The organism is Streptomyces formicae, from assembly GCF_002556545.1.
Taxonomy (GTDB): domain Bacteria; phylum Actinomycetota; class Actinomycetes; order Streptomycetales; family Streptomycetaceae; genus Streptomyces; species Streptomyces formicae_A.
The window spans coordinates 3,988,366-4,046,036 of the sequence record NZ_CP022685.1 but is presented as its reverse complement, the minus strand read 5'-3'; the positions used below and the strand labels follow the sequence as shown (position 1 = coordinate 4,046,036).

The window sequence follows — 57,671 nt, the reverse complement described above, 5'->3', positions numbered from 1 at the left end:
ACGAGCCGCTTGTCGCCGGGTACGTCCTCGCGTACGACGACGGCGGCGTCCGCCACCGCGGGGTGCGACGCCAACACGGCCTCGATCTCGCCCAGTTCGATGCGGAAGCCGCGGATCTTCACCTGCTGGTCGGCCCGCCCGAAGTACTCCAGGGCGCCGTCGCTGCGGCGTCGGGCGAGGTCGCCCGAGCGGTACATGCGGGTGCCGCTCTCGCCGAACAGTGCGGCGTACGGGTCGGCGACGAAGCGCGTCGCGGTCAGGTCGGGTCGGCCGAGATAGCCGTCGGCGAGGCCCTCGCCCGCGACGTACATCTCGCCGGTGACGTTCGGCGGGACCGGTTGCAGACGCTCGTCCAGGACGTAGACGCGCAGGTCGGGGATGTTCACGCCGATGGTGCTCGACGTGGCGGACGCGGCCGTCGCGCGGTCGAGCGCGAAGTAGGAGACGTGCACGGTGGTCTCGGTGATGCCGTACATGTTGACGAGCGTCGGGCCGCCGTCGCCGTGCCGTTCGTACCACTCGTCGAGGCGGCCGAGTTCGAGCGCCTCGCCGCCGAACACGACGTAGCGCAGGGCGAGTTCGGGCCCCGTACGGTCCTCGCGGTCGGCGGCCGCGAGCTGGTAGAAGGCCGAGGGGGTCTGGTTGAGGACGGTGACCCGTTCCGCCGCGAGCAGCTCGCGGAAGGCGCCCGGGTCGCGGCTCGTCAGGTGCGGTACGACGACGACCTTGCCGCCGTACAGGAGCGCGCCCCACAACTCCCATACGGAGAAGTCGAACGCGTAGGAGTGGAAGAGCGTCCAGACGTCGTTCTCGTCGAAGCCGAACCAGTGGTCCGTGGCGGTGAGCAGCCGCGTCACGTTGTGGTGGGTGACGACGACACCCTTGGGGCGGCCCGTGGAACCCGAGGTGTAGATGACGTAGGCGGGGTCGCGCGGGGTGAGCGGGCGGGTGCGCTCGTCCTGGGTGAGGGGGCGCGTGTCGTACGCGTCCGGGGCGTCGCCGTCGACCGTGACGAGCGGCAGCGCGTGCGCCTGCGCGGGCAGCCGGGGCGCGGTCGCGGTGTCGGTGACCAGCGCGGCGGGGCGCGCGTCGTCGAGCATGTAGGCGAGGCGGTCCGCCGGGTAGTCAGGGTCGAGCGGGAGGTAGGCGGCGCCGGAGAGCGCGACCGCGAGCAGGCCGGTGACCAGGTCGGTGGAGCGGGGCAGCGCGAGCGCCACGATCGATCCCGGTCCGATGCCTCGGGAGGCGAGTAGACGGGCCAATTGGTGCGCGCGGGCGGACAGTTCGGCGTAGGTGAGGGCGCGGCCCTCGTGGGTGACGGCGGTGCGGTGGGGGTGTCGGGCGGCCGCCCGCTCGTAGACCTCGGCGAGCGTGCTGGGGGTCGAACTCGGCCGGTGGTGCTGGTTGTTGGCGGCCACGAGGGCCTGGTGGTGCTCGGCGCCACTGAGGAGCGGGAGCAGGCCGATGGGCGTGTCGGGGGTCTCGGCGGCCGCGGTGAGCAGGCGGGCCAGACGGTCGGCGAGGCCCTGCGCGGTGGCGCGGTCGAACAGGTCCGTGCGGAACTCCAGGAACCCGGATATCCCGCCGTCGTCGGGGAGTTCGCCCGCGTTCAGGGTCAGGTCGAACTTGGCGGTGCCCGAAGGCACGGCGCCCAGCCGGGCCGTGGTGTCGGGGCCGAGCGCGAAGTCGCCGTCGGGCAGCGACTGCCAGGCCAGCATCACCTGGAACAGCGGGTGCCTGGCGAGCGAGCGCGGCGGGTTGAGCTCCTCGACGAGCTGGTCGAAGGGGAGCGCGTCGTGTTCGTACGCGGCGAGCGTGGTGCCGCGCACGCGGTCGAGCAGCGCACGGAAACCGGGGTCGCCCGAGGTGTCCGTGCGCAGCACGACGGTGTTGGTGAAGAACCCGACGAGGTCGGCGGTCGTGTCGTCGTCGCGGCCCGCGACCGGGGTGCCGAGGGGGATGTCGGTGCCGCAGCCGTGCCGGGTGAGGAGCGCGGCGAGGCCCGCCTGGACGGTCATGAAGACCGTGCTGCCGGTCGATGCGGCCAGGCGCTTGAGTGCCCGGTGGGTGGCCGGGGCCAGGGCGAAGGGGACGGTGTCGCCCGCGGAGGTGGCCACCGGCGGGCGGGGCCGGTCGGTGGGCAGCTCCAGCTGGTCGGGCAGGCCGGCGAGGGCCTCCTTCCAGTGCGCGAGGTGCGTCCGCGCGAGGCCGTCGGCGAGGAGCTTCTGCTGGTGGGCGGCGTGGTCCGCGTACTGGAGGGGCAGCGGCGCGAACCCGGGCGCGCGGCCGCCGACGCGCGCGGTGTAGGCCGTCGCGAGGTCACGGGCGAGGGGCGTGGTGGAGGCGCCGTCGCCCGCGATGTGGTGGAGCAACAGGAGGAGGGTGTGGCGGGTGGGGTCGGCGAGGTCGGTGAACAGGGTGGCGCGCAGCGGGGGTTCGTCGGCGAGCTCGAAGCAGTGCCGCACGGCTTCGGTCAGGGCGCCCTCGGTGAGCGGGCCGCGGTGCAGGCAGGGGCGGGCCAGGGGGTGCCCGGCGTCGAGGATCCGCTGGTGAGGGCGGTCGTCGGCGTCGGCGGACAGGGCGTTGTCAGTGGCCGGATATACGGTTCTGAGTGTCTCGTGGCGTGCGGTCAGATCGTGCAGGGCGAGCTGGAGCGCGGCGTGGTCGACGGGCCCGTTCAGGGTGAGGACGAGCGGGATGTTGTAGGTGGGGCTGGGGCCTTCGAGGCGGTGCAGGAACCACAGGCGCTGCTGTGCGGGGGAGAGGGGGAGGGTGTCGGTGCGGGGGATGGGGACAGGGATGGGTACGGGGGTCGGTGTGGGCTCAGGGGCGCCCGAGGCGCGCAGGACCGCCGCCAGGGCGGCGGGGGTCGAGGCGCGGAAGACGTCGGCGATACCGAGCGTGGTGGCGAACCGCTCGCGAATACGGGCGGCGAGGCGGCCCGCGAGCAGCGAGTGACCACCGAGGTCGAAGAACCCGGCGTCGGGTGAGGGCCAGCCGGACTCCAGGCCGAGCACGTCGGCGAAGAGCGCGCAGAGGGCGTCGGTGTGGGGGTCGCCGGAGGCCGCGGTATCGGTGGATCCCGTGGATCCCGTGACGGCGTTCGGTTCCGGGTCGGGCAGCGCCCGGTGGTCCAGCTTGTCGTTGGCGGTGCGCGGCAGCGCGGCCAGGAGCATCACCGTGGCGGGGACCATGTGCGCGGGGAGGGTCTCGGCGAGGTGGACGCGCAGGGCCTCCGGCGTGACGGTGGCGCCCTCGCGCGGCACGGCGTAGGCGAGGAGGCGCTTGCCGTGCGCGGAGTCGCGGGCGATCACGGCGGCCTGGGCGAGCGCGGGGTGGGTGGCCAACCGTGCCTGGATCTCGCCGAGTTCGACGCGGAAGCCGCGGATCTTCACCTGGTCGTCGCCGCGCCCCAGGAACTCCAGGGTGCCGTCGGCGCGCCGCCGCACCAGGTCGCCGGTGCGGTACATGCGGCCGCCGGAGTCGCCGTGCAGCGCGCCGAAGGGGTCGGCGACGAAGCGTTCGGCGGTCAGCTCGGGACGGCGCAGGTAGCCGTGGGCCAGGCAGGCCCCGGCGACGTACAGCTCACCGGTGACGCCGGGGGGCGTGGGACGGAGGGAGGAGTCCAGGACGTAGACGCGCGAGGCGCGCACGGGGTGGCCTGTGGTGGTGCCGTCGGGGGCGGGCAGCCAGTAGTAGGCGTCGACGGTGGTCTCGGTCGGGCCGTACAGGTTGGTCGGCCGTGAGCCCTCGACCGCGGCGAGGCGTTCCCACAGGGGCGCGGGCACGGCCTCGCCGCCCACCACGACGACGGCGGGGTGGTGCCTGTCGTCGTCGAGCAGGCCCTCGGCGATGAGGGCCTCGGCGTAGGAGGGGGTGACGTCGAGGTAGTCGACGCGCTGCTCGTCGATGTACGCGGCGAGCGCGGCCGGGTCGCGGTAGGTGGCGTCGTCGAGCAGGTGCAGCTCGTGGCCGTGGACCATCCACAGGACCGGGTCCCAGGACGCGTCGAAGGCGAACGACGCGCTGTGCGCGACCCGCAGCCGGTCGCGTCCGGTGCGGGCGACGGCAGGCGCGATGTGGTCGTCGGTGTGCCCGGCGAGGAGGTTGGCGAGGGAGGCGTGGGTGACGAGGACGCCCTTGGGGCGGCCCGTGGAACCGGAGGTGTGGATGATGTAGGCGGGGTCGGTGAGCCGGGGCGCGGAAGCGGGCGCCCCCGCCGGGAGCGCGGCGATCGCGGCGGCCGTCTCCGGGTCGTCCAGGGCGAGTTCGGGCAGGCCGTGCGCGGGGAGCGCGGCGAGGGTCTCGCGGGTGCCGATGACGTACGCGGGACGGGCGTCGGCGAGGACGTCCAGGGTCCGTGCCGCAGGGTGCCCGAGGTCGAGCGGCTGGCAGACGCCGCGCGCCTTGAGCACGGCGAGCAGCGCGACGAGCGTGTCGGTGCCGCGCGGCAGCGCGAGGGCGACGGGCGTGCCGGGGGCCAGGTCGGCGGCGAGGCGGTGGGCGAGGCGGTCGGCCGCCGCGTCCAGTTCGGCGAAGGTCAGGGCGGCGCCACCGCTGCGCACGGCGACGGCGTCGGGGGTCCGGGCGGCCTGCGCGGCGAACGCGTCGGGCAGCGTCTGCTCGGCGGGCGGTTCGGTGCGTCCCACCGTGGCCGCGCGTATCTCGTCGGGGGTCAGCAGGTCGAGGGTGGCGATGGTGCGGTGCGGGTCGGTGAGGAGGAGTTCGGCGAGGCCGTCGAGGTAGGTCGCCAAGGTGTGCTCGTGCAGGGCGAGTTCGGCGTCCGCGTAGCGTCCGGCGTTGGCGTCCAGGGAGAGTCTGAGGCGGCCGTCGGCGCGCGGTGACGCTCCGACGGCGAGGTCCTCGACGGGGCCCGCGGCGAGGTTGTGCACGGTGCCCGGCAGGCCGCCGAAGTCCAGGTCGGACTCGAAGGGCTTGATGTTGACCATGGGCCCGGTCAGCGGTTCGCCCGCGGTGCCGAGCGCGAGGTCGCGGCGGAGGTCGGCCTGCGGGTAGCGCTGGTGGCGGCGGACGGCGCGGACTTCGAGGACGACGCGGCGCAGGAGTTCGGCGCCGGTGTCCCGGGGGCGTACGGCGATGCGCAGCGGCAGGACGTTGACGGTCATCGCCGGGGTGCGCAGGGCGGCCGGGCCGCGCCGGTTGGTGAGCGGGAGGCCGAGCACGATGTCCTCGGCGCCGGTGACGCGGTGCAGATGGCCCGCGGTGGCGGCGATGACGAGCTCGGCCCAGGTGGCCTTCACGGCCTGCGCGGCGCGGGTCAGCCGGTCGACGGAGCCCTCGGGCAGGTCGGTGACGCGGCGCAGGAGGGCGTCGGTGCTGGTGGCGTCGGGGCGGGCGGCGAGGGTGGCGGGCGTGGTGTGCCCCTCGGTCCGCTCGGTCCAGAAGGCGCGGTCGGTGGCGTACTGCTCGCTGCCGAGGTAGCGGCTCTCCTCGCCGGTCAGCTCGGCCATGGGGGCGAACTGCCGGGCGGGCGGCTCCTGGTGGGCGGCGAGCGCGGTGTAGAGCTCGGCGACGCGGGCGCCGATGAGCTGGAGGGCGTAGGCGTCGACGGCGAAGTGGTGGACGCGCTGGTACCACCAGTGCCGGTCGTCGGCGACGCGGATGAGGGCCTGGGTCACCAGGCCGCGCGTCGCCGTGCCGCCGGTGAGGTCCACGGCGTTGGTGAGGTCCGCCCGCATCCACGCCTCGGCGGCCGCCTCGGGGTCGGCCTCGGCGCGCACGTCGAGCCGGTGCAGGCGTACGGGGGAGGCGTCGGGGTCGACGAGCTGCCAGGGGTCGCCCGCCGCGTCCTCCGTCACGCGCAGCGACAGGGTCTCCGCCTCGGCGACCGTGCGCAGGAGTGCCGCCTCGAACAGGGCGTCGTCCAGGGGGCCTTGGATCTCCACGCGGTCGGCGGTGTTGAGCGCGGTGCTCTCCGGGGCCAGCTGCTGCGCGTAGAGGATGCCGGCCTGCGCGGTGAGCAGGGGAAGGCGATCAGGTCGCTGATGCATGTGTGTGACGACTCCCGTGAACCTGAACCTACCAGTACTAACTTAGGTTAGCCTAAGCTATCTTGCTGGTCATGGAGAAGACGACCGCCCCCACCGAGCTCAAGTCCGCCCTGCGCAAGGCGGTGGAGAGCCACCGCGAGACCCTGCTCGCGCTCAGCTCCCGCATCCACGGCCACCCGGAGACGGCCTTCGAGGAGCACCGCGCCGCGGCCTGGTGCGCCGAACTCCTGGGCGAGCACGGCTTCGAGGTGACCGCGCCCGCCTTCGGCCTGGACACCGCGTTCCGCGCGAGCGTCGGCTCGGGTCCGGTCACCGTCGCCCTGGCCTGCGAGTACGACGCGCTGCCCGGCCTCGGCCACGCCTGCGGCCACAATCTGATCGCCGCCGCGGGCGTCGGCGCGGCGCTCGCCCTCGCTCCGTACGCCGATGAACTCGGGCTCACCGTACGGGTCGTCGGCACCCCGGCCGAGGAACGCGGCGCGGGCAAGGCGCTGCTCATCGACGCGGGCGCCTTCGACGGCGTGGACGCGGCGATGATGGTGCACCCCTGCCCGTTCGAGATGGCCGACTTCCGCTCCTTCGCGCTCGGCACGCTCTCGGTGACGTACGCGGGCAAGTCCGCGCACCCCAGCCTCAACCCGCACGAGGGCCGCAACGCCGCCGACGCCCTGACGATCGCCCAGGTCGCGCTCGGCCTGCTGCGCCAGCAACTCCCGGCCCAGTGGCGGGTGCACGGCGTCACCACGTCGGCCGGTACGGCGCCGAACGCGATACCCGACCGCGCCACCGCCGAGTACGAGATCCGGGCGCTGGCCGCCGAGGACCTGCGCGAGCTGCGCGAACGCGTGGAGAACTGCTTCCGCGCCGGAGCCCTCGCGACCGGCTGCGAGGTCACCCTGGAGCGGCCCGAACCGGACTACCTCGACTTCCGCGGCGACCCCGCGCTGATCGCCCTGTGGACGGCGAACGCGCGGGCGCTCGGGCGTGCCGAGCCGGTCGAGCGTGAGCCCTTCGCCTGCACGGACATGGGCAACGTCTCGCACCTGGTGCCGTCCATCCACCCCGTCCTGGACATCAGCGGCGGCGCCTGCGGCCCGCACGAGCGGGAGTTCGCCGAGGCCGCCGTGTCCCCGGCCGCCGAACAGGCGCTGCTCGACGGCGCGTTGGGGATGGCGTGGACGGCGGCCGACTTCGCGGCCGCCACCGCCCACGCCCGGGGCGCTACTTCTTGAGGGCCTTGACGTAGTCGTTCATGACCTCGTCGGCGGCCAGCGGGCCGCCGCGGGTCGACCAGACCGAGCCGTCCACGGTCACGACGTGGTTCTTCTTCACCGCGCCGAGGTCCTTGTAGGCGGGCTTCTTCTGGACGTCCTTGAGGGCCTTCTCGCCGTCCGAGGTCAGGGTGGAGAGGAACAGCCAGTCGCCGTCGATCTCGTTGATCTTCTCCAGGCTGAGCGAAGGGGTGTGCGCGTTGCCGTCCTTGTTCTGGTTCCCCGGCCGCTTCAGGCCCATCTCCAGGGCGACACCGCTGGCGAACTGCTTGTTCTCCATCCAGCTCGGGCCGTCCGGGTTCCAGCGGACGATGGAGACCTCGGCGCCCTTGTTCTTGCCGAGCTCCGCGCCCGCCTTCTTGGCGGCGGCCTCGTGGTCGGCGATGACCTTGTTGGCCTTCGGGAGGTCGTTCACGGCGTTGCCGATGCCCCGCAGGGTCAGCTTCCAGTCGTCGGTGGGCGCCATCGTGACGACGGTCGCGGGCGTGATCTCGCGCAGCTGCTTGAGCACCTGCTCGTCCTGCATGTCACCGGCGAGGATCAGGTCGGGCTTGGCGGCGACGACCTTGTCCATCACGGGCTGGAGCAGGTTGCCGACGACGTCGATGTCCTTCACCTTGTCGGCGAGGTAGGCCGGGGGCTTGTCCAGGCCCTGGCCGTTGGTGATGCCGACCGGCTTCACGCCGAGAGCGAGGGCGGCGTCGAGGTCCTCCTGCGTCAGCGTCACCACGCGCTTGGGGTGCGCGGGCACCTTCACGGCCTTGCCGGTGGCGTCCTTGATGGTCCGGGTGTCGGCGGAGCCGGAACCGGCCTTGCCCGACGAGTCGTTGTCGGAGCCGTCGTCCGAGCCGCAGCCGGTCAGGAGCAGCGCCGCCGCGCCGAGCGCGGCGACCGACAAGGTCGCGCGTCGGGAGGCGATGGAGAAGGGGCGGCGGGGGACGGTCATCAACAGCTCCGGGGTCAAGGGGACATGATGAGATGGTCGTCAGCGACCATGCTTTTTCGCTAAGGTTAGCCTTACCTTAGGCCAATCCCGCAAGAGTCCCTGGCCAACGTCGCAAGGGCCGAGCCCCTCGAACCCGGAAAGGCACGTCCCGTGGAACTCCGCGTCGAGCAGCTCACCGCCGGATACGGCGGCGGTCACACCGCCGTCGACGGCGTCGACCTCACCGTCGAATCCGGCCAGGTCGTCGCCATCGTCGGCCCCAACGGCTGCGGCAAGTCGACCCTCCTTCGCTGCATGGCGCGGCTCCACCAGCCCACGTCGGGGCGGGTGTTCGCGGGTGACGCGGACATCTGGCGGCTCAAGCAGCGCGAGACGGCGCACCGCGTCGCCCTGCTCCCGCAGTCGCCGCAGGCCCCCGAGGCGGTCACCGTCGCCGGGCTCGTACGGTACGGGCGCCATCCCCACCAGGGGCTCTTCCGCCAGTGGTCCGCCGAGGACGAGGCGGCGGTGACGCGTGCGCTCGCCGCCACCGGGACCGCGGAGCTCGCCGAGCGGCGCATCGACCAGCTGTCCGGTGGGCAGCGGCAGCGGTGCTGGCTCGCCATGGCGCTGGCGCAGGAGACCCCTGTCGTCCTCCTCGACGAGCCGACCAGCGCGTTGGACATCGGGCACGCGGTGGAGGTGCTCGATCTCGTACGAGAGGTCGCCGCGGAGGGACGGACGATCGTGATGGTCGTCCATGACCTGGCCGCGGCGGCGCGGTACGCGGATGTGGTGGTGGCCATGCTGGCGGGGCGGATCGTTGCCACGGGGGCGCCGCGTGAGGTGGTCGATGAAGCCCTTGTGCGCGAGCTCTACGGGATCGACGCGGAGATTCTGCGGTCGGCGTCGGACGGGGCGCCCGTGGTGGTCCCCGCGGTTCGGCCGCGGGCCGTCGTGAGCTGACCCTGTCCCGCCGCTTCGCGGCGGATACCTTTCCCACCCACCCACCCGTACCTCCGCACCGCCCCGTGACGTAGGAGCGTTCGCCCGCAGCCCGCAGCCCGCAGCCCGCAGCCCGCAGCCCGCAGCCCGCAGCCCGCAGCCCGCAGCCCGCAGCCCGCAGCCCGCAGCCCGCAGCCCGCGGTCGAGCGGGCTGCGGTGCCGCGTGGGGCCAGGGTCTTTTGGCCCCTGCCCCGCGTCGGAGGCGTGTGTTACCTTGCAAGCAGTGCGGTTGTACGTCCCGTCGGGACGCCCGTGCTGTGTTTCGCTTCCGGGCCCTTTCCGTGGCCGGGAGCCGCAATTCTTCCTTCCTCCCGGATTCCCGGGGGACTGTCAGGCCCCTCGGGCCTTCTCTCCGCGCTCTCGAAGCGCGCGTTCCGCCCGTCGTACGGGGCGTGGTTCATGCCGCCCCGCCGGGCCCCCTCATTCGCATGTCCGCGAAAGGACCCACATATGACTGCCACAGCAACAGAAACAGCGACACAACCCCTGCCCAAGCGCACCGCGACTCCCGTGTCCTGCAACGGAGTTCTCGACATCGCCCGCGACGGACGCGGGTTCCTGCGGGGGCCGGGCTGTCTGCCCGCCTCCACCGACGTTCAGGTGCCCGCACCGCTCGTCCGTCAACTCGGCCTGCGCACCGGCGACATGATCGACGGTGAGCACGGATCCAGGGCCCGCACCCTCACCGGGGTGCACCGGGTCAACGGGCGCGTGCCCGAAGCGCTGCGCGGGCGGCGGCGGTTCGGTGAGCTCACCCCGCTGCACCCCCGCGAGCGGCTCCGTCTGGAGACCGCGGGCGGGCCCGTCGCCGGGCGGCTCGTCGACCTCGTCGCCCCCGTCGGCAAGGGGCAGCGCGGCCTGATCGTCGCGCCGCCGAAGACCGGCAAGACCGTCCTCCTGCAACAGATCGCCGCCGCCGTCGCCGAGAACCACCCCGAGGCCCACCTCATGGTGGTCCTGCTCGACGAACGCCCCGAGGAGGTCACCGACATGCGGCGCTCGGTCAGCGGCGAGGTGCTCGCCTCGACCTTCGACCGGCCCGCCAAGCAGCACATCGCCCTCGCCGAACTCGCCGTGGAGCGCGCCAAGCGCATGGTCGAGGACGGCCGTGACGTCGTCATGCTCTTCGACTCGCTGACGCGGCTGTGCCGCGCGTACAACAACGCGGCGTCCAGCGGCGGGCGCACGCTCAGCGGCGGCGTCGACGCGGCCGCCATCCAGGGGCCCAAGAAGCTCTTCGGCGCGGCCAGGCTCGCCGAGGAGGGCGGCTCCCTGACCATGCTCGCGACCGTGCTCGTGGAGACCGGATCGCGTGCCGACGACTACTACTTCGAGGAGCTGAAGAGCACCGGCAACATGGAGCTCAGGCTCGACGCGGGCATCGCGGCCCGGCGCGTCTTCCCGGCCGTCGACGTGACGCCTTCGGGCACCCGGCGCGAGGAACTCCTCGTACCCGCCGATGAGTTGGCCGCCATGTGGGGGCTGCGGCGCGCGCTGCGCGGCAGGGACGGGCAGAGCAGCCTGGAGGCGCTGCTCGAACAGGTCAAGAAGACGCCCAGCAACGCCGCCTTCCTGCGGCAGGTGCGCCAGACCGTGCCGGGCGCCGTCGCCGGGTCCGGCGCTACGGCCGGGTGACGTGCACCCGGTAGTTCCCCTCGTCCGTGACGCCCGCGACCGTCACCCGTACCCCCGTCTTGCGGTCGGTGAAGGTCTCGCCGGGCCCGTAGGGGGCGTCGGAGAGCTCCGCGTGGACGTTGGGGCGGCGCGTGCAGCCGCCGCTGTCGCGCGTGGAGTCGACGACCGTGACCGGGCCGCGGCCCGTGTCGACGTCCGCGTCCACGCGGTAGATCAGGACGCCCGGCTTGCAGACCGCCTCGTCGTTGCCGCCGGGGGTGCGGACCTCGATCGCGTACCCCGTCTTCGCGCTCAGCGGGACGAAGGCGAGCTTGGTGCCGCCGGGGGCCGCGAGCGGCGAAAGGACGTGCTCGGTGGTGCCGGGGTTGGCCGCGCAACTGACCTGGTCGTCGTCGAGCCAGCCCAGCTTCCACTTGTGCCAGGCGAGCAGGTCGTTGTTGGCGCCCCAGTCCTCGCTCATGATGTCCCAGTGGCCCGCCGCCCCGCCGCCGTCCTGCGTGTAGAGATCGGGCAGGCCGAAGACGTGGCCGTTCTCGTGCGGCAGCACCCGGTAGCCGGTCTCGCGGTAGCTGCCGGAGCCGTCGTCCTGGCGGCTGTAGACGAAGGACGCGTTGGAGACGGGCACCCCGTCGGCGATCGGCGCCTCGTGGTTGCCCGCGAAGGTCACCGAGAGGACCGTGTCGAGCGCGGAGGGGCCCGCGTTCGGTGTGATCAGGATGTTCACCAGGTCGTACGAGCGGAAGTCCACGTCCGGGTCGGCGGCCGCCACGATGTCCTCGACGAGTTCCCGGTAGCCCGGGTCGAAGGGGGCGCCGCGCTCTATGCCGTACTCGGCGAAGGTCTTGGGCATCCGGAGCCAGTGCGGGACCGGCGATTCGGGCCGGTAGTCGAGGCGCCCGTACGAACTGGTGCGGAACCAGTCCGAGGTCTGCGGGAAGAACTCCGCGAGGCGGTCCATCGCGCTGCCCTGACCGGGCGCGTCCGAGAAGTCGACCATGAGGTTCAGGGCCCGGACGGTGCCGGTGGAGCGCGCGTAGCCGGGTGCGGTCGGGACGCCCTCCGACATCTGCACGCCGAGCGTCCCGCCGATCATGCAGGGGCCGAGTGCGGTACTGCGGGCCAGCGAGACGGGGCCCGCCGCGCTCGGCGATTCCTCCATCAGGCGGCCGGTGCTCGCCGACGTGGTGACCGCGAGGGCGAGCGCCGTGAGCGAGGCGAGGGCGACACCGCGGCGGGCGGGGCGTATCCGCCGCCAGGTCGGCTGCTGCATGCGTGGGCCTTCCCTCCGCGGCAGCCGCCGGTCCTGGCTGCACCCTGTCCGATCACCCTGTGCCGGGGGGTGCGCGGGCGCTCGCTGGGTGCGACCGATCGTGGGTTTCTCGGAGAAACGGATGTGACTCAGGTCACAGGAATTCGAGGCCGGGGCGGGAAATATCCGGGGACTCTCTCCCCGTTTAGATCTGTGTTCGCGCGAAACGGGGACTTGCTCCCCGCATCGCCGCAATCCCTGATCGACAACCGGAGGAGGAGCCGTGGACACCGCCACCGCACCGCAGCGCCGAGTGCCCCGACCGCGGGCCGACGCCCTGCGCAACCGGGAGCGGATCGTCGCCGCCGCACGCGAGATGTTCGTGGAGCACGGACCCGACGTGCCCCTCGACGAGGTCGCGCGCCGGGCGGGCGTCGGCAATGCCACGGTCTACCGCCACTTCGCCGACCGCCCCGAACTGGTGCGCCAGGTCGTCCTCTCGGTGACGGACCGCGTCGCGGACCACGCCGAGGAGAGCATCGCCACCGCGGACGCGGACCCGGGCAAGGCGTTCGACGCGCTGCGCACCTTCGTGCACGCGGCGGCCGACGAGCGGATCGGCGCCCTGTGCCCGCTCCTCTCGGAAGGCTTCGACCCGTACCACCCCGAACTGCTCGACGGCCGCGAGCGCCTCGAAGGCGCCATCGCCGGGCTCATGGAGCGCGCCCGCGCGGCCGGACAGCTGCGCACCGACATCGCCGTCGGTGACCTGATGGTCGCGCTCTCCCAGCTCGCGCGGCCGCTGCCGGGCACGGCCTGCCCCGGCGCCGACAGCTTCATCCACCGTCATCTTCAGCTGTTCCTCGACGGTCTGATGGCTCCCGCCCGTTCGGAACTCCCGGGCGAGGCGACGACCCTGGAGGCCCTGCGGCAGCACTGACCTCGGACTTCGTCCTGACGCGCAACCCGTAGCTCTCTTTTCACCACTCCGTACCGCTAGGTGGGCACATCCATGTCTGAAACAGCTCTCAAGCCGGGCTCAGGGCCCGGTACGGGATCCGACTCCAACCGCTGGAAAGCGCTGATCTTCATCGCGCTCGCCCAGCTGATGGTCGTCCTCGACGCCACCATCGTGAACATCGCGCTGCCCTCGGCGCAGCAGGACCTCGGCATATCCGACGGCAACCGCCAGTGGGTCATCACGGCCTACGCGCTCGCCTTCGGCGGTCTGCTGCTCTTCGGCGGCCGCATCGCCGACCTGTGGGGCCGCAAGCGCACCTTCGTGACCGGCCTCATCGGCTTCGCCGCGGCCTCCGCGCTCGGCGGCGCCGCGACCGGCGAAGCCATGATGCTGGGCGCCCGCGCCCTCCAGGGCGTGTTCGGCGCGCTGCTCGCGCCCGCCGCCCTCTCGCTGCTCGCGGTGATGTTCACCGACGCCAAGGAGCGCGCCAAGGCGTTCGGCATCTACGGCGCGATCGCCGGTGGTGGCGGTGCCGTGGGCCTGATCCTCGGCGGCTTCCTCACCGAGTACCTGAACTGGCGCTGGACCTTCTTCGTGAACATCCCGTTCGCGGTGGTCGCCGCCCTCGGCGCGTACTTCGTCATCCGTGAGCCGGCCGGCGGCCGCAACCGCTCGCCGCTCGACATCCCCGGCGTGGTCCTGTCCACCCTGGGTCTGGTCGCGCTCGTCTACGGCTTCACCCGCGCCGAGTCCGCGGGCTGGTCGGACTCCGTGACGATCACGATGTTCGTCGCGTCCGCCGTGCTGCTCGCCGCGTTCGTCCTCACCGAGGCCAAGGTCAAGTCGCCGCTGCTCCCGCTGCGCGTCCTGACCGAGCGCAACCGCGGTGGCGTCTACATGTCGCTCGGCCTCGCGGTCATCGCGATGTTCGGCCTGTTCCTGTTCCTCACGTACTACCTGCAGATCGTGAAGGGCTACTCGCCGGTCAAGACCGGCTTCGCGTTCCTGCCGATGATCGTCGGCATGATCACGGGCTCCACGCAGATCGGCGCCCGCCTGATGACCCGCGTCCCGCCGCGCCTGCTGATGGCCCCGGGCTTCCTGCTCGCCGCCCTCGGCATGCTGCTCCTGACGCAGCTGGAGATCGGCTCCTCGTACGCCGGTCTGATCATGCCCGCGCAGCTGATGCTGGGCCTCGGCATGGGTACGGCGTTCATGCCCGCCATGTCCCTGGCCACGCACGGCGTCGAGGCCCGTGACGCGGGCGTCGCCTCCGCGATGGTCAACACCTCGCAGCAGGTCGGCGGCGCCATCGGCACCGCCCTCCTGAACACCATCGCCGCCTCCGCGACCACCGCGTACCTCACGGACCACGCGGCGCTGGGCGCCACCAACCCCAAGCTCCTCCAGGCGCAGGCCATGGTCGAGGGCTACACCAGCGCCATCTGGTGGGCGGTCGGCATCCTGGCGGTCTCCGCGCTGATCGCGGCGACGTTCATCAACACCGGCGCCCAAGGCGGCACTTCGGCCTCCGCCGGTTCCGAGGACGGCGTGGAGGACGAGCTGAAGGTGCCGGTGATGGCCCACTGACCGGGCCCGCGCGCGACAGGCGCAAGCCCGTTCGTCATCCCGCTCGCAAGCCCGCCTAACGGAGCCAGGGGAGGTCCGCCCCGGCCTCCTGAGGCTGAAGTCCCTCGGCGACGATCGTCATGATCTCGCCGAGGGACTTCTGCTGTTCCGGGGTGAGCCGGTCGAACAGCGCCTGCCGGACGGCGCTGACGTGTCCCGGCGCGGTCCTGCGCAGGACGTCGAAGCCCTCGTCCGTGAGGATCGCGAGCTGCCCGCGCTTGTCGGAGGGGCAGTCCTCGCGGCGCACCCACCCGCTCTTCTCCAGGCGGGCGATCGCGTGGGAGAGCCGGGACCTGGTGATCTTCATCTTCTTGGCCAATTCGGTCATCCGGAGCCGTCGCCTGGGGGCGTCGGACAACTGGACCAATAGGCCGTAGTACACGTGCGGCATGCCCGCGTCGCGCTGTAGCTGGCGATCGAGGTGGTCGTCGAGGAGAGTGGTCGCCTGTAGGTAGACCCGCCAAACGCGCTGCTCGTCGCCGTCCAGCCAGCGCGGCTCTTCGGCCGGGGGCGGAGTGGGTGCCATATCCATGTACTCCACTGTACGAGGCCCTTCCTTGAATCTTGAACAAACCATGCGTACGCTGGGACCGTAGAGCTTGAGAGTTCAAGTATCCAGTGCTTCGTAGGCGTATTTCCTACGAGATCTTGGTCGCCCCCCCGGAGGTGCGTGATGACGACGACCCGCATGCCCGCCCTGTACCTCAGCCACGGCGCCCCGCCGCTCGCCGACGACCCGCTCTGGCCCGGCGAGCTCGCCGCCTGGTCCGCGGAGCTGCCGCGCCCCCGGGCGATCCTCATGGTCTCCGCGCACTGGGAAGAGGCCCCGCTGGCCCTCGGCGCCACCGAGACGCTGCCGCTGGTGTACGACTTCTGGGGCTTCCCCGAGCACTACTACGAGGTGACGTACGCGGCGCCGGGCGCACCGGAACTGGCCGCCTCCGTACGCGCGTTGCTGCGCGCCCCCGGCACGCCCGTGCAGGACGTGCCGGACCGCGGCCTCGACCACGGCGCGTACGTCCCGCTCGTGGAGATGTACCCGGACGCCGACATCCCCGTCCTCCAGATCTCCCTGCCGACCCTCGACCCGCGCCGCCTCATGGACATCGGCCGCAAGCTGGCGCCGCTGCGCGACGAGGGCGTGCTGATCGTCGGCAGCGGCTTCTTCACGCACAACCTGGCCGCGCTGCGCCAGGGCGGCATCCCCGCGTGGTCGTCGGAGTTCGACGCGTGGGGCCACGAGGCCCTGGAGTCGGGCAACGTGGACGCACTCCTCGACTTCACCCACAAATCCCCGGCAGGCCACCTGGCCCACCCCCGCACGGAACACTTCGCCCCCCTCTTCGTCACCCTGGGCACAGCAGACGCAACGGGCGACCTGACCACCCAACGAAGCGTGATCGACGGCTTCTGGATGGGCTTGGCAAAGAGGTCGGTGCAGCTCGGCTGAGGGGCTCCGCCCCGTAAGGGGCGCGAGGAACTGCGCGCTCAGCCACATGCGGGGCGCGCGAGGGGGCGGGTTTTTAGGGGCGCGGGGAACTCGCGCTCAGCCGTACGCGGGGCGCGCGAGGGGGCGGGTTTTTGGGGGCGCGGGGAACTGCGCGACCAGCCCCCTGCGGCCCGCAGCCAAAGAGCCTCCACCCCTACAGCACGCGCAGCGCAGCCGCACGGCAAGGCGGCCGGGGGCGCCCGAAAGGGGCGCGAGGAACTGCGCGCTCAGCCACATGCGGGGCGCGCGGGGGGCGGGGTTTTGGGGCGCGGGGAACTCGCGCTCGGCCGCACACGGGGCGCGCGAGGGGGCGGGTTTTTAGGGGCGCGGGGAACTGCGCGACCCGCCCCCTGCGGCCCGCAGACACTCACTCAAGCGGCACGCTCAGTGCAACCGCACGCAACGCAGCCGCCAAGCCCCCCTCACCCCCGACGTCCAACGCCGTATCCGCCAACTTGATGACATGCTCGTCCCCATGCGCGAGCGCCCGCTCGAAGACCTCCTCCGCACCGAGGCCACCGGGCGCCACGTACGCGACAGGAGCATCCGGCGCGTACATCGCGGTGACCGCCGCAGACGCGGTCCAAGCCGCCCGCAGGCTGGGCACCCACAGCGCCCGGGGCAACGCGGGCAGCGCACGCAGCACGGCGTTGGGCGCCGTAGCCGCGTGCACCAGCATCGTGGGCTCCCCGTGCCCGTGCGTCGCATACCGATGCGTCGCCGCCCGCACCAGCTCGGTCAGCGCGCGCCGCGCCTCCTCCGGCTCCTCCACCGACGCCGCCCACACCGGCAGCGCCTCGACCCGGCCGAGCCGGGCGGGAAAGCCGCCCTCCGTCCGGTCGGCGATCGGCGGCACCGCGTCCAGCGCGTCCGCCGCCGCGACGGCACCCGGCACGAGGGCGACACCGGAGACGGTGCTGTGCCGCGCCGCCCAGTAGCCGAGGCCGTGCGCGAGCTCGGTGAGCCGCGGCTCGGTCACCCCGCCCGCTTCGAGGGTGCGGACGGCGTGCCCCACCCGGATCACCGGATGCGTCGAGCCGCCGTACATCCCCGGCAGCAGCCGGGGCCACCACTCGGCGAGCACCTCGCGCCAGGGCCGCGCCTCGTCGGAGGCATCGGCGATACGGCGTACGAAGTAGTCGATCCAGTCGGCGGCCCTGCGCGGGTCACCGAGCGCGGCGCGCCAGTCCGCGTCGGTGACCGGCTCGACGCGGGCCGGAAACTCCTCCAGCTTCGGGGCGTAGAGATCGAGCCACCGGTGGACCGCCCCGGACCGCCCGCGCGCGGCGAGCGCCTCGACGGCCATCGGCGCGTGGTTGGTGAGCCGCCCGAGCCGCTCGGGACCGGCGGAGTGCAGCCGCTGGAGGGCTTCGTCGAGGGTGCCTGTGGTGTCACGCATGGGGGGACGCTAAGTCCGCGGGGGCCCGGCGCGTATCGGGCCGGGGGACCAGGCCGCGGGCGCCCGGGACCTAGGCCCGGGGTCCTGGACCGGGGTCGAGGTCGGCCTCGGCGTCGGGGTGGGGGCCGGGGCCGAGGGGCAGTTCGTACCAGGCGACGTCCCAGTACCGGCCGAACTTCCTGCCCACTTCCCCGTACGTCCCCACGTGCCGGAAGCCGAAGCGCTCGTGCAGCCGCACCGACGCCTCGTTCGGCTGCGCCACGCCCGCGTACGCGCGATGCAGGTCCTCGTCGGCGAGGGCCTCGAAGAGGGCCTTGTAGAGCAGCGTCCCAATGCCACGGCCCGCCGCGTCGGGCGCGCAGTAGACACTCACTTCCACCGAGGTGGAGTAGGCGGGCTTGGGCCGGAAAGGGCTACTGGTGGCGTACCCCAGCAGCCGGCCGGGACGGGCGGCCGAATCCCGCTCCCGGGCAACCATCAAGCGGTGGGGGCCGTCTTTGAGGTGGGAGAGCAGCCAAGGGCGGCGCTCTTCCGGCAGGAAGGCGACGGTGTCAAAGGTGACGGCCGTCTCACGTACGTAGTGGTTGTAGATGTCCGTGAGGGCCTTGAGATCGGCCTCGACTCCCGGCCTGACCTGCACCTCTTCCGGTACCGACGGCATCCTGCCTCCCCTTGTGGCGGCACAGGGTACTGCAACGCCAGGAAAAAAGATGGGCGGCTTGGGAATTCTGTCCGGATTCCAGTCGTTGTTTCCATCGGATGCAGGGCACCCGAGGGTGTGCCATCCACCACAGAGGACCCAGAAATGGGCCGACCAGACCGCACTCATCGCAAGGGAGCACGCATGGCAACCCGTGCCGTCGCCCGTCGTAAGTCCGCCTCCGGCGAGACCGACGCGGCACGCAGTGTTCGCGCCGTAGGCGGGGAGATCGCCGACCGCGACCTGGTCGGCATGTACCTCGACGAGATCGCGCGTACGCCGCTTCTCGACGCCGCCAAGGAAGTCGAGCTGTCCCAGATCATCGAGGCGGGTGTGTACGCCCGGAAGATCCTCGACGGCGAGGTCGAGGACAGCAAGGTCACCGCGGACCGCGAGGAGCTCGAAGCCCTCGTCGCCGACGGTGAGCGGGCCAAGGACGTCTTCATCCGCTCGAACCTCCGCCTCGTCGTCGCGGTCGCCCGCCGCTATCCGCGCAGCGGCCTCCCGCTGCTCGACCTCATCCAGGAGGGGAACGCGGGCCTGGTGCGCGCGGTCGAGAAGTTCGACTACGCCAAGGGCTTCAAGTTCTCCACGTACGCCACGTGGTGGATCCGCCAGGCCATCACGCGGTCCATAGCCGACCAGTCGCGCACCATCCGCCTCCCCGTCCACCTGGTCGAGGAGCTGGGCCGGATCCGCCGCGTCCAGCGCGAGTTCAACCGGGAGAACGGGCGGGAGCCGGAGCCCGCGGAGATCGCCAAGGAGCTGTCCTCGACGCCCGAGCGCGTCGTCGACGTCCTGGACTGGGCGCGCGACCCCGTCTCGCTCAACATGGGCGTGGACGACGACGGCGACACGCAGTTCGGTGACCTCCTGGAGGACACCTCGGCCGTCTCGCCCGAGCAGTCCGTCCTCTCGCTGCTGCGCAGCGAGGAGCTCGACGGCCTGATCGGCCGCCTCGACCAGCGCACGGCCTCCATCATCAAGATGCGGTACGGCATCGTGGACGGCCGGGAGCGGACGCTGACGGAGGTCGGCAAGGAGCATGGCCTCACCCGCGAGCGGATTCGGCAGATCGAGAAGCACGCGCTGCTCGAGCTGAAGAAGTTGGCGCGGGATACGGGGTTCGACGCGGCGGCCTAGGCGGCCGGCCTTGAACGGGCCCCTGTGACTGGACCCCGGGGCTGCCCCCCCCCGGCGCCGGGGTCCGTGTACTTCCCGCGGGGTGGTCTGCGAGCCTCGCCCCGGTGGGCATCGCGGTGGCCGTGCCGAGGCCCCCGTGCCCCGTCACCCCGTGGACCGCGCCATCCGCCCCGCCATCTCCGACAGACACGCCACCAGCTCCGCAGGACCCCGCACCGTGAACTCACAGTCCGTGAGCGCGAGGCGGATCGCCAGCCACTCGATGGAGTCGGACGCCGTGCATCGCAGGCGGCAGGTGGTGTCGTCGACCGTATCGAGAGGGCCGAGCACCGCCGGCAACCGCGCCGCGACGAACACCGCGGGCGCCGCGAACGTCACGTCCACGTCGTATGTCTGGCGGCCCCGCCACATCGACTCCCTGATGAACTCCGCCGCATCCCCCGCGGGCAGCTCCCGCGGTACGAACCGCGCCCCCGTCGCGAACGGGTCGGATACCCGGTCGACCCGGAAGGTGCGCCAGTCCTCGCGGTCGATGTCGAACGCCACGAGGTACCAGCGCCGCCCGGTCGAGACCAGGCGGTACGGCTCGGTCAGGCGGCGCGACTCCGTGCCGTCGCCCGCGCGGTAGGCGAACCGGAGGCGCTCGTGGCCCGCCGCGGCCGACGCCATCACCGTCAGCGTCTCCGGCGCGATGCTCGCCCCGTCCCCGCTGGTCAGCGGCGTCGTGGCGATCTGCAACGCCGAGACCCGGTGGCGCAGGCGCGCGGGCAGGACCTGTTCCAGTTTGGCGAGCGCCCGTACCGATGCCTCCTCGACGCCCTCCACCGCGTGCCCGGCCCCGGCCCGCAGCCCCACCGCGATCGCCACCGCCTCCTCGTCGTCGAGGACCAGCGGCGGCATCGCCTTGCCCGCGACGAGCCGGTAGCCGCCCGCCGCCCCCTGGCTGGCCCGCACCGGATAGCCGAGGTCCCGGAGCCGGTCGATGTCGCGCCGTACGGTGCGCCTGCTGACGCCGAGCCGTTCGGAGAGCTCGGCCCCCGGCCACTCGCGGGGCGTCTGGAGGAGGGAGAGGAGCTGGAAGAGCCGGGCGGGGGTGTCGGTACCCGCCGCCGTACCGTCCGCCGTCATGAGCCGACCACCCCCTCGTTGTCGCCGTCCGTCGTCATGCGACCAGAGTGCCGGACAACTAGGTCATGTACTGGCCTATATGCCTTCTAGCCTTGTGGCATGACTTCACCGAGCACCCTCTCCACCCCCGGGGAACCGGCACCCGACGGGACACCGGCACCCGACGGGACACCGGCACCCGCCGGGGAACCCGCACCCGCCGGTGACCGGCGACGCTGGTTCGCGCTGGCCATCGTGATGACCGCCGCCTTCATGGACCTGGTCGACGTCACGATCGTGAACATCGCGATCCCGTCGATCCAGCGCGACGCGGGCGCCACCTTCAGCCAGATCCAGTGGATCACCGCGGGCTACACCCTGGCCTTCGCCGCCGGTCTGATCACGGGCGGGCGGCTCGGCGACATCCACGGCCGCAAGCGCCTGTTCCTGATAGGCATCACGGGCTTCACCGTCGCCTCCGCGCTCTGCGGCTTCGCGGCCAACCCGGAGATGCTGGTCGCCTCGCGCATCCTCCAGGGCGCCATGGCCGCGCTGATGGTGCCGCAGGTGCTCTCGATCGTGCACGCCACGTTCCCCGCGCACGAGCGCGGCAAGGTCTTCGGGCTCTTCGGCATGATCGTCGGCCTCGGCGCGGTCTCCGGACCGCTGCTCGGCGCGCTGCTCACCGAGTGGAACATCCTCGGCCTCGAATGGCGGCCGATCTTCCTCATCAACCTGCCGGTCGGCATCGCGGGCATCATCCTCGGACGCAAGTTCATCACCGAGTCCAAGGCGCCGAAGGCCCTCAAGCTCGACCTGGTCGGCGTCGTCCTGGTCACGCTCGGCCTGCTGATGATGCTCTACCCGCTCACCCGCGGCCGGGAGCTGGGCTGGCCGGTGTGGGGTTACGTGATGATGGCGGGCTCCGTCGTCGTCTTCGGTGCCCTCGTCGCGTACGAGAAGGCGAAGGCCGCGAAGGACGGCTCGCCGCTCGTGGAGCTGTCGCTGTTCAAGGTGAAGAGCTTCGCCGCGGGCATCGCGGTGCAGACCGTGTTCGGCGTCGCGATGGGCATCTTCTTCCTGGTCTGGACGCTCTACATGCAGGTCGGCCTCGGCTGGTCGGCGCTGCGCGCGGGCCTGACCGGTGTGCCGTTCTCGATCGCCGTCTCGGTGGCCGCCGGTCTCTCCGTACAGAAGTTCGTGCCCCGCTTCGGCCGCAAGGTGTTGCAGACGGGCGCCCTCACGATGGCCGCGGGCGTGCTGATCTACCTCTGGGAGGCCGGCCGCTACGGCGCGGACATCACGTCCTGGCAGATGGCGCTGCCGCTGACCGTGATGGGTCTCGGCATGGGCCTGATCGTCGCCCCGCTGACGGACGCCGTCCTCTCGAACGTCCCGAAGGAGCACGCGGGTTCGGCCTCCGGCCTCATCAACACCGTGCAGCAGATGGGCACCGCGCTCGGCCTCGGCCTGGTCTCGGTGGTCTTCTTCGGAGTGATCGACGAGCGGGTCGCGCCGCAGCGGATTCCCCTGGAGTTCGTGGACGGCTTCCAGAACGCGCTGTGGTGGGTGACCGGCGTACTCGCCGTCATCTTCCTCCTGATGTTCGCCCTCCCGGCCAAGCCCCGCCAGCACGTGGAGGCCGAGACCGCCGAGCCGAACGAACTCCAGGACCGCGAACCGGCGTTGACCGCCTGACCGACCGGCTGCAAAACATCTGGCCCGCGCCCGTCACGGGGCCGCGGGCCGGACGAGCCCCGTAAGGGGCGCGGGGAACTGCGCGCCCAGCCCCCACCGGACCCGCAGAAAAGGACCGCCCAACCCAGCGGAGCGCTAAAGCTCCGCCTGCACCGCCGCCGAGTCCAGCCCCTCCAGAACCGCCTTGGGATTACCCCCCTTGGCCACCGCCGCGCCGATCCGCTTGCGGACGGCCCCCCGCACCTCGGGCCACGACCCGAGGTTCGTCGGCTGGAACTGCGCCTGCGGCATCTGGTCGATGAAGTCCCACATCGGCCGCTGCCTCGGGTCCTTGCGCAGCGCGTCGGACGCCGAGCTGGTGACGGGCAGCGCCGACTGCCCGCCGCCGTACGCCATCGCGGTCTTGCGGCCGTACAGGAAGCTCATGAACGTCCCGCACTGCTCGCGCCGCCCGTTCCGCTTGAACGCCATCAGCCAGTCGTTGAGCCCCACGGGCGGCGCCGCGCCCCCGAGCTTCTTGGGGAACGGGGCGTGTGCGTAGGGGAACTTGGCCTTGTCGGCCGCGCCCATCAGGACCGGGTGCGCGATCATCATGCCGATCTTGCCGCGCAGGAACTGGGCGTACGCGTCGGTCCTCGTCAGCGTCGCCGGGTTCGCGCCCGCGAGGCCCTGTGCGACGAGGTTGTCGCGCAGCCAGGTGAAGGTCTCGATGTTGCCGGGGTTGGCGAAGTCGTAGCCGGTGAGGCCGGAGTAGCTGCCGCCGTCCGCGAGCAGCCAGGCGAGCGCCTCGTCCTCCGCGGCCTCGGGGCCGAGCTGGAGGCCGTAGGGGGTCTCCACGCCGATGCCCTTCAACGCCCGCGCCGCGTCGTGCAGTTCGGCCCAGGAGCGGGGCGCCTTGACGCGGGCCTGCTTGAACAGGGCCTTGTTGTAGAAGAGCCGGGGCGTGCTGGCGAGGAACGGCATGCCGTACTGGACGCGGCTGACCATGCCCGCCTCCGCGTAGGAGCGGATGAAGTCGCCCTCGGTGCGTACGTCGAAGAGGTCGGACGCGCCGTAGAGCTTGCCGTCCTCGGCGTAGGGCGCGAAGAAGTTGGACTGCGCGATGTCGGGCGCGTCGCCGTCCTTCACGCGCCGGGCGAGGGTCTGGTCGAGCTTGCCGAACGGGATGCGTTCGAGGGCGACCTTGATGTCCGGGTGGGCCTTCTCGAACGCGTCGATGACGCTGCCCCACTGGTCGCCGATGGAGGAGCCCACGCTCTCGTCGTAACTGGCGACGAGGAGTTTGAGAGGGGTGTCCGTCTCCGCGGAACAGGCACTGAGACCGGCGGCGCCGAGTGCGGTGGCGCCGGTGAGACCGGCCGTGTGGAGAAGGAACTGCCGACGACGCACCGCTGTTTGCCACCTCTTGCTCGCACCGCGTGCGCGGCCGCGCGCTGCTGCCAGCTCGTGTGCTCGCACCGCGTCTCGCACCGCGCCTTACGGTGGCAGATTCTGCCATACAGGCAGTACGTGCCTCCTGGCCCCCGCGCGGAGGCCGGAACGGCCCGCGCGAGGGCCGGCACAACTCGCCGCGAGGGCTGACATAACCTGCCTGGCATGGCTGCACGTTCGCTGACGGAGCGACGCAAGAACGAGACCCGCCTGGACATCGCGCGCACGGCGGCGTCGCTCTTCGTCGCGGACGGGCTGCGCGCCACCCGGGCCGAGGACGTCGCGCGGGCCGCGGGCGTCGCGCCGCGCACCTTCTACCGCTACTTCGCGACCAAGGAAGAAGCCGTCGCGCCGCTCTTCGCCGCGGGCGCGCAGCAGTGGGCCGAGGCGGTGCGCCGCGCCCCCGAGGGGCTCTCGGTCCCCGAGGCGCTGCGCCACGCGGTGACGGACGCGCTCGCCGCGGAGGACGCGGCGGCGGTGGCCTCCCTGGACTGGGTGCGGTCCCTGCTGCGCATGGCGCGGGAGAGCGCGGCGCTGCGCGCGGTGTGGGCGGACGCGTGCCACGCCTCGGAGGAGACGCTGCTCGCGCTCCTGATGGAGCGGGTCTCCGCCGCCGAGCCCACGCCCGAGCTGCGCCTCGCGGCGGGCGTGGCCAGCGCGGCGGTGCGGGTGGCCGTCGAGTCCTGGGCGGCGGGGGACGCCCCGGCCGGGGGAGGCGGCGGGCTTGCCGCGCTCGCCGTGCGCTGCCTCGGCGCGCTGGACGACTTCCCCTGGCCGTAGGTCCGTGAAGGCAGCAGGCAGCAGGCAGCAGGCAGCAGGCCGTAGGTCGTAGGTCCTCGTGCGCTCCGGGGCCAAGGGGCGTTCCCCTCGGGACGGAAGTCCGTTCATGTCCGATCGGCCCCCGAATCTGTTTACTTTCCGGAATTCCAGCCGTAGTCTCCGAGTGAAACCACACGTTCGGGCATGCGGCGGAGGCAAACGGACATGTACGCACCGGAGCGGCAGCAGGAGATCCTGCGGCTCGCGCGCGACGGCGGGCGGGTCGACGTGCTGTCCCTCGCCGAGACGTTCCAGGTCACCGCGGAGACCATCCGGCGCGACCTGAAGGCGCTCGACCGGGCGGGACTGCTGCGCCGGGTGCACGGCGGTGCCATACCGGCGGGGCGGCTCGACTTCGAGCCCGACCTCGCCGAGCGCGAGGGCACGGCCGCCGACGAGAAGGACCGCATCGCGCGCGCCGCGCTCGCCGAACTGCCTGCCGAGGGCAGCGTCATCCTCGACGCCGGGTCGACCGTCGCACGGGTCGCCGCCGCGCTCCCGCTGGAGTCGACGCTCACCGTCGTCACCCATGGACTGCCCACCGCGGCCCGCCTGGCCGACCACCCCGGCATCCAGCTCCACCTCATCGGGGGCCGGGTCAGGCAGCGTACGCGCGCGGCGGTCGACGCCTGGGCCCTGCGCGCGTACGGCGAGATCCGCGCCGACGTCCTCTTCCTCGCCGCCAACGGCTTCTCCGCCGGGGGCGGGCTCACCACCCCCGACCTCGCGGAGGCCGCCGTGAAGCGCGCGGCCGTCGCCGCCGCGCGCCGGGTGGTGCTGCTCGCGGACTCCGCCAAGCACGGCCAGGAGCACTTCGCGCGCTTCGGGGACCTCGCGGACGTGGACCTCCTGATCACCGACACCGGCCTCGACCCCGACGACGCCGCGGCCATCGAGGCCGCAGGCACGGAAGTAGTACGCGCATGATCCTCACCGTCACCCCGAACCCCTCCCTCGACCGCACCTACGAGGTCCCCTCCCTGGACCGGGGCGAGGTCGTCCGCGCCACCGGCGACCGCATGGACCCGGGCGGCAAGGGCGTCAACGTCTCGCGGGCCGTGGCGGCGGCGGGCGTGCGGACGGTCGCCGTACTGCCGCTCGGCGGCGCGCCCGGCGCGCTGGTCGCCCAGCTCCTCGACGAGCAGGGCATCGAGGCCGCCCCGGTCCCGGTCGCCGGGCAGACCCGGTCCAACATCGCGGTCGCCGAGCCGGACGGCACGCTCACGAAGATCAACGCGCCGGGGCCCGAACTCTCCGGCGCGGAGCAGGAGTCGCTCCTCGCCGCGGTGGGCGAGCGCTCGGCCGGTGCCGACTGGATCGCCTGCTGCGGCAGTCTGCCGCGCGGTCTGAAGCCTTCCTGGTACGCCGATCTGGTGGCCCGCGCGCACGCGGCAGGTGCCCGGATCGCCCTGGACACCTCGGGCCCCGCGCTGCTCGCCGCGCTCGCGGAGCGGCCCGACGTCGTCAAGCCGAACGCCGAGGAACTCGCGGAGGCGGTGGGCCGCCCGCTCGCCACCGTGGGCGACGCGGTCAAGGCGGCGGAGGAGCTGCGCGAGCGGGGCGCCCGCGCGGTACTCGCCAGCCTCGGCGCCGACGGCCAGCTCCTGGTCGACGCGTCGGGCACGTACTTCGCGAGCGCTCCGGTCGACGTGGTGCGCAGCAACGTCGGCGCGGGTGACTCCTCGCTCGCCGGTTTCCTGATCGCGGGCGGCACGGGCCCGACCGCCCTCGCCTCAGCCGTGGCCCACGGCGCGGCGGCGGTCCAGCTCCCGGGCAGCGCGATGCCGTCCCCCTCGGACCTGGCACCGAACGAGGTCACGCTCACGTCCGAGGCCCCCCTGAACCGCCCCCTGACGGAACCGGCGACATGACCCCGGCCACCGCCGGTGCCCCGGTCGCCGGTCTGCCTGCCACGGGCGGTCGGGTCGGCTTCCCGACCGGGGGCCTGCGCGCCCCGGGCGGTCTGGTCACCGGTGCCCAGGCCGCCGGCCTGCCGGTCGCGGGTCGTCTCGTCGCCGGTGCTCCTGCTCCGGGTTGTCTTGCTGCCGGTCTTGCTGTTGCGGGGGCCCTGGTCGAGGGCCTGCCTGTCGCGGGCGATCTGGTCGCTGGTGCTCCGGCTGGGGCACCACCCGTCTCGGGTGGTCTGGTCGCCGGTGCCCAGGCCGCCGGCCTGCCGGTCGCGGGTCGTCTCGTCGCCGGTGCTCCTGCCTCGGGTTGTCTTGCTGCCGGTCTTGCTGTTGTTGCGGGGGGCCTGGTCGAGGGTCTGCCTGTCGCGGGTGATCCGGTCGCCGGTGCTCCGGCCGGGGCACCACCTGTCTCGGGTGGTCCGGTCGCCGGTTGTCAGGTCGCCGGTCTCACCGTCGCGGGGGCCCCGGTCACCGGTCCGCCTGTCGCGGGCGACCCGGTGGCTGTTGCCCCCGTCGCGGGTCGCCCCAGCGCCCTCCCCGCCCCGGACCCCCTCGGCACCGGTTGCCCCGCCACCAGCCGACCCGCCACCGATCCCCCTGCCACCGTCCCCCCAGAAGCCCCCGCCCGCCGGGCGATACGCGTGCGAAGGAGCCCGCGATGACCGACATGATCACGGCGGATCTGGTCGACCTCGAACTCGACCTGTCCGCGGAAACCAAGGAAGCCGCGGCCCGTTCGCTCGCCGAGCGCATGGTGGCGCTCGGCCGGGTGACCGATCTTGAGGGGTTTCTCGCCGACGTGGCGGCCCGTGAGGCGCAGATGCCGACCGGGCTCGACGGCGGCATCGGCATTCCGCACTGCCGCAGCGCCCACGTCACCGAGCCGACCCTGGCGTTCGGGAGGTCGGAGCGTGGCATCGACTTCGGTGCTCCGGACGGCCCCGCCGACCTGATCTTCCTGATCGCCGCCCCGGCGGGCGCCGATGACGCGCACCTGACGATTCTCTCGTCGCTGGCCCGGCAGTTGATGGACGGGGAGTTCACGGGGGCGCTGCGGGGCGTCGCTGACGCGGAGTCGGCGGCGGCGCTGATCCGGGGCGACGAGCCCGCTCCTGCCGTGGCCGGTGGTTCCGCCGGGGCGGAGCGGGCGGGCACGGCCCCCGGTGCGGAGCACGAGGACGATGACACGAGCCCCGGCGCGGCCGAGCCGTTCAGGATCGTCGCCGTCACGTCCTGCCCCACGGGCATCGCCCACACCTACATGGCCGCCGAGTCCCTGGAGAACGCGGCCCGCGAGGCAGGCGTGGAACTCACGGTCGAGACGCAGGGCTCGGCCGGGTTCACGCGCCTGGACCCGGCCGTCATCGCCGCCGCGGACGCCGTGGTCTTCGCCCACGACGTCCCCGTCAGGGACAAGCCCCGCTTCGCGGGCAAGCCCACCGTCGACGTAGGAGTGAAGGCGGGCATCAACCGCCCCGCCGAACTCATCGCGGAGGCACGGGAGAAGGCCGCCAGGGGCGAGACCACAGCCCCGACCGGCCCCACCCCGGTGGAAGGCACCGGCGACGAGAGCGACGGCTACGGCACCAAGCTCCGCAAGTGGCTGATGTCGGGCGTCAGCTACATGGTCCCGTTCGTGGCCGCGGGCGGCCTCCTGATCGCCCTGGGCTTCGCCATCGGCGGCTGGAAGATCGACAAGGCCCCGTCCGTCGCCGAGCACTTCATCTGGACGGACCACACCAGCTGGGCCGCGCTCCTGTTCCAGGTCGGCGGCCTCGCCTTCGCCTTCCTGGTCCCGGTCCTCGCCGGTTACATCGCGTACGGAATGGCGGACAGGCCCGGCCTCGTACCCGGTTTCGTCGGCGGCTCCGTCGCGGTCACCATCAACGCCGGTTTCCTCGGCGGTCTCGCCGCCGGTCTGATCGCGGGCGCCGTCGTGATGGGCATCCAGCGGGTCAGGATCCCCGCGGTCCTGCGCGGCATCATGCCGGTCGTGGTGATCCCGCTGATCTCCTCGGCGATCGTCGGCTTCCTGATGTTCCTCGTCGTGGGCAAGCCGATCGCCTCCCTGCAGAGCGCGTTGACGGACTGGCTGGAGGGACTCTCCGGCGCCAACGCGATCATCCTCGGCGTCATCCTCGGCCTGATGATGTGCTTCGACCTCGGCGGCCCGCTGAACAAGGTCGCGTACGCCTTCGCGATCGGCGGCCTCACGCACCCGACGGACGGCAGCCTCAAGGTCATGGCCGCGGCGATGGCGGCGGGCATGGTCCCGCCGCTGGCCATGGCCCTGGCCACGACCGTACGCGGGCGTCTCTTCACCAGGACCGAGCGCGAGAACGGCAAGGCCGCCTGGTTCCTCGGCGCCTCCTTCATCACGGAGGGCGCGATCCCGTTCGCCGCGGCCGACCCGCTGCGCGTGATCCCCGCCTCGATGGCGGGCGGCGCGGTCACCGGCGCCCTGTCGATGGCGTTCGGCTGCACCCTGCGCGCCCCGCACGGCGGTGTCTTCGTGGTCCCGCTCATCGGCCAGCCGCTGCTCTACCTGGTCGCCATCGCCGCGGGCGTCTGCGTCTCGACGGTCGTGGTCGTGCTGCTCAAGGGCGCACGGAAGCAGGTGCCTTCGGAGCCGGAGGCGGCTGATGCCGCCGAGCCGGTGGCCGAGAAGGTTCCTGCCGCGGTCTGAGGCCCTGCTGCGGTCCGAGGCGTGCGACTTGCGTCACTTGGGGACCTAAGTCCCATAACCCCCCTGTCGTAAGTCCTGTCCCGTGTTGTCTACTGGGCCGCATGTTCCAGGATGTCTCGATCGTTCAGCAGATAGGCGTGGCCGTGCTCGCCGTGGCGACCGTCGTCTGGGCCGTCGGCCTGGTGCGGGTGCTGCGCAGGGACCGGTACGACGTGGACGTCTGGCGTCAGGCCCAGGCGCTCCGCTCGCTCCCGGCCCAGGCGGGCCCGCCGCGCGCGGAGACCGTGGAACTCACCACGGACGAACGCGATGCCTTCGCGGGCCTGGTCCGGCAGTTCGGCGACAGGGCCTGACGGGAGGGCTACGGCCGGTCCGGTGTCGCGCCCTCGCGGGCCCTGCGCTCCATCGCGGCGCGGGCCGCCTCCTCCGTGTCGTACACCTCGCACCGGTGGTGGCCGTCGGGGGTGAGCGTGTGCTCGACCTCCCACAGGCTGACCTCGCCGCCGTCGAAGAGCAGGAACGCGTGCTCGTACAGCGAGAAGCACAGGCGCGCCTCACCGGCCAGGCAGGGACGGCCGAAGGCCTGGGTGATCTGGTGGGCGAAGGCCGCGCGCAGCAGGCGCGCGACGTCGTCGCCGGGGCGGTCGCCGGTGTTCTCCGCGCGGCGCAGGAGCCGGCGCGCGTGGTCGGCGGAGTCGTCGAGGGCGTACGCGTGACGGGGGCCCGACTCGGCCGGGAGCTGGAGCACGACGGGCCGGTCGCAGGCGACGGCGTCGGGCGGCAGCGGCAGGCGCGAGGTGGCGACGCCCGCCTCTTCCTCGTCCGTGTAGATCTCGTGCTGCGGGGCGCGCCCCGGCGCGGTGTTGTGGACGAGCTCCCAGAGCGTGAGCACCGTCGCGTCGGCGAGCAGCCAGGTGTGTCTGAACGTCTCGCGGTGCAGGCCCGCGCTGTGGTGCGCGGAGTGCAGCGAGCTGTTGTGGGCGAGGGCGGAGTCGAGGCGGTGTATCACCTCGTCCGGCAGGTCGAAGGAGTTCAGCGCACGGCCGAGAAGTCGCTCGAGATGCTCCTCGGGGGAGTGCGGCTCGGGCGACTCGGGTGGCTCGTACGCGGTTTCGTACGGAACGCTCAAGGCTTCTCCCGGCGTTGCTGCATGTCACCTGGTGAGTGCATACCGTAGCCCCTGGGTCGGACATCATGCCCGGGAACGGGAAAACGTGCGAGCCACGTGGGAAGTTCCCACGTGGCTCGCTCAGTTGGGGTGGGGTCGGGTCAGACCGCGCTGCCCGCCGTCCACTGGTTCCAGTCCATGTTCCAGCCGTTGAGGCCGTTGTCCGGGGCGACGGTCTTGTCGGGGGAGCCCTTGACCGTCACGATGTCGCCGATCAGCGAGTTGTTGTAGAACCAGGCGCCCTGCGTACTCGGGTCGCCCGCGCCCCGCGCGTCCTGGAGGCCGACGCAGCCGTGGCTGGTGTTGGCGCTGCCGAAGATGGACGGCGAGCCCCAGTAGTTGCCGTGGATGAAGGTGCCGGACTGCGACAGGCGCATGGCGTGCGGCACGTCCTTGATGTCGTACTCGCCGCCGAACCCGACCGTGTCACCGTTCATGCGGGTCTGCGTGAACTTCTCGGAGATCACCATCTGCCCGTTGTACGTCGGGTTCGAGGGGCTGCCCGCGGAGATCGGGACGCTCTTGATGACCTTGCCGTCGCGCTCGACCGTCATCTTCTTGGCCTGCACGTCGACGGTGGAGACCTGGGCGCGGCCGATGGTGAAGGTGACCGTCTTGTTCTGCACGCCGGTGGCGCCGTTCGCGCCCTTCACGCCGTCCAGGGCGATCTTCATCGTGACCGTGGAACCGGCCTTCCAGTACTCCTGGGGCCGGAAGTCGAGGCGCTGGTTGCCGAACCAGTGGCCGACGACCTTCTGGCCGCTGCTGGAGCTGACCGTGATGTGCGACTGGACGTCCTTCTTCTCCGTGATCGCCTTGTCGAAGGTGAAGGAGACCGGCATGCCGACGCCGACCTTGGCGCCGCCGTCGGGCGTGTAGGTGCCGATGAAGCTGTTGGCCGAGGAGACCGTGGTGAACGTCGCGTTCTCGGTCGCCGCGTTGCCCTTGTCGTCCTTGGCGTTGGCGGTGACCTTGTACTTGGTGCCGCGCTCCAGCTGGGACTTGGGCTTCCAGCTCGCGCCGTCGCCCGAGATGGTGCCCTCGACCGCGGTGCCGGACGGCACGGCGGTCATCTTCACGCTGGTCAGCTTGCCGCCCTTGACCTTCACGCCGGTGGCGTTGATCGAGGCGTCGGTGGCGCCGTCCTTCGACGAGATGGTGATGTCCGCGCCCTTGGCCGCGGAGCTGCCGCCCTTCTTGTCGTCCTTGGCGTCGGCGTCGCCGCCGCAGGCCGTGAGGGTCAGCGCGCCCACGGCGGCGAGCGCGGTGGCCGCCAGCAGGGCACGGCGCCGGGGGTTGACTATGACCGACCTTGTCACGGGCTGCTCCAAGTACGTTTTCTGATCCAGTACGTTCTGATCCAGTACGAGTAAAGAGCAACCTGCGGTGCGGAAGGGTTCCCTCCGCTTGGTGTGAGTACGGGCACATTGGGGCGCGCGGAGACACCCAATGCGCCGTGTGGCGAGGGGATTTGACCGTATTGGCGGTTTGGCGGCGTTATCGGGCGTAGGGCTCGTGCTGTGAGCCGTGGGTCGCCGCGCTAGCGGCCGTAGAGGTCCCGGTAGGAGGGGAAGGCGCCGCCCGGCGTCCGCACGGACTCCGCGGCCAGGAGCGCCCGCACGATCGCGCTCGTCACCACGTCCGCGCCCGCGGCGAGCACCTCGTTGAGCGCCAGGGGGTTCTCGGCGGGCAGCGCGTGCTCGCCGGTGGCCAGGGCGAAGACGGTGTCCCCGTCGTTGAGGAGGTGGACGGGCCGCACGGCGCGTGCCATGCCGTCGTGCGAGGTGCCCGCCAGCTTCTGCGCCTGGGCCTTGGTGAGTTCCGCGTCGGTGGCGACGACGGCGAGCGTGGTGTTCAGCGGCGGCGCCCCGGACGTGGGTCCGGCCCCGGCGAGCCGCCGCACGGCCTCCTCGTGCGCCTCGGGGGCGGGGTAGCCCACCCGCCGCCCCGCGAAGTACTCCCCGTACGGAACCCCCGTCTCCGGATCGATCCCCGATCCCGCCGCGTTCGCCACGGCGAGCGCCGCGACCGTGATCCCCGACGCGAGACGGAGGCTCGCGCTGCCGACCCCGCCCTTGACCTTGCCGACCACGGCGCCGGTGCCCGCGCCGACGTTGCCCTCCCTGACGGGGGCGAACAGTTCGGTGCGCGCGGCGTCCTCGACCGCGGCGCGGCCCGTCGTCGCGTCGGGGCGCGCCGTGAAGTCACCGCCCCGGCCCAGGTCGAAGACGGCCGCGGCGGGGACGACGGGTACGACGTGCGTGGGCTCGGGCCCGACCCGCACGCCCCTGCCCCGCTCCGCGAGCCATGCCATCACCCCGGCCGCTGAGTCGAGCCCGTACGCGCTGCCGCCGGTCAGGACGACCGCCTCCACGCGCTGCACCAGGTTCCGGGGGTCGAGCGCGTCCGTCTCCCGGGTGCCGGGGCCCCCGCCGCGTACGTCCACGGCGGCGACGGCTCCGCCCTCGGGCGCCAACACGACGGTGGTGCCGGTGAGTTGTCCTTCGCCGGTGAGGGTGGCGTGGCCGACGCGCAGTCCGGCGACGTCGGTCAGGGAACCGGTTGTGTGAGTCATGCTGCGATGCGTATCACGAGGGCGTGGGCCGGGTGTACGGGTCGGGGCGTGCGCTAGGCGCGTCGGCTCATGCGGGCGGTGAGGGTCACGCCCGTGGCGACCGTCGCCGCCGTCACCAGACCTGCCACGAGCACCGCCCAGCGGCCCGCGAACGTACTCGCGAGGACCGCCAACGCGCTGACCGGCAGCACCAGTTGCTGGGCGAGCCCCACCTTGAAGTAGCGGGAGTGCAGCGCCCACACGGTGATCAGATAGAGCGCCGTCGGCACGGTCACCGCGGCGGACGCCGCCAGCGTCGAGATGTGCGCCTTGCCGACGGCCTGCTCGACCGCCACCTCGATCCCGGCGCCGATCGCCGCGGCCGCGCCGAGGATCACGTAGTGCCCGTACCCCCACAGGAACGCCTGCCGGTTGCCGCTCAGCCGTCCGTGGATCGGCACCACGAAGTAGATCCACCACGCGGCGAAGACGATGAGGAGACCGCCCGCGGCGATGGGAAGCAGCTGGTCGAGGGCGTCGTGCTCCTCGATGCCCTCCTTCACGGCCACGGTCGCGGCCGCGATGGTCTCGCCGAGCACGATGATCGTGAACAGTCCGTACCGCTCGGAGATGTGGTGCGGGTGCCAGGCCGTCGAGTACGCCCGCTCGGCGATCACCGGCACGCACATCTCGGCGATCACCATCACCAGGAACAGCCAGGACCGCCCGCCCTCGGGCAGGATCAGCAGCCCCGTCCAGCCGATCTGGCAGACCAGCACTCCGACGGCGTACCGGATCGCCGTGGTCCGCTCGGCCCCGCTCGCCGCGCGCGCCACGCGCAGCCACTGGGAGGAGAGCGCGATGCGCATGATCAGGTAGCCGAGCCAGACGAGGAGGAACTCGTGCTCCTCGAAGGCCCTGGAGATCCCGGCGGCGAAGACGAGCACGCCCGCGATCTGCACGAGCGTGACCACGCGGTACAGCACGTCGTCGTTGTCGTACGCGGAGGCGAACCAGGAGAAGTTGAGCCAGGCCCAGAACAGCGCGAAGAAGACCATCGCGTAATTGAGGACGCCGCCACCCGCGTGCCCCTCGGCGACGGAGTGCACGAGCTCGGCACCGGCCTGGGCGACCGCCACGACGAAGCAGAGGTCGAAGAAGAGCTCCAGCGGCGTCGCGGCGCGGTGCTCCTCGTCGCGGCCGCGGGCCAGGAGGGGGCGGAGGGGCCGAAGGGGCTTGGCGGAGTCGGGTGGCTCGGGGTGCGCGGAAGGGGACGTCATGCTTCCAGAACAACAGAACCGGGCCGCCGAACCGAGCTGCGCCGCTCCCGCTGTGGGCAATTGTTCCGCACGGCGGAACGGGTGGGCACAGCCCCCGTCGCCGAGGGGCGGGAACGGGGGCGCAGACCACGGTGCCGAGCGACCAGGGCCGGTGGGTTCAAGCGGCCTCGGGGAGCAGCGCGGGCTCGGGTCGTACACCGGAGCCACGGAGCAGTACCGCTTCGTACCGGCGAAGTACGAGACGAGCAACTCCCACATGATCGGCAAGCGGCGCAGCCACCGCATCGGCCCCCGCCGAGGAGAGCGCGACCGTGAACCGCCCCGGGGCGAGCAGATGCGTGGCCACCACCACCCGCCGATGCCCCGCGCCCCGCAGCCCCGCCACCACCTCAGGAACAGACGGCTCAGCGGCGGAACAGTAAGCCACCCGCACCGGCACCCCGGGCAGCAGCAACCGCACCTGCCGCGCAGCGACCCGCGCCCCGTCATTGCCACCCGCCCGCGACGACCCCGCCGCGGCGAGCACCACCGCGTCGGCCCGCACCCCCGCCCGCTCCTCCGCCTCACGCAACCGGTCCCGCAGGGCGACCGCGATGGCGGGCTCCCCGCTGAGGCCCCGCGCGAGCAGGCAGCCGATCCCGCGTCCCTCGACGACGGCGGGGATGTCCACGGTGCGGTGGTAACCGTCCCCGAGGAGCAGGGGAACGACGACGGCGCCCTCCGACAGCGCTTCGGCGAGGGAGGGGGACTGGTGGTCGAGATGCCCCACGACCGGACGGATCCCACCGAGGTCCTCGACGGCGTCACACAGCCGCTCCAGCGTGGCCGCGGCCGTCGGCAACGAACTGCCGTGCACGGCGAGGACGAAAGGTCGCACAGCTCGGCCCACCCGGAACTCGACGACGGGAGATCGTGGCGAGCGGGCCCGGGGCGGGGAAGTGGTGTCGTAGCACTCCCGCCCCGGAAACCGCATCGCGCCGGGCTGCGCTCATGGTCGGGGAGCAGCCCGTCACCGACGACGCTACGCCCGCGAGCACCGGGCCAACGCCGCCAAAAGCCCCGAACCCCTAGGCCGTTGGGCCCGCGCAGAGGGGTCCTTCTCGGCCCGGCGGCCCGCTCCGACCGGCCTACCTTCGAGAGGCAGGCACCCAGCCACCACCTCAGACGACGGAGTGTGCCCCCATGATCCAGACCCTGGTGCTCATCGGCCACGGAATGGTGGGCCAGCGTTTCCTCGAGGTGCTCGCCGAACGCGGCGCCCTGGCCGACCCCGCCGCTCCGCAGGGCCCCGGCTGGCAGGTGACCGTGCTCGCGGAGGAGGACAGGCCCGCCTACGACCGGGTCCACCTGTCCTCCGCGTTCACCGGCGCCACCGACGCCGAACTCTCCCTCTGCGACACCGACTTCCTCACCCGTCACGGCATCGACCTGCGCCTCGGCGATCCGGCCGAGACCATCGACACCGCCACCCGCACGGTCACCACGACGTCCGGCGCCACCGTCGCCTACGACGCCCTGGTCATCGCCACCGGCTCCTACCCCTTCGTACCGCCCATCGAGGGCGCCGACGCCCCCGGCTGCTTCACCTACCGCACCCTGTACGACGTCGAGACCCTCACCGCGTACGCCGCCGACGAGGACCGTGCCACCGGCGTCGTCATCGGCGGCGGCCTGCTCGGCCTGGAGGCGGCGGGTGCCCTGCGCACGCTCGGCCTGCGCACCCACGTCGTCGAGTTCGCACCCCGCCTCATGCCGCTCCAGGTCGACGACGGCGGGGCGGCCGCGCTGCGCGCCACCATCGAGTCGATGGGCGTCGCCGTGCACACGGGCGTCGGGGCGAGCCAGGTCGAGACGGACACCGACGGCTCCGTGCGCGCCCTGCGGCTGAGCGACGGCCGCGCCATCGACACGGACGTGGTGGTCTTCTCGGCGGGCGTACGCCCCAGGGACCGCCTCGCCCGCGAAGCCGGTCTCGCGGTGGGCGACCGGGGCGGCATCGTCGTGGACGAGCACTGCCGCACCACCGACCCCTACGTCTACGCGATCGGCGAGTGCGCCCAGAGCGCCGACGGCCGCGTCTACGGCCTGGTCGCCCCCGGCTACCAGATGGCCGAGGCGGCGGCCGACGCCCTCGCGGGGGCGGGCACCACGCTCTTCACCGGCGCCGACACCTCCACCAAGCTGAAGCTGATGGGCGCCGACGTCGCCTCCTTCGGCGATCCCTTCGCGCCCGAGGGCGAGGACGGCGGGGCCGTCTCCGTCGTCTTCTCCGACAGCCGCGAGGGCGTCTACAAGAAGCTGCTCCTCGGGCCGGAAGGGCAGCTGCTCGGCGGCATCCTGGTCGGCGACGCCGACGCCTACGGCACCCTGAAGCCGCACGCGGGCCGCGCCCTGCCCGCGCCCCCCGAGGCGTACGTGCTGCCCGCGTCCGGCGCCGAACTCCCGGGCGCCGACGCCCTGCCGGACGACGCCGTCGTGTGCAGCTGCCACAACGTCACCAAGGGCGCCGTGCGCACCGCCGTCGCCGAGAACTCCCTCACCGACATCGGCGGCATCAAGCGCTGCACCAAGGCGGGCACGGGCTGCGGCGGCTGCCTCTCCACCCTCCAGTCCGTGCTCGACGCGGAGCTCGCCGCCGCCGGGGTCGAGAGGCCCAAGGGCCTGTGCGAGCACTTCGCGCTGACCCGCGCCGAGATCTATGAGACGGTGCGCACCGAACGCATCCGCTCCTTCAGCGAGCTGCTGGCCAAGCACGGCCTGGGCGGCGAGGGCTGCGTGGTCTGCAAACCCGTCGTCGGCAACGTCCTCGGCACACTCGCCCCCGAACTGGGCCTCGGTCACGTCCTGGACGGCGAACAGGCCACCCTCCAGGACTCCAACGACCTCTTCCTCGCCAACCTCCAGAAGGACGGCACCTACTCGGTCGTCCCGCGGATCCCCGGCGGCGAGATCACCCCCGACAAGCTCATCGTGATCGGCGAAGTGGCGCGGGACTTCGGGCTCTACACGAAGATCACCGGAGGCCAGCGCATCGACCTCTTCGGCGCCCGCGCCGACCAACTCCCCGCCATCTGGCGCCGCCTGGTCGACGCCGGCCTCGAATCGGGCCACGCCTACGGCAAGTCGCTGCGTACGGTGAAGTCCTGCGTCGGCGCCAAGTTCTGCCGGTTCGGGCAGGGCGACTCCGTCCAGCTCGCCATCGACCTGGAGCTGCGCTACCGGGGCCTGCGCACCCCGCACAAGATCAAGGGCGGTGTCTCGGGCTGTCTGCGCGAGTGCGCCGAGGCGCGCGGCAAGGACATCGGCGTCATCGCCACCGCCAACGGCTGGAACCTCTACGTCTGCGGCAACGGGGGCGCCAACCCGCGCCACGCCGACCTGCTCGCCGCCGACCTGTCCACCGCCGAACTCCTGCGCCTCGTCGACCGCTTCCTCATGTACTACCTGCGCACCGGCGAGCGCCTCGAACGCACCGCCCCGTGGTTCGAGCGGATCGGCGGCCTCGACCACCTGAAGTCCGTCCTGATCGACGACTCCCTCGGCATCCGCGCCGAGCTCGAGGCCCAGATGGACCGCCACGCGGCGGCCTACCAGGACGAGTGGCAGGCCGTGCTCCGGGACCCGCGGGCGCTCGCGCGCTTCGAGCGCCACCTCGCGCAGCCGTCGCCCGAGTTCCTGGAGCCGGGCCGGGGCCGGGCGGCGGTCCTTCCCGACGGCACGGAGGCGGCCCTCTTCAAGGACGGCGAGGGCACCGTCTACGCGGTCGGCAACCGCGACCCGTTCTCCGGGGCCGACGTGATCGCGGGCGGCATCATGGGCACCCGCGACGGCCGTCCCGTCGTGGCCTCGCCGATGCACAAGCAGGAGTTCGACCTGCGGACCGGCGAGTGCCTGGACGACCCGTCGGTGAAGCTGCCCGTGCACGAGGTCTGAAGTCCCGCCGCAGCACCGGTCTTTGGCCTGGTCGGCGGGTGTCCTACGCCTCTGCTGCCAGGGCCGTGCGCGACGGATCGTGGATACGTCAGGCCCCGTGGCAAGGTCGGGACCCTGAGCGAACTGGGAACCATCATGAGATCGCCTGCCGCCCAACGCGCGCGGACCGCGCCCGAGGGAACGTCGTACGACCCCGCGCAGTACCGCCCCGGTCGCACCATCACCGACTGGGAGCCGGAGAACGAACTCTTCTGGAAGTCCACCGGCAAGAAGGTCGCCGCCCGCAACCTGTGGATCGCGGTCCCCGCGCTCCTGGTGGCCTTCGTCGTCTGGCAGGTGTGGTCGGTCACCGCGACCAACCTCAAGGACGTGGGCTTCGGCTTCTCCACCTCCCAGCTGTTCTGGCTGACGGCGGTCCCGGGCCTGACGGGCGGCACGGCCCGCATCTTCTACACCTTCCTCGGCCCGATGATCGGCCAGCGCCGGTTCACCGCGCTCTCCACGATCGTCCTGGTCATCCCGCTGATCTGGCTCGGCATCGCGGTCCAGAACCCCGACACCTCGTACGGCGTGATGATCGCCATCGCCGCCCTGTGCGGCATCGGCGGCGCCAACTTCGCCTCGTCGCTCGCCAACATCGGCTTCTTCTTCCCCAAGAAGGACAAGGGCAACGCCACGGGCATCAACGGCGGCCTCGGCAACCTCGGTGTCTCCGTCGTCCAGCTGCTCACCCCGATCGTCATCACCAGCTCGGTCATCGCGGTCGGCTCGGCCCAGCACAAGGCCGACGGCACTCCCGTGTGGCTGCAGAACGCCGCGTTCCTGTGGGTGCCCGTCCTGGTGATCCTGGCCGCCGTCGCCTGGTTCGGCCAGAACGACCTCAAGGTCGCATCGACCCCCTTCAGCCAGCAGAAGGTCATCTTCAAGCGCAAGCACAACTGGCTGATGACCTGGCTCTACGTCGGCACCTTCGGCTCCTTCATCGGCTTCGCCGCGGCCCTGCCGATGCTGATCAAGACCACGTTCACCCCGATCGACGCGGCCTACTCCGCGGCCACCTACGCCTGGATGGGCCCGGCCGTGGGCGCGCTCGCCCGCTGGGCGGGCGGCTGGATCGCCGACAAGATCGGCGGGGCGCGGGTCACCATCATCTCGTTCGTCGGCATGGCGCTCTCGATCATCGGCGTCATCAACTTCCTGCCCTCCGGCGGCGACGACGGCAACTTCTGGGGCTTCTTCGCCTGCTTCCTGAGCGCGTTCTTCTTCTCGGGCATCGGCAACGGCTCCACGTTCCGGCAGATCCCGGTGATCTTCCGCAGCCAGCACCTGAAGGGCCTGACCGAGGGCACGCCCGAGTACGCCAAGGCGCTGAAGCAGTCGGAGATGGAGGCGGGCGCCGTCACCGGCTTCACCTCCGCCATCGCGGCGTACGGCTTCTTCTTCATCCCCGCGATGTTCGCCAACTTCGCGGTGACCAGCGCGATGTGGGGCTTCGTGGGCTTCTACGTCAGCTGCATCGCGGTCGCCTGGTGGTTCTACGCCCGCAAGGGCGCGGAGGCCCCGAGCTGACGCCTCGGGCGGCGCGAGCGGAGCGGTCCCGGTGGGCCGGGTGCGGAAGCACCCGGCCCACCGGCGTTCACGGAGGAGAGGACCATCGGCCGCCGATCGAGGACTATCGGTCCCCAAACGAGGACCATTGCGGCGCCTCTGATCGATCAAACAGGAGTGGAATGGAGGCGTAGCGACGAAGCGAAACGGAAGGTGCGGGTCATGACTGCCACTCCTGCGGAAACGACAGTGCACGACGGGGCCTGGGACGGCTTCAAGGGCGGTCTGTGGCGCGACACCGTCGACGTCCGCGACTTCGTGCAGCAGAACTACGTCCCGTACGAAGGGGACGCCGCCTTCCTGGCCGGTGCGACCGAACGCACCACCCAGGTCTGGGAGAAGCTCCTCTCGATGTTCCCCAAGGAGATCGAGCAGGGCATCTACGACGTGGACGTGAAGACCCCGTCCCGCATCGACGCCTTCAAGCCCGGCTACATCGACGCCGACCGCGACCTGATCGTGGGCCTCCAGACCGACGGCCCCCTCAAGCGCGCCATCATGCCCAACGGCGGCTGGCGCATGGTCGAGGGCGCCCTCAACGCCTACGGCTACGAGGCCGACCCCGAGGTCAGGGACATCTACACCCACCTCCGCAAGACCCACAACGAAGGCGTCTTCGACGCCTACACCCCCGAGATCCGCGCCTGCCGCTCCTCCGGCATCGTCACCGGACTGCCCGACGCCTACGGCCGCGGCCGCATCATCGGCGACTACCGCCGCGTCGCCCTCTACGGCGTCGACCGCCTGATCGCCGCGAAGGAGACCGACAAGGCCGCGCTCGGCGAGCAGTGGGCCACCGAAGAGGTCATCCGCGGCCGCGAGGAGGTCTCCGAGCAGATCAAGGCCCTCAAGGAACTGAAGGCCATGGCGATGTCGTACGGCTACGACATCTCGAAGCCCGCCACCACGGGCCGCGAAGCCATCCAGTGGCTGTACTTCGCCTACCTCGCCGCCGTGAAGGAGCAGAACGGCGCGGCCATGTCGATCGGCCGCATCGACAACTTCCTCGACGTCTACCTCCAGCGCGACATCGAGGCGGGGCGCATCACCGAGGCGCAGGCCCAGGAGTTCATCGACGACTTCGTCATCAAGCTCCGCATCGTCCGCTTCCTGCGCACCCCCGAGTACAACGAGCTCTACTCGGGCGACCCGACCTGGGTCACCTGGTCGATGGCGGGCATCGGCGAGGACGGCCGCCCGCTGGTCTCGCGCACCACCTTCCGCGCCCTGCAGACCCTCTACAACCTCGGCCCCGCCCCCGAGCCGAACCTCACGGTCTTCTGGTCGCGGCGGCTGCCGCAGGGCTTCAAGGAGTTCGCCTCCAAGGTCGCCATCGACACCTCGGCCATCCAGTTCGAGTCCGACGAGCTGATGCGCCCCAAGTACGGCGACGACACCGCGATCGCCTGCTGCGTCTCCGCGATGGCCGTCGGCAAGCAGATGCAGTTCTTCGGCGCCCGCGTGAACGTGGCCAAGGCGCTGCTCTACGCGATCAACGGCGGCCGTGACGAGAAGTCCGGCAAGCTCGTCGTCGAGGGCTTCGAGCCCATCACCGACGAGTACCTGGACTACGAGAGCGTCGCCAAGCAGTACGACGCGATGCTCGGCTGGCTCGCCAAGACGTACGTGCACGCGCTCAACGTCATCCACTACATGCACGACAAGTACGCCTACGAGCGCATCGAGATGGCCCTGCACGACCAGGAGATCCTGCGCACGATGGCCTGTGGCATCGCGGGCCTCTCGGTCGCGGCGGACTCGCTCTCGGCCATCAAGCACGCCAAGGTCAAGGTCATCCGCGACGAGACGGGCCTCGCCGTCGACTACGAGATCGAGGGCGACTACCCCGCCTACGGCAACAACGACGAGCGGGCCGACGAGATCGCGCAGCGGATCGTCTCCGACTTCATGGGCAAGATCCGTCAGCACCCGACCTACCGGAACGCGGTGCACACCCAGTCGGTCCTGACGATCACCTCGAACGTCGTCTACGGCAAGAAGACCGGCAACACCCCCGACGGCCGCCGCGCGGGCGAGCCGTTCGCCCCGGGCGCCAACCCGATGAACGGCCGTGACGAGCACGGCTACATCGCCTCCGCGATGTCGGTCGCCAAGCTCGACTACGACGACGCCGAGGACGGCATCTCGCTGACCAACACCATCACCCCGGACGCGCTCGGCCGCACCCCCGAGGAGCGGGTGGCGAACCTCTCCGGAGTCCTGGACGGCTTCATGGCCAGCGACGGCTTCCACATGAACGTCAACGTGCTCGACAAGACGACGCTCGAGGACGCCATGGAGCACCCGGAGAACTACCCGCAGCTGACCATCCGGGTCTCCGGATACGCGGTCAACTTCATCCGGCTCACCCGCGACCAGCAGATCGACGTCATCAACCGCACCTTCCACGGCTCGCTCTGAGCCACCGGCTCCCGCCAGGGAGCCGCCCCCGATCCGCGGCCCCGGGGCCGGGCCCTCACCTCGGCCCCGGGCGCCGCGCACCCCACGTCCTGCCAGTAGTTCGGGAGTTACGCCATGGCTGTCCTGCTCGGTACCGACATCCCCGTTCGCCCCGTCGTCGCCGATGAGGACGCGGTCACGCCCGCCGCGGCCGCGACCCACCGCCCCGTCACCGGGTCCGTCCACTCCTGGGACCTGTCCACCGGCGTCGACGGCCCCGGCACGCGCTTCGTGACCTTCCTCGCGGGCTGCCCGCTGAGCTGCCTGTACTGCCACAACCCGGACACCTGGCGGATGCGCGACGGCAAGCGCACCACGGCCGACGACGTCATCGCGGAAGCGGCCAAGTACACCACGTTCATCTCGGCAGCCGGGGGCGGAGCCACCGTCAGCGGCGGCGAGCCCCTCCTGCAGCCCGTCTTCACCGGTGAGCTCCTGCACCGCCTCAAGCACGAACTGGGCCTGCACACCGCCCTGGACACCTCGGGCTACCTCGGCGCACGCGCCACCGATGCCCTGCTCCGCGACGTCGACCTCGTGCTCCTGGACATCAAGTCCTGGGACCCCGAGACCTACCAGAAGGTCACGGGCCGTCCGCTGGCGCCCACCCTCGACTTCGCCCACCGCCTGGCCGACCTCGGCAAGGACGTCTGGGTGCGCTTCGTCCTCGTACCGGGCCTCACCGACGACCCGGCGAACATCGAGGGCGTCGCCCGCTTCGCCGCCTCGCTCGGCGACGTCTCGCGCGTCGACGTGCTGCCCTTCCACAAGCTGGGCGAGGCGAAGTGGGACGCGCTCGGCAAGGACTTCACGCTGCGTGACACCCCCTCGCCGACGCCGGAGCAGGTCGCAGCGGCCAAGAAGATCTTCGAGTCGCAGGGCCTCAAGGCCGTCTGACGGCGGCCACGGCGCACCCGGTCCGCGCCACCCGAACGGCCCATCGAATGGACCTTCGAACGGGCGCTCACCAGGGGCTGTGCCTAGCGTGGCCGCATGAGTGCTCCCACCAGCCACCGGCGGACGGGTGACACCTACCGTCCCGGCTCGACGATCGCGCAATGGCAGCCCGAGGACGACTCCTTCTGGCGCGCCACGGGACACAAGGTCGCCAACCGGAACCTGTGGGTGTCCATCCCGGCCCTGATGCTCGGCTTCGTCGTCTGGCAGGTCTGGTCGGTCACCGCGGTCCGCCTCAACGACGTCGGGTTCGGCCTCACCACCTCGCAGCTGTTCTGGCTGACGGCCATCCCCGGACTCACCGGCGGCACCTTCCGGATCCTCTACACCTTCATCGGGCCGATCTTCGGCGAGCGGAAGTTCACCGCGTTCTCCACGCTGATCCTGATCGCCCCCATGCTCTGGCTGGGCTTCGCGCTCCAGGACACCGGCACCCCCTACTGGGAGCTCGCCCTGATCGCCGCGGTCTGCGGCATCGGCGGCGCCAACTTCTCCTCGTCGATGGCGAACATCGGCTTCTTCTTCCCCAAGAAGGAGAAGGGCAGCGCCGCGGGACTCAACGGCGGGCTCGGCAACCTCGGCGTCTCCGTCGTCCAGCTGGTCGCCCCGCTGGTCGTCACCGCGGCCGTCCTCGGCGCACCCGCGGGCGACCCCCAGCGCGACACCGTCAAGAACGAGGACGTCTGGCTGCAGAACGGCGCGTTCCTCTGGGTGCCGCTCCTGGTGATCATGGCACTGCTCGCCTGGTTCCTGATGAACGACCTCAAGGTCGCCGCCGCGCCCTTCAGCCGCCAGAAGATCATCTTCAAGCGCAAGCACAACTGGCTGATGACCTGGCTGTACGTCGGCACCTTCGGCTCGTTCATCGGCTTCGCCGCGGGCCTGCCGCTGCTGATCAAGAACAACTTCTCCGCCTCGGGCTACCAGGCCACCACCTACGCCTGGGTCGGGCCCTTCATCGGCGCCCTCACCCGCTGGGCCGGCGGGTGGCTGTCGGACAAGATCGGCGGCGCCCGGGTCACCCTGGTGTCCTTCGTCGGCATGGCCGCTTCGCTGGTCGTCGTGATCAGCGCGCTGCCCTCCGGCGGCGACGAGGGCAGTTTCTGGGCCTTCTACGTCGGGTTCCTCTGCGCCTTCGCGTTCTCCGGCATCGGCAACGGCTCGACGTTCCGGCAGATCCCGGTGATCTTCAGGGACCTGCATCTGAAGAAGGCGGCGGGTCAGGGTCCCGAGGCGGAGGGCGCCGCGCTGAAGCAGGCCGAGATGGAGTCGGGCGCGGTCACCGGATTCTCCGCGGCCATCGCGGCGTACGGCTTCTTCTTCATCCCCGCGATGTTCGCCAACCTGGCCGTCACCACCGCGCTGTGGATGTTCATCGGCTTCTACGCCACGTGTCTGGTCGTCTGCTGGTGGTTCTACGCCCGCAAGGGCGCGGAGGCCCCGAGCTGACCGGGACCGCTCCCTTCCCCGGACGTACCCTGGAGGCATGAGTACCGCCCCCGCCCCCGAACCGCGCGATCCGGAGAAGCCGAAGGATCCGAAGAAGCCGAAGCCCGCTCTGGTCTTCGACGATCCGCTGTCGCAGCAGTCTTCGGACGACACGGACCGTGGGTGGGGCGAGCGGGCCGAAGCCGGTGGCGACAGCGCCGCCGACCTGGCCCGCTTCCTCGACGAGAAGCCGCCCCACCACCTCTGAGCGGGCGCTACTCCTCGCGGTGCCCCGAGCCGCGCTGCGCCACCAGGGCGTCGCGGATCTCCTTGAGCACCTCCAGCTCGGACACCTCCAGGATCTCCTGGGTGCCCTCCTTCGCGGCCTTCCGCTGGGCCTGCTTGGCCAGGTACTTGGCCATCGGCAGGACCATCAGGAAGTACACGACGGCCGCGGTGATCACGAAGCTGAGGACCGCGCTGAGCACGGAACCCCACATGATCGGGATGCCGCTGGCGACCGTCCCGTCGGCCTTCATCTCGCACGGTGCCTTCAGGCACGAGCTGTAGTGGTCGAGATCCTTCGTCCCGAAGGCGCCGACGAGCGGGTTGATGACACCCTTGACCACCGAGTTCACGATGTTCGTGAACGCGGCGCCGATGACCACCGCGACCGCCAGGTCGACGACATTGCCGCGCATCAGGAAGGCCTTGAAGCCCTCCCAGACGCCCGGTTCCTTCTTCTCGCTCACCACGAGGCCTTTCGTTGCACGTGCGGGTTGCTGGACAAACAACTTCGCAACCTACGTCAGACCGTGGCTGGCCTGTCCAATTCGCTCTCACGAACGGGCGACTTGACAGGAGTTCAGTGCGATCGTGAACGCTCCTGTTCACCGCAGCGTCACCGCCAGACGCGCCTGCGCACCGGCTCCCGCGAGCCGCGCCGCCGTGTCCCGTCGCACCGAAAGCACCACCAACGCGCCGCTCTCGACGGGACCTTCCCCTCGCTCGGGCACCTCCGAAACGCGCGCTCCCGCGGCCACCACGCGGGGTGCGCCGCCGCCCGCGGGCGATCCGTCGGCGGCGATCACGTCCACGCGGTCGCCGGGGCGCAGCAGACGCACCGCGTCCGCGTCGGCGATCCGCACCGGCGCCGTCACCCGCTCCACGGACCGTTGCTCACGCGCGGGTTCCGCGGCGGCCGCGCGCGCCCGGGGCGGTGCGGCGTCCCCGGGACCCGCGGTCGCGAGCGCGGCTGCGGCCATCGCGAGGCCCGCGGCCAGGGCGCGCCGTCTGTGCCGCAGCAGCCCGCGCAGCCGCGGGTGCCCGCCGCGCACCCGCACGGGGGCGAAGAGCGGGACCGCGCGACGGACTACCGGTTGGGGCTGATAGGGCTGAGGGGACCGAGAAGAAGCATGGGGCTGAGAAGGGACGTGGGACACGACAACCACCGCCTGCGGTGCGAAGAGCTCGGCTTGCGCTCTCACGATGCAGGCCCGCGCCGATTCCCGCTGAGCCCTGTGGACTGACCGCAGCTTGTGGACAACTCCCTCACCCGAAGGGGAAGTTCCGCGCCCTCAGCGGCCGGTCACGGCAGCCGGATCCCCGGATCCATCCCACCCAGCGCCCCCGCGCACAGGCACTCCCTCTCCCCGTCGGCAGGCAGCCCCGCCACCGCGTCGAACAGGACGCCCCGCAGCCGGTCCACGTTGGCGGCGAACACCTGGAGCACCTCGTCGTGCGAGACGCCCTCACCGGTCTCCGCGCCCGCGTCCAGGTCTGTGACCAGTGTCAACGACGTGTAGCAGAGCTCCAGTTCACGGGCGAGCACCGCCTCGGGGTGCCCGGTCATGCCCACCACCGACCAGCCCTGTGCCGCGTGCCAGAGCGATTCCGCGCGGGTCGAGAAGCGCGGCCCCTCGACCACCACGAGCGTCCCGCCGTCCACCGGCTCCCACCCCCGGCCGCGCGCCGCCTTCAGCGCGGCGCCGCGCCCCACGGGGCAGTACGGATCGGCGAGCGACACGTGCACGACGTTGGGCACGTCGCCGTCGGGCAGCGGCACCCCGTCGAAGTACGTCTGCGCACGCGACTTCGTGCGGTCCACGAGCTGGTCGGGGACCAGCAGCGTCCCGGGCCCGTACTCGGCCCGCAGTCCGCCGACCGCGCAGGGGCCGAGCACCTGTCGCACGCCCACGGACCGCAGCGCCCAGAGGTTCGCGCGGTAGTTGATGCGGTGCGGTGGCAGATGGTGGCCGCGGCCGTGCCGGGGCAGGAAGGCGACCCGGCGTCCCGCGACCTCACCGAGGAAGAGGGAGTCGCTGGGCGCTCCGTAGGGGGTGTCGACCTGGACCTCGGTCACCCGGTTGAGGAAGGAGTAGAAGCCGGAGCCACCGATCACGCCGATCTCGGCCCGCGTCGCGTTCGCCGTGTTCACCATGGACCGCACAGTATCCGCGCGCGAAAACCGGGAGAACCCGGAGAACCCGGAGAGACCGGAGAACCCGGCCCCGAAGGCGCCACCCGGAGAACGCCGAGGACCCCGCCGTCGTGAACGGCGAGGTCCTGGGAAAGACGCTGAAGCGCTACGCGGCCGAGCTCGACGACGAGGACGATGACGTCGACGAGGAGGAGCCGGACGACTTCGAGTCCGAGGAGGAGGACGTCGACGAGGACGACGAAGAATCCGAGGACGACGAAGAGGACTTCGCGTCGGATCCCTTCGACGTGGCCGGCGTGCTGCTCGACGACGAGCCGCGGCTGTCGTTGCGGTAGAAACCGGATCCCTTGAAGACGATGCCGACCGCCGAGAACACCTTCTTGAGGCGTCCGTCGCAGTTGGGGCACACGGTCAGGGCGTCATCGGTGAACTTCTGCACCGCCTCGAGGCCCTCGCCACATTCGGTGCACTGGTACTGGTACGTCGGCACTTGCTTCCTCCTGGCACTCTCACTCGATGAGTGCTAACGACGGTCCATAGTGACGTATTCCGCGAGATCAGTCCACCGTGACCGGCGTGCGGTGACCCACGCCACGCGCCACCGTCCGCCCAGGCGCCTTCGGCACGAGCCGCGAGCGCAGGGCGATCAGCACCACGAAGGCCAGTGCCGTGCCCCCCAAGGGGACCAGGAATCCGGCACCGTCCCAGAAGCGGTCCTCCAGCTGTCCCGCGACCGTGACGGCGGCCGCCTGGCCGAGCGCGACGGCGCCGGTGAGCCAGGTGAAGGCCTCCGTGCGGCCCGTCGGCGGGACCAGCTTGTCGACCAGGGTGTAGCCGCTGATCAGCGCGGGAGCGATGCAGATGCCGACGAGCAGGCCGAGTCCGGCGAGCAGGAGCGCGGAGTGCGCGGCCCACAGTCCTGAGGCCATCAGGGTCAGCGCCGCGTAACCGACGAGGAGGCGTCGCTGCGGGGAGACCTTCCAGGCGATGGCGCCGCAGGCGATGCCGGAGAGCATGTTGCCCGCGGCGAACGTCCCGTACAGGACGCCGTTCAGGCCGGGCTCGCCGATCGACTCGGTGAAGGCGGCGAGCGAGACCTGCATGCCGCCGAAGACGGCGCCGATGCCGAGGAACGTGACGATCAGGACCCGCACGCCGGGGATGCGCAGCGCGGAGACGTGCTCCACGCGTGCGTGCTCCGCGCCGTGCGCGTGCGGCTTGGGCTGGGTGCTCTTCTGGGCGGCGAACAGCAGGCCGCCCACCAGCGTGAGTCCGGCCTCGGTGAGCAGTCCGGCGGCCGGGTCGATCGTGGTGCACAGCGCGGTCGCGAAGAGCGGGCCGAGGACGAAGGTCAGCTCGTCGGTGACCGACTCGAAGGCGGCCGCCGTCCCGGCCAGCGGGGAGTCCTGCAGCTTCGCGGCCCAGCGGGCGCGCACCATGGGGCCGATCTGCGGCGTCGAGGCACCCGCGGGCACGGCGGCGACGAAAAGCGCCCACAAGGGGGCGTCGGAGAGCGCGAGGGCCGTCATGGCGAGCACCGAGGCGGAGTGCACGAGCACGCCGGGCAGCAGCACGGCGCGCTGTCCGAAGCGGTCGGCGAGCTTGCCGCTGAACGGCGCGAACATCGCCATGGAGACGCCAGTGACGGCGGAGACGGCGCCCGCGATGCCGTAGGAGCCGGTGGTGTGCTGCACGAGGAGCACGATCGAGATGGTGAGCATCGCGAACGGCTGACGTGCGGCGAAGCCGGGGAGCAGGAACGTCCAGGCGCGAGGGGTGCGCAGGAGCTGTCCGTAGCCCGGGCGGGATTCGGTGACCGTGGATGCCACGGCCCGTGCCTTTCTGCCGCCTGGTAGCGCGCCCGTGCGGGGGCGCCGAGAGCTGTCCTCTTGCGCGGAACTGCGGTAGATGCCGGGCTCCACTGCGGGGGTGCCTCGACCGCCATACGGTCGCGCCAGCTCTGCTTCAGGCAGAGTTGGTTCGATCTGGTGCCTTCATCCTACAGGGAATGGCCTCATCTGCCCCTGTGATCGCAGCCGATGAGACCCCCGCCACCTACGATTGGTGCTTTCCTCCGTCGGTTCCCAGCCACCCGGCCAGCTTGCCGCCGTGGCCGACCGCGCGCAGCCGCTTCTCGGCGGCGTCCCGCACCGGGTCGGTGGCCACCACCAGGAGCTCGTCTCCGCGCCGCAGCACCGTCGCGGGCAGCGGGACGAACGATTCGCCGTCGCGGACGACGAGCGTGACCGCGGCGCCCTGGGGCAGCCGCAGCTCGCCGACCTCGACGCCGTGCATCCGCGATTCCTTGGGGATGTCCACCGACAGCAGGTGGCCGCGCAGCCGCTCCAGGGGCGCCGACTCGATGCCGAGGTCGGCGGCCTCCGAGGAGTCGCCCAGGCGCAGCTTCCGGGCCAGCCAGGGCAGCGTGGGGCCCTGGATCAGGGTGTAGACGACGACCAGGACGAAGACGATGTTGAAGATCCGCTGGCTGTCCTCGACGCCGCCCACCATCGGGATGGTCGCCAGGATGATGGGCACGGCGCCGCGCAGGCCCGCCCAGGAGAGCAGCGCCTTCTCCTGCCAGGGCATGCGGAACGGCAGCAGGCTGAGGACGACTTCGAGGGGCCGCGCCACCATCGTCAGGACCAGGCCGATGACGATCGCGGGCCAGGTGTCGTCGAGCAGGTCGTGCGGGGTCACCAGGAGGCCGAGCAGGACGAACATGCCGATCTGGGCGAGCCAGCCGAGCCCCTCGGCGAAGCCGCGGGTGGCGGGCCAGTGCGGCAGCTTGGCGTTGCCGAGGACCATCGAGGCGAGGTAGACGGCGAGGAAGCCGCTGCCGTGGGCCATGGCGCCCGCCGCGTACGCCGCGACCGCGATGGCCATGACGGCGATGGGGTACAGGCCGGAGGCGGGCAGGGCCACGTGCCGCAGGCCGTAGGCGCCCAGCCAGCCGACCGCGAGGCCGATCGCCGCGCCTATCGCCAGCTCCAGGGCGATCTTGCCGATCAGCAGGTACCAGGCGTCCACGGGGCCCGCCGTGGAGAACGCCACGACGAGGATGACCACCGGGGCGTCGTTGAAGCCCGACTCCGCTTCGAGGACGCCCGTCACGCGCGAGGGGAGCGGCACCTTCCGCAGGACGGAGAAGACCGCCGCCGCGTCCGTGGAGGAGACCACGGCGCCGATGATCAGCGCCTGGCGCCATTCCAGACCGACGAGGTAGTGCGCGCCCGCGGCCGTGACGCCGACGCTGACGGCGACGCCGAGGGTCGAGAGCGCGGCCGCCGCCGGCAGGGCCGGCTTGACCTCTTTCCACTTCGTGCCGAGGCCGCCCTCGGCGAGGATCACGACCAGGGCGGCATAGCCGATGACCTGCGTCAGCTCGGCGTTGTTGAAGGTGACGTTGCCGATGCCGTCCTGGCCTATCGCGACGCCGATGCCGAGGTAGAGCAGCAGGCTGGGGAGCCCGCTGCGCGACGAGATGCGGACCGCCGCCACCGCGACGAGCAGAACGAGCGAGCAGACGAGCAGGAGCTGGTTGAGGTGGTGGACAGTCAGGGGCCGTTCCTTCCTCCGTGCGCGTACTTGGGACCTCGTGCGAGCCAAGTACCGAGCCAAGTACTTCGTTACCTTACCTAATTGTTAACGCCTTCTTGACGGCATCGAACACCCTTCCGATATCCGGCCATGTAGGTTCCGGACTCGGCGGCCCCGCGTTCCTGACTCCGCGTCCGGAGCCGCAACGCCCTGCGCCTATGGTTGCTCCAGCGCTCCCAGAGCCGCCCAGTCGACAGCACAGCCCGCCCTGCCGCTCGCGTAAGGACAGCAAGGACAGCGATGCCCTCCAACACCACCGCCTCTTCCGGTCATAAGTCCGGCAAGAAGAAGGGGCGCCGAGCCCGACTCATCGTGATCGTCCTGGTCTTGGCCATCGTCGGAGGCATCGGCTTCGGCGCGTACTGGAGCGTCAGCACCGTGCGCGCCTCCTTCCCGCAGACCAAGGGATCGATCAAGCTCGACGGCCTCTCCGGCAATGTCGAGGTGAAGCGCGACGGCAACGGCATCCCGCAGATCTACGCCGACACCGACGCCGACCTCTTCATGGCCCAGGGCTACGTCCAGGCGCAGGACCGCTTCTGGGAGATGGACGTACGCCGTCATATGACCTCCGGGCGGCTCTCCGAGATGTTCGGCAAGGGTCAGGTCAAGACCGATGAATTCCTGCGCACCCTCGGCTGGCACCGGGTGGCGAAGAAGGAGTACGACTCCAAGCTCTCCCCGGAGACGAAGAAGTACCTCCAGGCGTACGCCAAGGGAGTCAACGCCTACCTGAAGGGCAAGGACGGCAAGGACATCTCCGTCGAGTACGCGGCGCTCGGCTTCGAGAACGACTACGCGCCCAAGGAGTGGACGCCCGTCGACTCCGTGGCCTGGCTCAAGGCGATGGCCTGGGACCTGCGCGGCAACATGCAGGACGAGATCGACCGCTCCTTGATGACGAGCCGCCTCGGCCCCGAGCAGATCAAGGACCTGTACCCGGCCTACCCGTACAAGCGGAACAAGCCGATCGTCCAGGAGGGCGCCCTCAACGGCGTCACCAAGGAGTACGACCCCAAGGGCACCACGAGCACCCAGACGGGCACCAACGGTGCCGCGGGCACGGGCCTTGCGGGCGGCGCGCAGGCGCCGTCGGGGCTGCAGTCCCAGCTCTCGGGCCTCTCGAACGCCCTGGACGAGGTTCCCGCGATCCTCGGCCCGAACGGCAACGGCATCGGTTCGAACTCGTGGGTGGTCTCGGGCGAGCACACCATCACCGGCAAGCCGCTCCTGGCCAACGACCCGCACCTCGCGCCGCAGCTGCCGTCCGTCTGGTACCAGATGGGCCTGCACTGCCGCTCGGTCTCGTCGAAGTGCCAGTACGACGTCTCGGGCTACACCTTCTCCGGCATGCCGGGCGTGGTCATCGGCCACAACAAGCAGATCGCCTGGGGCATGACGAACCTCGGCGCCGACGTCACGGACCTGTACCTGGAGAAGTTCACCGGGGACGGCTACCAGTACGACGACAAGGTGCTGCCCTTCAAGACCCGCGAAGAGGTCATCAAGGTCGCGGGCGGCAGCTCGAAGAAGATCACGGTCCGCGAGACCAACAACGGGCCGCTGATCTCCGACCGCGACGACGAGCTGGTCAAGGTCGGCAAGAAGGCCCACGTCGACACCGCGGCCCCCGACCGGGGCGACGGCTACGGAGTGGCGCTGCGCTGGACCGCGCTGACCCCCGGCAAGTCGATGGACGCCGTCTTCGAGCTCAACAAGGCGAAGGACTTCACGGAGTTCCGCAAGGCGGCCGCTTCTTTTGAAGTGCCCTCCCAGAACCTGATCTACGCGGACACCGACGGTCACATCGGCTACCAGGCGCCCGGCAAGATCCCGGTCCGCGGCAAGGGCGACGGCTCGCTCCCCGCCCCCGGCTGGGACCCCGCCTACCGCTGGACCGGCTACATCCCGCAGGACGCGCTGCCCTACGAGTACGACCCGAAGCGCGGCTACATCGTCACCGCGAACCAGGCCGTGGTCGGCAAGAGCTACCCCTACGACCTCACCGCGGACTGGGGCTACGGAGCGCGCAGCCAGCGGATCGACGACCTCATCCAGTCGAAGATCAAGAACGGCGGCAAGATCTCCACCGAGGACATGCGCCTCATGCAGATGGACAACAGCAGCGAGATCGCCAAGCTGCTCGTGCCCAAGCTGCTCAAGATCGACGTCAAGGACAAGTACGTCCGCGAGGCCCAGAAGCTCCTGGAGGGCTGGGACTACACCCAGGACGCCGACTCGGCGGCCGCCGCGTACTTCAACGCGGTCTGGCGCAGCGTCCTCAAGCTCTCCTTCGGCAACAAGCTCCCCAAGGAGCTGCGCGTCAAGGGCCAGTGCCTGAACGTCGAACCGGCGGGCAACACCGGCCCCGCCGACGAGGGCGAGAAGGTCCGCGAGTGCGGCGAGCGCGACGCGGACTCGGCCCAGCCCGACGGCGGCGACCGCTACTACGAGGTGGTCCGCAGGATCATCGACGACGAGGACAACGACTGGTGGAAGTCCCCGGCGACCCGCACGGACGCCGAGACCAAGAACCGCGACCAGCTGTTCAAGCGGGCCCTTGAGGACGCGCGCTGGGACCTGACGGCCAAGCTCGGCAAGGACGTCGACACCTGGAGCTGGGGCCGCCTGCACCGCCTCACGCTGAAGAACCAGACGCTGGGCACCGAAGGCCCCGGCTGGCTGCAGTTCGTGCTCAACCGCGGCCCGTGGAACCTCGGCGGCGGCGAGGCCGCGGTCAACGCCACCGGCTGGAACGCGGCGGGCGGCTACGGAGTGGTCTGGGTGCCGTCGATGCGCATGGTGGTGAACCTCAAGGACCTCGACAAGTCCAAGTGGATCAACCTCACCGGAGCGTCGGGACACGCGTACAACGCGCACTACACCGACCAGACCGACAAGTGGGCCAAGGGCGAGCTCCTGCCGTGGGCCTTCAACGACAAGGCGGTGGAGGACAGCACGAGCGACAAGCTGGTGCTGACCCCCTGACGGCTGATTCCCCGGCCGCGCACGGCACCTCCTGAAAGGGCCCTCCACGCACGCGTGGAGGGCCCTTCGGCGTCGACGGGGGTTCTCGGCGGGAGCTCAGCGGAAGCGGCGCGTCCCCGACGGCGTCACGACGGCGCGCACCGCTCGGTCGTGCGCCTCCACCGGGACGTGCGCGACCACTTCGGAGTCGTACAGAAGCACCACGAGAGCGGGATCGGCGGCCGCGCGCTCCAGGCGGGCCAGGACCCGGTCGTACGATCCGCCGCCCCGTCCCAGCCGCATCCCGCGCTCGTCCACGGCTAGCCCAGGAAGCAGCACGGTGTCCGCCGTCAGGACGGCGTCGGGGCCGAGCCGCTCCCCGGCGGGCTCCAACAGCTCGATCTTGCCCCGGTGTTGCACGCGGACGAGCGAGCCCGCTCCGTCGTACGCGCCCCAGTCCAGGTCGTTGTCGGCGAGCAGTACGGGCAGCAGGACCCGTGTCCCGCGCGCGTGGAGGGCGTCGAGGAGGGCGCGCGTGCCGGGCTCGGTGGCCACGGAGACGTAGGCCGCGACCGTGCGTGCCCGGGCCAGTTCGGGCAGTTCGAGGGCGCGCTCGGCGAGAACCGAGGCGGCCTTTTCCACGTCATCCTGAGTAAACCGGCTCCTCACCGCGAGGAAGTCCCGCCGCAACGTCCGCTTGGTTGGCTGGCCGCCGGGGTCGGTTCCGCTCATGGGCCATCACAAATCCTTCCGTGTGCTCGCATATCACATTCAATTATCTGGACCCACAGATTCCGCACATACGTACCGGATATGGTGGTCGCCATGACTGAGTCTCACCCCCCGCACCCCAGGATCACCAAGGCGGTCATCCCGGCGGCCGGCCTCGGCACGCGCTTTCTGCCGGCCACGAAGGCGACCCCCAAGGAGATGCTGCCGGTCGTCGACAAGCCGGCGATCCAGTACGTGGTCGAGGAGGCCGTCTCCGCCGGTCTCGACGACGTCCTCATGATCACGGGCCGCAACAAGCGCCCCCTGGAGGACCACTTCGACCGCAACTACGAGCTGGAGTCCGCCCTCCTGAAGAAGGGCGACGAGGCGCGCCTCGCCAAGGTCCAGGAGCCCAGCGACCTGGCGACCATGCACTACGTACGTCAGGGCGACCCCAAGGGGCTCGGTCACGCCGTCCTGTGCGCCGCTCCGCACGTGGGCCACGAGCCGTTCGCCGTCCTCCTCGGCGACGACCTCATCGACCCGCGCGACCCGCTGCTCGCCCGCATGGTCGAGATCCAGGAGCGGCACGGCGGCAGCGTCATCGCGCTCATGGAGGTGGCCCCCGAGCAGATCCACCTCTACGGCTGCGCCGCCGTCGAGGCCACCGCCGACGGCGACGACGTCGTCAAGGTCACCGACCTGGTCGAGAAGCCGGACCCCGCGGACGCCCCGTCGAACTACGCGATCATCGGCCGCTACGTCCTGGACCCGAGCGTCTTCGACGTGCTGCGCAAGACCGAGCCGGGACGCGGCGGCGAGATCCAGCTCACCGACGCCCTCCAGCAGCTCGCTGCGGACGAGAAGGTCGGAGGGCCGGTGCACGGCGTCGTCTTCAAGGGCCGCCGCTATGACACCGGTGACCGAGGCGACTATCTGCGTGCCATTGTCAGACTCGCGTGCGAACGTGAAGATCTGGGCCCGGACTTCCAGACCTGGCTTCGCAGTTACGTCACCGAGGAGATGTAGCACTTTGAGCAGCAGCACGACGACACCGACCACCGGCCAGAACCACCTCTGGTCGGTGGACGAGCACGTGGACGACATCCTCGGCACGGTCCGCCCGCTGGAACCCATCGAGCTCCAACTCCTCGACGCCCAGGGCTGCGTGCTCGTCGAGGACGTCACGGTGCCCGTCTCGCTGCCGCCCTTCGACAACAGCTCCATGGACGGGTACGCGGTGCGCGTCGCCGACGTCGCGGGCGCGAGCGAGGAGTTCCCCGCCGTGCTCACCGTCATCGGTGACGTGGCCGCGGGCGCGGGCGCGCAGCCCACCGTCGGCGCGGGCCAGGCCGCGCGCATCATGACCGGCGCCCCGCTGCCGCCGGGCGCCGAGGCCGTCGTCCCCGTGGAGTGGACCGACGGGGGCCTCGGCGAGGGCCCCGTCTCCGGCATGCGCGCCCACAGCGCGGCCCCCGAGGGCGCGTCGGGCGAGGTCCGTGTGCACCGCCCCGCGGAAGCACGCGCGCACGTACGCGCGCGGGGCAGCGACGTCCAGGCGGGCGACCGCGCGCTGACCGCGGGCACGGTGCTCGGCCCGCCGCAGATCGCCCTGCTCGCCGCGATCGGCCGGGGCACGGTGAAGGTGCGCCCGCGCCCGCGCGTGGTCGTCATGTCCACCGGCAGCGAACTGATCCAGCCGGGCGAGGAGTTGGCGGACGGGCAGATCTACGACTCCAACAGCTTCGCCCTCACGGCGGCCGCCAGGGACGCCGGAGCCATCGCCTACCGGGTCGGCGCGGTCGCCGACGACGCGGAGACGCTGCGCTCCACCATCGAGGACCAGCTGATTCGCGCCGACCTCATCGTCACCACCGGCGGCGTGAGCGTCGGCGCGTACGACGTCGTCAAGGAGGCCCTGTCAGCCATCGGCGACCCGGACGACGAGGAGGGCATCGGGGCGGGCAGCGGCGTGGAGTTCCGCAAGCTCGCCATGCAGCCGGGCAAGCCGCAGGGCTTCGGCTCGATCGGCCCCGACCACACGCCGCTGCTCGCGCTGCCGGGCAACCCCGTGTCGTCGTACGTCTCCTTCGAGATCTTCGTGCGCCCGGCGATCCGCGCCCTGATGGGCCTGCCCGAGGTGCACAGGGCCACCGCGCGCGCGGAGCTGGTCGCGGACGCGGCGCTCCACTCGCCCGCGGGACGCCGACAGTTCCTGCGCGGGACGTACGACGCGGCGGCCGGTGAAGTGACGCCCGTGGGCGGTTCCGGTTCGCATCTGATCGCCGCGCTCGCGCACGCGGACGCGCTGATCGTCGTCCCCGAGGCCACCACATCGGTGGAGCCCGGCACCGACGTCGAAGTGGTCCTGCTCGGCTGAGAAGGCCGCCCGCGCGGTACCGTGTCGCGCACAACAGGCCCGCGCGCCGCACCGCGCGGGGCCCGGACCGGGAGCGCACAGCACATGACCGCGATTTCCCGGGGGGAGACCCCCGGAGCCCCTGAGCAGCAGCGACTGACGCACATCGACGAGGCGGGCGCCGCCCGCATGGTCGACGTGTCCGAGAAGGACGTGACCGCGCGCACCGCGCGCGCCAGCGGCCGCGTCCTGGTCTCGCCCCGCGTGATCGAGCTGCTGCGCGGCGAGGGCGTGCCCAAGGGCGACGCCCTGGCCACCGCGCGGATCGCGGGCATCATGGGCGCCAAGCGCACGCCCGACCTGATCCCGCTCTGCCACCCGCTGGCGGTCTCCGGAGTGAAACTCGACCTCTCCGTAGCGGACGACGCCGTCGAGATCCTCGCCACCGTGAAGACGACCGACCGCACGGGCGTGGAGATGGAGGCCCTCACCGCGGTGAGCGTCGCCGCCCTCACCGTGATCGACATGGTCAAGGCCGTCGACAAGGGAGCCGTCATCACGGACGTGCGCGTGGAGGAGAAGACCGGCGGGAAGTCCGGTACGTGGAGCCGCGAGGGGGCGGACGCGTGACCGCCCGCCGCGCCCTGGTCGTCACCGCCTCCAACCGCGCCGCCGCCGGTGTCTACGCCGACAAGGGCGGCCCGATCCTCGCCGAGGGCCTGACCGCGCTCGGCTTCGAGGTCGAGGGCCCCCAGGTCGTGCCCGACGGCGACCCCGTCGAGCAGGCCCTGCGTGCGGGCGTCGCGGCCGGTTACGACGTCATCCTCACCACCGGCGGCACCGGCATCTCGCCCACCGACCGCACCCCGGACGTCACCCGCCGCGTCATCGACCACGAGGTGCCCGGCATCGCGGAGGCGATCCGCGCGTACGGCAGGGACAAGGTGCCCACGGCCGCGCTCTCCCGGGGCCTCGCCGGAGTCGCGGGCCGCACGCTCATCGTGAACCTGCCGGGCTCCACCGGCGGCGTACGCGACGGAATCGCCGTCCTGGAGCCGCTGCTCACGCACGCCGTGGACCAGCTGCGCGGCGGCGACCATCCCAGACCCGCGGGGGGTGCGAGCTGAACAGCGCTTCCTGG

Annotated in this window: 44 protein-coding genes (1 of these 44 running past the window's edge); 24 read left to right on the top strand and 20 right to left on the bottom strand. The window is 71.6% G+C overall.

The window, feature by feature from the left end; genetic code table 11:
• On the bottom strand, positions 1 to 6,011 hold the 5' portion of the coding sequence (locus tag KY5_RS17300) for an amino acid adenylation domain-containing protein (RefSeq protein WP_098243100.1). Its footprint begins 1,261 nt before the window's first position; the window shows 6,011 of its 7,272 coding nt (coding positions 1-6,011); it begins with the start codon at positions 6,009 to 6,011; its stop codon lies off the left edge, out of view.
• A 71-nt stretch (positions 6,012 to 6,082) separates the two neighbouring features.
• Between KY5_RS17300 and KY5_RS17295 the strand changes: the two genes are divergently transcribed.
• Positions 6,083 to 7,243: a M20 family metallopeptidase gene (locus tag KY5_RS17295; protein ID WP_098243099.1), complete on the top strand. Its 1,161-nt coding sequence runs from the start codon at positions 6,083 to 6,085 to the stop codon at positions 7,241 to 7,243.
• Here the strand turns inward: KY5_RS17295 and KY5_RS17290 are convergent.
• Positions 7,233 to 8,228: an ABC transporter substrate-binding protein gene (locus tag KY5_RS17290; protein ID WP_098243098.1), complete on the bottom strand. Its 996-nt coding sequence runs from the start codon at positions 8,226 to 8,228 to the stop codon at positions 7,233 to 7,235. The genes KY5_RS17295 and KY5_RS17290 overlap by 11 nt on opposite strands.
• Positions 8,229 to 8,378: 150 nt before the next feature.
• Between KY5_RS17290 and KY5_RS17285 the strand changes: the two genes are divergently transcribed.
• Positions 8,379 to 9,173, top strand: coding sequence for an ABC transporter ATP-binding protein (locus KY5_RS17285; protein WP_098243097.1), 795 nt, complete (start codon positions 8,379 to 8,381; stop codon positions 9,171 to 9,173).
• A 438-nt stretch (positions 9,174 to 9,611) separates the two neighbouring features.
• Complete coding sequence (gene rho, locus KY5_RS17280) at positions 9,612 to 10,847, top strand: transcription termination factor Rho (RefSeq protein ID WP_418952789.1); 1,236 nt, start codon at positions 9,612 to 9,614, stop codon at positions 10,845 to 10,847.
• Here rho and KY5_RS17275 read toward each other — a convergent pair.
• A complete protein-coding gene (locus tag KY5_RS17275) occupies positions 10,834 to 12,117 on the bottom strand; it encodes a M6 family metalloprotease domain-containing protein (RefSeq protein WP_098243095.1) in 1,284 nt (427 codons plus the stop codon). The two genes, rho and KY5_RS17275, sit on opposite strands and share 14 nt — an antisense overlap.
• 262 nt (positions 12,118 to 12,379) lie before the next feature.
• On the opposite strand from KY5_RS17275, the gene KY5_RS17270 reads away from it, so the two are divergent.
• Positions 12,380 to 13,036 carry a TetR/AcrR family transcriptional regulator gene (locus KY5_RS17270; RefSeq protein ID WP_098243094.1) on the top strand — a complete coding sequence of 219 codons (657 nt, stop codon included), beginning with the start codon at positions 12,380 to 12,382 and terminating at the stop codon, positions 13,034 to 13,036.
• 72 nt (positions 13,037 to 13,108) lie between these two features.
• Positions 13,109 to 14,647 carry an MFS transporter gene (locus KY5_RS17265; RefSeq protein WP_098243093.1) on the top strand — a complete coding sequence of 513 codons (1,539 nt, stop codon included), beginning with the start codon at positions 13,109 to 13,111 and terminating at the stop codon, positions 14,645 to 14,647.
• 55 nt (positions 14,648 to 14,702) lie between these two features.
• On the opposite strand, the gene KY5_RS17260 is transcribed toward KY5_RS17265, so the two are convergent.
• A complete protein-coding gene (locus tag KY5_RS17260; RefSeq protein WP_098247311.1) occupies positions 14,703 to 15,218 on the bottom strand; it encodes a MarR family winged helix-turn-helix transcriptional regulator in 516 nt (171 codons plus the stop codon).
• A gap of 141 nt (positions 15,219 to 15,359) precedes the next feature.
• Here KY5_RS17260 and KY5_RS17255 point away from each other — a divergent pair, with 141 nt between their 5' ends.
• On the top strand, positions 15,360 to 16,136 hold the full coding sequence (locus tag KY5_RS17255) for a dioxygenase (RefSeq protein WP_199843116.1): 777 nt from the start codon (positions 15,360 to 15,362) through the stop codon (positions 16,134 to 16,136).
• 406 nt (positions 16,137 to 16,542) lie between these two features.
• Here the strand turns inward: KY5_RS17255 and KY5_RS17250 are convergent, their stop codons facing one another.
• Together KY5_RS17250 and KY5_RS17245 are read right to left on the bottom strand one after the other, a co-directional pair.
• The gene (locus KY5_RS17250) at positions 16,543 to 17,574 is read right to left on the bottom strand and encodes a questin oxidase family protein (RefSeq protein ID WP_098243092.1); all 1,032 of its coding nucleotides are present in this window, start codon (positions 17,572 to 17,574) and stop codon (positions 16,543 to 16,545) included.
• Between the two features lie 70 nt (positions 17,575 to 17,644).
• Positions 17,645 to 18,235, bottom strand: coding sequence for a GNAT family N-acetyltransferase (locus tag KY5_RS17245; RefSeq protein ID WP_098243091.1), 591 nt, complete (start codon positions 18,233 to 18,235; stop codon positions 17,645 to 17,647).
• Positions 18,236 to 18,418: 183 nt separating this feature from the next.
• Between KY5_RS17245 and KY5_RS17240 the strand changes: the two genes are divergently transcribed.
• The gene (locus KY5_RS17240; RefSeq protein ID WP_098243090.1) at positions 18,419 to 19,417 is read left to right on the top strand and encodes a sigma-70 family RNA polymerase sigma factor; all 999 of its coding nucleotides are present in this window, start codon (positions 18,419 to 18,421) and stop codon (positions 19,415 to 19,417) included.
• Between the two features lie 144 nt (positions 19,418 to 19,561).
• On the opposite strand, the gene KY5_RS17235 is transcribed toward KY5_RS17240, so the two are convergent.
• Positions 19,562 to 20,545: a helix-turn-helix transcriptional regulator gene (locus tag KY5_RS17235; protein WP_098243089.1), complete on the bottom strand. Its 984-nt coding sequence runs from the start codon at positions 20,543 to 20,545 to the stop codon at positions 19,562 to 19,564.
• A 99-nt stretch (positions 20,546 to 20,644) separates the two neighbouring features.
• Between KY5_RS17235 and KY5_RS17230 the strand changes: the two genes are divergently transcribed.
• Positions 20,645 to 22,222 carry an MFS transporter gene (locus tag KY5_RS17230; RefSeq protein WP_098243088.1) on the top strand — a complete coding sequence of 526 codons (1,578 nt, stop codon included), beginning with the start codon at positions 20,645 to 20,647 and terminating at the stop codon, positions 22,220 to 22,222.
• 135 nt (positions 22,223 to 22,357) lie between these two features.
• Here the strand turns inward: KY5_RS17230 and KY5_RS17225 are convergent, their stop codons facing one another.
• On the bottom strand, positions 22,358 to 23,611 hold the full coding sequence (locus tag KY5_RS17225) for an ABC transporter substrate-binding protein (RefSeq protein WP_098243087.1): 1,254 nt from the start codon (positions 23,609 to 23,611) through the stop codon (positions 22,358 to 22,360).
• A 207-nt stretch (positions 23,612 to 23,818) separates the two neighbouring features.
• On the opposite strand from KY5_RS17225, the gene KY5_RS17220 reads away from it, so the two are divergent.
• The 5 genes from KY5_RS17220 to KY5_RS17200 all read left to right on the top strand — a co-directional run bounded on the left by KY5_RS17220 (position 23,819) and on the right by KY5_RS17200 (position 29,418).
• Positions 23,819 to 24,433 carry a TetR/AcrR family transcriptional regulator gene (locus KY5_RS17220; protein WP_199843114.1) on the top strand — a complete coding sequence of 205 codons (615 nt, stop codon included), beginning with the start codon at positions 23,819 to 23,821 and terminating at the stop codon, positions 24,431 to 24,433.
• 204 nt (positions 24,434 to 24,637) lie between these two features.
• Positions 24,638 to 25,399, top strand: a complete 762-nt coding sequence (locus KY5_RS17215; protein ID WP_098243086.1) for a DeoR/GlpR family DNA-binding transcription regulator — start codon at positions 24,638 to 24,640, stop codon at positions 25,397 to 25,399.
• Positions 25,396 to 26,343 carry a 1-phosphofructokinase gene (gene pfkB, locus KY5_RS17210; protein WP_098243085.1) on the top strand — a complete coding sequence of 316 codons (948 nt, stop codon included), beginning with the start codon at positions 25,396 to 25,398 and terminating at the stop codon, positions 26,341 to 26,343. Before KY5_RS17215 ends, pfkB begins: the two co-directional genes overlap by 4 nt.
• A gap of 694 nt (positions 26,344 to 27,037) precedes the next feature.
• A complete protein-coding gene (locus tag KY5_RS17205) occupies positions 27,038 to 29,065 on the top strand; it encodes a PTS fructose transporter subunit IIABC (RefSeq protein WP_098243084.1) in 2,028 nt (675 codons plus the stop codon).
• 101 nt (positions 29,066 to 29,166) lie between these two features.
• Complete coding sequence (locus tag KY5_RS17200) at positions 29,167 to 29,418, top strand: hypothetical protein (protein ID WP_098243083.1); 252 nt, start codon at positions 29,167 to 29,169, stop codon at positions 29,416 to 29,418.
• Positions 29,419 to 29,426: 8 nt separating this feature from the next.
• Here the strand turns inward: KY5_RS17200 and KY5_RS17195 are convergent, their stop codons facing one another.
• From KY5_RS17195 to KY5_RS17175, 5 genes are all read right to left on the bottom strand, one after another.
• Positions 29,427 to 30,194, bottom strand: a complete 768-nt coding sequence (locus tag KY5_RS17195) for a DUF6227 family protein (RefSeq protein WP_098243082.1) — start codon at positions 30,192 to 30,194, stop codon at positions 29,427 to 29,429.
• 140 nt (positions 30,195 to 30,334) lie between these two features.
• Entirely contained in the window at positions 30,335 to 31,552 is a 1,218-nt protein-coding gene (locus tag KY5_RS17190) for a L,D-transpeptidase (protein WP_234362757.1), read from the bottom strand.
• A 221-nt stretch (positions 31,553 to 31,773) separates the two neighbouring features.
• Positions 31,774 to 32,808 carry a P1 family peptidase gene (locus tag KY5_RS17185; protein WP_098243080.1) on the bottom strand — a complete coding sequence of 345 codons (1,035 nt, stop codon included), beginning with the start codon at positions 32,806 to 32,808 and terminating at the stop codon, positions 31,774 to 31,776.
• Between the two features lie 53 nt (positions 32,809 to 32,861).
• Positions 32,862 to 34,067: a low temperature requirement protein A gene (locus KY5_RS17180; RefSeq protein ID WP_098243079.1), complete on the bottom strand. Its 1,206-nt coding sequence runs from the start codon at positions 34,065 to 34,067 to the stop codon at positions 32,862 to 32,864.
• A 157-nt stretch (positions 34,068 to 34,224) separates the two neighbouring features.
• Entirely contained in the window at positions 34,225 to 34,944 is a 720-nt protein-coding gene (locus KY5_RS17175) for a sirohydrochlorin chelatase (RefSeq protein ID WP_159072539.1), read from the bottom strand.
• A 305-nt stretch (positions 34,945 to 35,249) separates the two neighbouring features.
• On the opposite strand from KY5_RS17175, the gene nirB reads away from it, so the two are divergent.
• The 6 genes from nirB to KY5_RS17145 all read left to right on the top strand — a co-directional run bounded on the left by nirB (position 35,250) and on the right by KY5_RS17145 (position 44,721).
• Positions 35,250 to 38,000 carry a nitrite reductase large subunit NirB gene (gene nirB / locus KY5_RS17170; RefSeq protein WP_098243077.1) on the top strand — a complete coding sequence of 917 codons (2,751 nt, stop codon included), beginning with the start codon at positions 35,250 to 35,252 and terminating at the stop codon, positions 37,998 to 38,000.
• A 135-nt stretch (positions 38,001 to 38,135) separates the two neighbouring features.
• The gene (locus KY5_RS17165) at positions 38,136 to 39,569 is read left to right on the top strand and encodes a NarK family nitrate/nitrite MFS transporter (RefSeq protein ID WP_098243076.1); all 1,434 of its coding nucleotides are present in this window, start codon (positions 38,136 to 38,138) and stop codon (positions 39,567 to 39,569) included.
• A gap of 201 nt (positions 39,570 to 39,770) precedes the next feature.
• Complete coding sequence (gene pflB, locus KY5_RS17160) at positions 39,771 to 42,029, top strand: formate C-acetyltransferase (protein ID WP_098243075.1); 2,259 nt, start codon at positions 39,771 to 39,773, stop codon at positions 42,027 to 42,029.
• Between the two features lie 114 nt (positions 42,030 to 42,143).
• Positions 42,144 to 42,965 (top strand): pyruvate formate-lyase-activating protein, encoded by an 822-nt coding sequence (gene pflA / locus KY5_RS17155; protein WP_098243074.1) that lies wholly within the window; start codon positions 42,144 to 42,146, stop codon positions 42,963 to 42,965.
• Between the two features lie 96 nt (positions 42,966 to 43,061).
• Positions 43,062 to 44,474 (top strand): NarK family nitrate/nitrite MFS transporter, encoded by a 1,413-nt coding sequence (locus tag KY5_RS17150; protein WP_098243073.1) that lies wholly within the window; start codon positions 43,062 to 43,064, stop codon positions 44,472 to 44,474.
• A gap of 37 nt (positions 44,475 to 44,511) precedes the next feature.
• A complete protein-coding gene (locus tag KY5_RS17145) occupies positions 44,512 to 44,721 on the top strand; it encodes a hypothetical protein (RefSeq protein WP_098243072.1) in 210 nt (69 codons plus the stop codon).
• Positions 44,722 to 44,728: 7 nt separating this feature from the next.
• Here KY5_RS17145 and mscL read toward each other — a convergent pair whose 3' ends face one another.
• From mscL to KY5_RS17115, 6 genes are all read right to left on the bottom strand, one after another.
• Positions 44,729 to 45,205, bottom strand: a complete 477-nt coding sequence (gene mscL / locus KY5_RS17140) for a large conductance mechanosensitive channel protein MscL (RefSeq protein WP_098247308.1) — start codon at positions 45,203 to 45,205, stop codon at positions 44,729 to 44,731.
• 138 nt (positions 45,206 to 45,343) lie between these two features.
• Positions 45,344 to 45,904 carry a hypothetical protein gene (locus KY5_RS17135; protein ID WP_418952869.1) on the bottom strand — a complete coding sequence of 187 codons (561 nt, stop codon included), beginning with the start codon at positions 45,902 to 45,904 and terminating at the stop codon, positions 45,344 to 45,346.
• A 137-nt stretch (positions 45,905 to 46,041) separates the two neighbouring features.
• On the bottom strand, positions 46,042 to 46,893 hold the full coding sequence (locus KY5_RS17130; protein WP_098243070.1) for an S-methyl-5'-thioadenosine phosphorylase: 852 nt from the start codon (positions 46,891 to 46,893) through the stop codon (positions 46,042 to 46,044).
• A gap of 145 nt (positions 46,894 to 47,038) precedes the next feature.
• On the bottom strand, positions 47,039 to 47,383 hold the full coding sequence (locus KY5_RS17125) for an FmdB family zinc ribbon protein (protein WP_098243069.1): 345 nt from the start codon (positions 47,381 to 47,383) through the stop codon (positions 47,039 to 47,041).
• A 67-nt stretch (positions 47,384 to 47,450) separates the two neighbouring features.
• Positions 47,451 to 48,722: an MFS transporter gene (locus tag KY5_RS17120; protein WP_098243068.1), complete on the bottom strand. Its 1,272-nt coding sequence runs from the start codon at positions 48,720 to 48,722 to the stop codon at positions 47,451 to 47,453.
• A gap of 226 nt (positions 48,723 to 48,948) precedes the next feature.
• Entirely contained in the window at positions 48,949 to 50,502 is a 1,554-nt protein-coding gene (locus KY5_RS17115; protein ID WP_098243067.1) for a potassium/proton antiporter, read from the bottom strand.
• Between the two features lie 231 nt (positions 50,503 to 50,733).
• On the opposite strand from KY5_RS17115, the gene KY5_RS17110 reads away from it, so the two are divergent.
• Positions 50,734 to 53,481: a penicillin acylase family protein gene (locus KY5_RS17110; protein WP_098243066.1), complete on the top strand. Its 2,748-nt coding sequence runs from the start codon at positions 50,734 to 50,736 to the stop codon at positions 53,479 to 53,481.
• Between the two features lie 96 nt (positions 53,482 to 53,577).
• On the opposite strand, the gene KY5_RS17105 is transcribed toward KY5_RS17110, so the two are convergent.
• On the bottom strand, positions 53,578 to 54,192 hold the full coding sequence (locus KY5_RS17105) for a 5-formyltetrahydrofolate cyclo-ligase (RefSeq protein WP_098243065.1): 615 nt from the start codon (positions 54,190 to 54,192) through the stop codon (positions 53,578 to 53,580).
• A gap of 93 nt (positions 54,193 to 54,285) precedes the next feature.
• On the opposite strand from KY5_RS17105, the gene galU reads away from it, so the two are divergent.
• The 4 genes from galU to KY5_RS17085 all read left to right on the top strand — a co-directional run bounded on the left by galU (position 54,286) and on the right by KY5_RS17085 (position 57,657).
• Positions 54,286 to 55,200: a UTP--glucose-1-phosphate uridylyltransferase GalU gene (galU, locus tag KY5_RS17100; RefSeq protein WP_098247307.1), complete on the top strand. Its 915-nt coding sequence runs from the start codon at positions 54,286 to 54,288 to the stop codon at positions 55,198 to 55,200.
• A 4-nt stretch (positions 55,201 to 55,204) separates the two neighbouring features.
• Positions 55,205 to 56,551, top strand: coding sequence for a gephyrin-like molybdotransferase Glp (glp, locus tag KY5_RS17095; protein WP_098243064.1), 1,347 nt, complete (start codon positions 55,205 to 55,207; stop codon positions 56,549 to 56,551).
• Between the two features lie 84 nt (positions 56,552 to 56,635).
• A complete protein-coding gene (gene moaC, locus KY5_RS17090; RefSeq protein ID WP_098243063.1) occupies positions 56,636 to 57,160 on the top strand; it encodes a cyclic pyranopterin monophosphate synthase MoaC in 525 nt (174 codons plus the stop codon).
• Positions 57,157 to 57,657 (top strand): MogA/MoaB family molybdenum cofactor biosynthesis protein, encoded by a 501-nt coding sequence (locus KY5_RS17085; RefSeq protein ID WP_234362755.1) that lies wholly within the window; start codon positions 57,157 to 57,159, stop codon positions 57,655 to 57,657. Before moaC ends, KY5_RS17085 begins: the two co-directional genes overlap by 4 nt.
• Positions 57,658 to 57,671 lie beyond the last annotated feature (14 nt).

Coding starts and splice junctions, on each gene's coding strand:
- pflA (WP_098243074.1), top strand. CDS start 42,144: ATGGCTGTCCTGCTCGGTACCGACATCCCCGTTCGCCCCGTCGTCGCC.
- KY5_RS17260 (WP_098247311.1), bottom strand. CDS start 15,218: ATGGATATGGCACCCACTCCGCCCCCGGCCGAAGAGCCGCGCTGGCTG.
- KY5_RS17205 (WP_098243084.1), top strand. CDS start 27,038: ATGACCGACATGATCACGGCGGATCTGGTCGACCTCGAACTCGACCTG.
- KY5_RS17240 (WP_098243090.1), top strand. CDS start 18,419: ATGGCAACCCGTGCCGTCGCCCGTCGTAAGTCCGCCTCCGGCGAGACC.
- KY5_RS17105 (WP_098243065.1), bottom strand. CDS start 54,192: ATGAGCGGAACCGACCCCGGCGGCCAGCCAACCAAGCGGACGTTGCGG.
- KY5_RS17215 (WP_098243086.1), top strand. CDS start 24,638: ATGTACGCACCGGAGCGGCAGCAGGAGATCCTGCGGCTCGCGCGCGAC.
- KY5_RS17230 (WP_098243088.1), top strand. CDS start 20,645: ATGACTTCACCGAGCACCCTCTCCACCCCCGGGGAACCGGCACCCGAC.
- KY5_RS17165 (WP_098243076.1), top strand. CDS start 38,136: ATGAGATCGCCTGCCGCCCAACGCGCGCGGACCGCGCCCGAGGGAACG.
- KY5_RS17275 (WP_098243095.1), bottom strand. CDS start 12,117: ATGCAGCAGCCGACCTGGCGGCGGATACGCCCCGCCCGCCGCGGTGTC.
- KY5_RS17220 (WP_199843114.1), top strand. CDS start 23,819: ATGGCTGCACGTTCGCTGACGGAGCGACGCAAGAACGAGACCCGCCTG.
- rho (WP_418952789.1), top strand. CDS start 9,612: ATGCCGCCCCGCCGGGCCCCCTCATTCGCATGTCCGCGAAAGGACCCA.
- KY5_RS17200 (WP_098243083.1), top strand. CDS start 29,167: ATGTTCCAGGATGTCTCGATCGTTCAGCAGATAGGCGTGGCCGTGCTC.
- moaC (WP_098243063.1), top strand. CDS start 56,636: ATGACCGCGATTTCCCGGGGGGAGACCCCCGGAGCCCCTGAGCAGCAG.
- KY5_RS17250 (WP_098243092.1), bottom strand. CDS start 17,574: ATGCGTGACACCACAGGCACCCTCGACGAAGCCCTCCAGCGGCTGCAC.
- KY5_RS17110 (WP_098243066.1), top strand. CDS start 50,734: ATGCCCTCCAACACCACCGCCTCTTCCGGTCATAAGTCCGGCAAGAAG.
- KY5_RS17295 (WP_098243099.1), top strand. CDS start 6,083: ATGGAGAAGACGACCGCCCCCACCGAGCTCAAGTCCGCCCTGCGCAAG.
- galU (WP_098247307.1), top strand. CDS start 54,286: ATGACTGAGTCTCACCCCCCGCACCCCAGGATCACCAAGGCGGTCATC.
- KY5_RS17290 (WP_098243098.1), bottom strand. CDS start 8,228: ATGACCGTCCCCCGCCGCCCCTTCTCCATCGCCTCCCGACGCGCGACC.
- pfkB (WP_098243085.1), top strand. CDS start 25,396: ATGATCCTCACCGTCACCCCGAACCCCTCCCTCGACCGCACCTACGAG.
- nirB (WP_098243077.1), top strand. CDS start 35,250: ATGATCCAGACCCTGGTGCTCATCGGCCACGGAATGGTGGGCCAGCGT.
- KY5_RS17265 (WP_098243093.1), top strand. CDS start 13,109: ATGTCTGAAACAGCTCTCAAGCCGGGCTCAGGGCCCGGTACGGGATCC.
- KY5_RS17180 (WP_098243079.1), bottom strand. CDS start 34,067: ATGACGTCCCCTTCCGCGCACCCCGAGCCACCCGACTCCGCCAAGCCC.
- KY5_RS17255 (WP_199843116.1), top strand. CDS start 15,360: ATGACGACGACCCGCATGCCCGCCCTGTACCTCAGCCACGGCGCCCCG.
- KY5_RS17145 (WP_098243072.1), top strand. CDS start 44,512: ATGAGTACCGCCCCCGCCCCCGAACCGCGCGATCCGGAGAAGCCGAAG.
- KY5_RS17130 (WP_098243070.1), bottom strand. CDS start 46,893: ATGGTGAACACGGCGAACGCGACGCGGGCCGAGATCGGCGTGATCGGT.
- KY5_RS17185 (WP_098243080.1), bottom strand. CDS start 32,808: ATGACTCACACAACCGGTTCCCTGACCGACGTCGCCGGACTGCGCGTC.
- KY5_RS17245 (WP_098243091.1), bottom strand. CDS start 18,235: ATGCCGTCGGTACCGGAAGAGGTGCAGGTCAGGCCGGGAGTCGAGGCC.
- pflB (WP_098243075.1), top strand. CDS start 39,771: ATGACTGCCACTCCTGCGGAAACGACAGTGCACGACGGGGCCTGGGAC.
- KY5_RS17235 (WP_098243089.1), bottom strand. CDS start 20,545: ATGACGGCGGACGGTACGGCGGCGGGTACCGACACCCCCGCCCGGCTC.
- KY5_RS17150 (WP_098243073.1), top strand. CDS start 43,062: ATGAGTGCTCCCACCAGCCACCGGCGGACGGGTGACACCTACCGTCCC.